Here is a 52,643-nt window from a genome sequence, read left to right as displayed (position 1 = left end):
GTTAACTCCTCCTCATATTGCTAAGGGAGACTCTAGAGTTTTCATGAGTGGTTTTGTTTTATTTTATCTGTCTTAAATTTTTTATTAGAGCAATAATAGTTACATTGCAATCAATTCATTAGTTAGAATTACCTCCTTTTTGAATATAGACAAGACAAGATAAAAATAAATAAAATTAAACAGAAAAACCTTTACTCAAAAAGGAGTAAAGGTTTTTTCACAATACAAATAAATGATTATTAAGACAGCTCTGCCAAAATCACAGAGGTGCCTTTCTATCAAATCGTATACCACTCCCTCGTTGAGTTTTAGCACTGTATAGCATAGGTTTTTATAACCAGCTACATTAAGAAGGGCCTTAATCCGACCGTTCCTGTTGACCCATTGGCGTCTCTCGACATTTTTGGGCAGCAGCGTTTCTCTATACAGGAGCCTCACCTAACAAAGTTTATTGAATTACTTCAAAATTTAAACCAGAATTTAATATTTGTCAAATGACTTTCAATTCCATTCATAAAAAAATCTTTTATAGAAAATGAAATTATATTTTATTATAAATTTAAAATTCCCCTTAAAAAACATAGAATTCAAATAGATTTAATTCGAAGAAACGTTATAAAACATATGAAACTTATTGTTTTTAATCAAATTCCAACTTTATAACAAAAGATGAATAATTAGTCATTCTGTATATTAAAAGAACATTCATAAAAAAATCTTCTTTTATAATTAAAATCTTCTTTACTGTTTATCAAATTTATATGGTTAAACTACTTAATCAAACTATACACTACAAGTCAAAAATATGTACTTATACGGAATGATTACATACATTTTCTCACATCATTTCTCAAAGGATTATATAGCGATAAAACATATAAAATTAGCATTACGGTTACTTGACAAGAAAAAAATATATATTTATGCTTGCTACACGAAACACACACATAAAAATTATATTGCTTAACCTGTTAGGTGAGGCTCCTATGCAAACACAGGCTATTGCCCAAAAATGTCGAAAGACGCCAATGGGTAGAACAGGAATTGTCGGATTAAGGCTCTTCTTAAGATAGCTAAGTAATGAATTTTCATTACTTTACGTTGTATAGTGCCAAAGCTCTACTAGGGGGAGAAAAGCCTTATTTAGTCCTGCCATTTTGAATCCCTCTAGTTACATCCTAGGGGGATTTTTGCGTAAAAAACAGGGAGTAAGCGATAAAATCTTTCTAAACAAAAGTCATATTTAGTAATTGACGAAAACAAGATTCTATTCATTAGCAAATGTAATATTATGTTTTGTTTTAAATGAGGAGGATATTAAAATGAAAAAAATATTAAAACTCGATTATCTATTGCTCCTCCCTCTATTCATAACATGTACCTTAGGTATTATCATGATGTATAGTGCGAGTTCCATTGTCGCTGTCCAGCATTACGGTTATAACAGTAGACACTTTGTTGATTCTCAATTAACAAAGCTACTTTTAGGAACAATAGGTTTCATAGTTTGTGCTATACTCCCATATGAAATATGGAAAAAACGAATAGTCTCAATCTGTATTATAGTTGGGGGATTTTTTTATTAATTATGGTTTTATGGAAAGGAAAAGTGGTAAATAATGCTCAATCATGGATCTTTGGAATACAGCCAGCTGAATTTCTTAAATTAGGAACAATACTTGTAACAGCCCGTTTTTTTGCATTACGACAAGAACAAGATAAAAATAACTGGAGTGGTATCGGAAAACTTTTAGTTTTTTTAGCTACAATTTTTTTTCTTATCTTTAAACAACCAAATTTAGGATCTGCACTTTTAATATTAGGTATAGGTTTTAGCATATTTCTTTGCTCAGGAATAAATATAAATCTACTAATCAAAAGAACTATCATCAGTTCTATTTTGTGGTTACCTATTTTATATTTCTTGATTCAATATAGTTTGTCAGAAGTTCAAAAGACACGTATTACTACGATTTTCAATCCCTTTCTTGATGCGCAAGGAAATGGATACCAGCTTGTAAATTCTTTTATTTCCATTGGCTCTGGAGGAATCACTGGTCGTGGATTTGGAAATAGCATACAAAAAACAGGTTATCTTCCGGAACCACATACTGATTTTATAATGGCAATAGTTTCTGAAGAACTAGGATTTATTGGTGTATTTATTATATTGGTTGGAGTTTTGACTATAGTACTTCGCTCCTTAAAAATTGCACAATTATGTGTAGATCCATTCGGCAGTTTTATAGCAATTGGTATAGGAAGTATGATTGGTATGCAATCTGTTGTAAATTTAGGTGGTATTACGGGACTATTTCCTCTTACAGGTACTCCATTTCCATTTGTAAGTTTTGGTGGAAGTTCTTTAATGGTCAATTTAATATCGGTAGGAATATTAATTAATATTTCAATTTTTAATAAAATTAAGTTTGATAATCATTATATGTAATTTTTATATTCTAATTAAAAAATTTAAAATCTGACCTCATTAATTAATCTATATTTAAAGAATTTCTAATTTATTTTTAACTGTATAAATATTAATATTTATGTTCCTTTTAATACGAAAAAAGGCAGGCATAAATATATGCTTGCCTTCCGTTCTCATAATCAATTAAACCTAAAACAACGTGAGGTCTAGATACTGTCTTCTACGCCCTATTTTTTACTTTTCTAAAACAATTTCTGCTATTTCATTAGCATATTTTTTAGAGTCAAATTCATCATAGTTACCTAGTACCACAACAGACAAATATTCTTTTGGAAACCGCATGAAGTATGAACGATAACCTGCCCAGCTACCTGAATGTTCCAAGTATCGACAGTTAAAACCTTCTGCAAGCCTTAGCCCAAAAGCATAATCTTCATTATCAATAATTATATCCCCAGTTGAAGAAATTTTCGGACCTATTTCGCTCATTCTTTTAGCAAGATTTTTTCCACCAACGGTACCTGTAGTTAAATTTTCTCCCCATTTTACCAGGTCTTCAACTGTTGTATGAACTGCCCCATCCCCTGTATGTTCCCAAGGGCTTTCATAGATTTTATATGTTCCTTGATCATTCCTCGAATATCCATTAGCAATTGAAATAGTAGTTGGGTAGCAAACCACAATTGTTGTGTCTTTCATGTGTAAAGGATCAAAAATACGTTCCTTTGCAAACTGACGTAGAGACTTGCCACTTACCTTCTCTACCACTAGTGACAATAAAAAATATCCTGTATTGCTATACTCAAATTTTGTTCCAACCGGGAACCTTGCAATTTGATGACTTTTAAGTTGTTCTAGCGATTCTTTTACAGTTAATGTGTCCGTATATTTAATATTTGCTACTTCAGCCAATTCCATATAATCAACTAGTCCACCCGTGTGATGAATTAGGTGTTTCAATGTTACAGGTTCAGCATATGCACCTATAGAAGGGACAAATTTTACAATTGAATCATCTAAACTCAATTTCCTCTCTTGTTCTAAGAGTAATATAGAAAACGCTGTAAATTGTTTAGAAACTGAGGCAATATTAAAAATACTTTTTGTGGTTATAGGTAAATTTTCCTCTATAGAAGCTAAACCAACTGCACCTTTATAAGTTACACCTTTATCAAAACTAGCAATATATGCAAAGCCAGGAGCTTTTGGTGAAAACTTTTTTAATAATTGTTTAATCGATGTATGCGTCTTTTCATTATATGTATTATTCACCTCAATCACATCCCCTTCCCTTTAAATGATTAGAAATATATTTTCCTGTTATCTTTTTCAATTACACATCTTACTTCAACTCAAAACAACATATTTTATATTTGACTACAATCAAGCACCGTCACACTGATTTCTTTAGTTGCTAAATTCTTCTCTTTATAGAAAGCTTGAATCTATTTAGTATTATTATCCCCTGATTTATGGAAATGCCTCTTTCAATTCTAAAACCACTCATGGAAACGGAATAAATATTTTCTAAATTTGATCAATAACATCTAAATCACAGATGTTATTGATCAAAATACCTATTTTGCTTTTAGGTTTAGGACAGATGTACTAGCGAATATGAAAACTATTTACCAGTCCTCTGTGAAGACAGGTTTGAATAAAATATTCATCGACCTTATACCTTGTTTCAATTTCAGTTATAGTCTACAACTGTTATAGTCATCGTCTATAGTGTTTAACTTTTTCGATATAAAAATCCGAATAGCCTTTTTAAACAACTATATTTATAAAAAAGCAGAGGGGTTCCAAATCTTTATTTTTCATTGTAATTTCAAATGTAGTATTAGGTAGTGATGCCCTGCATTATCTGTAAGTTCCCCATTGACTTCAGCTAACTAGTTCAAGTGACAGAGTCAAGAAAGCAATCCTATATCTTTTGCCTTTTGTACGGCTTCTTCTCGATTGTTAACTCCTAGCTTCTCATAGAGATTGGAGGCGTAATTTCTTACCGTTCCGTTTGACAAGTAAAGTGTCGAAGCTATTGTTTTATAACGGCTTCCTTGTGATAATAGCTCCAAAATCTCTAGTTCTCGCTTCGTTAATCCATACTCTTTTCCATCTGATCGTGATTCAAATAATCCTGTTTCTTCATTTTCTTCCCACATTCTATGGAACAAGTCATGATTAATCATCGCGCCTCCACGATAGACTAAACGAATTGATTCAGCTAGTTCACGCCCATCTATGGATTTCAATACATATCCATCCGCACCATTTCGTATGATTTCTTTTGCCCTTTCTGTATCCTGAAAGGTTGACAGAATGAGTACACGAATGTCCGGCCATTTTTTCTTAATCATTTTAGTTGCATGAACCCCATTCAGATTTGGCATCTCTAAATCCATTAATACTACATCTGGTTTTAGTCTCTCACACAATTCCAAAGCCCGTTCTCCATCTTCAGCCATTCCCACTACTTGTAAATCCTCCTGTACATCCAAAATTGTATGAAGACTTTCTCGGATAAAAGAATAATCATCGACAATACAAAGGCGGATTTGGTCATTAGACAGTTGTACTTGTTTCGGTAAAACACATGAAATTAATGTCCCTTCCCCTTTTTTGGAATAAACAATGACTCTTCCTTGTGACTGACTCATACGCTCTTTCATTGCAGTTAATCCAAAGCCATCCTTCCACTCTTCTACCCCACAGCCATTATCCTGTACATCCAATCTTATCTGTTGTGGTTCAAAATGAAGTGACACAATGATTTCTGTGGAATGTCCATGGCGAACAGCATTTGTTAGTGATTCCTGCAAGCTCCGATATAGTGTCATTTTTGATTGTTTGGAGACTATATACTCTTCCCCTATTATTCGAGTACGTACATTTACTTTTGCATGTTTCTTAAATTCCTCTGTCAATTGTTGTAATGTGGCAGCTAAGGGAAGCGATTCTTGTGATAAATCTAATTGGTGTAAATACAGTCTTACTTCTTCCATACTGTTACGGGCCAATTGTAATAATGAATCGAGCTGTTGCTCTCCTTCTTTAGACTTTAATTCCATACGCAATGTTTCCATCCCCATAATAATTGAAGTATAGGAATGCCCCATCGTATCGTGTAAGTCTTTTGAGAGCCTATCACGTTCCTCCAGTAATGTAATCCGCTCAACTTGAGATACGTATTGTTCCAATACATGTTTCTGGTTCCGAATAATTTCACTTTGACGGTAATTAATAGCCAGTAAACGAAAGAAAGAGCCCATAGCAAAAGCTAAACTGAGTTGTAGGATGATTACCCATAAATCTGTCACTTTGGAAAATATCGCAATGAGCAACGGGAACAAAATAATTGTGATAGGACCCGACCAGCGGTAAGATTTATGAACGCTATTTGCCGCAATCATAAAAGTTGGCATTAAAAAAGCAAGATACGCTGACGGAAATAATAAAGTTAAATAGAAACACACTCCGCCAAATAATATTATTTCAGTAAACAAATAATAGCGATAACTGAACATTAAACAAATCCAAGGTACTGAAAATGAAACGACTTCCCAAAGAATTATGATCCAAAGTGGTACTGTCAAATGATCTTGTTGTTGGATAGTCGCTGGTATCAATGATAGCCAAATAATAAAGCGTATACAAAGTAAGGCCCAATCATACCAAAACCATAGTTTCAAAGTCTTAAACAAATTATCACTCCTTTATAGCTTTAAACATGGAACGCGTGTACATTCCAATAATTCGAACCAAGCAGTTTCTAATAAGATTCTGTATCCAGATGAGAATAAAACCAACAATCATGACAGAAATTGCTGTCTCCCATGAATTCACAGCAATGCCCAATAAGTATATATTAAAATATCGAAAAAGTAATGGTGTAACGATACATACTAGCGGCATTACATACAGTAAAACAGCACATATAAGACTCATTATTCCGACAAAAAATTTCTGCATGAGCCAAAAAATAGCCTTCCAGTTGCTATTATTAAGGATTATATCCCTCGCTTTAATCCATTTATCTCCCTCCTCTTTTTTTCTTGGTTCGAATAACTCTATCGATATATCTGTATAAACCTTCGTCTGAATACGCTCATACTGAACAAACGTGTGAGTTGTTTGCAGCACCCAAGCCAACAAGGGAATACCCAAAAAGATAATCGTCATTACTAATGCAAATGTAATGCTGACCAGATAGAAACAAAAGTAAAAAAATCCGGATACAAAGGTAAATAACAAGAAATAAAAATCTTGCAAATTTTTTTGAGCTGATACTTTCGTCATTAAAATTTCTCCTCCTCATTCATTGCTAATACGTTAAAAGCTACTTTTTCAATTCTAAGTATTGTTCTGTCACATACGGTAGTGTCAAAATGTCATGGTTTGTATGACATAACTATCAATACAGCCTTATCCACTCAATTCTTGTTGTCCTTTATAAATGTGACAAAAGTTCACTATCTACTATGACTAACCGCTTGCTAGATATTCATCCTAAATTGAATCATAAAAAAATTGGATGATGGTATCCCATTATCGTTAGGCCAAAATATAACAAGAAATTCAACTTTATAATCTTTTTATGGAAACGATTCGAAGTATAACCTGATACATTTGAAGTTTCTGCATTTAAAGAAGGAACCTATTATGAAATATGATAGGTTCCTTCTTTGTTATATAGGGGAATCATACCTATTCAACAACTTAAGAAATTAATTGTTCCCAAAAACGAAAAAATGAACCAAAATCTCATAAATAACTGTAGAGGAATAAACTTTTCATTATGGGGGCAAATAAAAGTCTTAACTTGATAGCGATGTAGCGATACCCCAGATCCATCCACTTAAGAAATTGTTTTACCCCAAAATATAAAAAACGTTATCCTTTCCTATGATTCTAGAGAAAGAATAACGTTTTTTCATGTTACGGAGAATTTTGTTTTATTAGCTTAATAGCATTCACCACTTTAATTTCAAAAAAATTTAAAAGGAAGTTGTTTTTTTGAACCAGAAAGGTATATTTTAAACTATAAAAACTATGCCAAAATTTATCCGGTTTTCCTTTTTACCTACTTGCTAAATTCAGCAAGTAGAATATTTTTAAAAGGATCAGGACTATTAACTATGCGGTTGTTTAAGTTGATTGCCAATGTATGCTTTCCTCCAAGTGTGCCTCCAGCAAGAGTAATAAAACCTGGAGCGGCACCTGCATGTCCCCATATCGAGACACCCTTTGGAAGTTTAGTTTCATAGATTCCAAGACCATAACCATCAATTCCCGCCATTCCTGTAGGAACTGTAGTAAGCATTTGTTTTAGTTGCTGTTCCTTTAGTAATTTTCCACTAAGCAAGTAAGAGAAAAATTTGTTTAAGTCATCAGCAGTAGAAATTATATCTCCATCGGAGTTACCTGGGTAAGAATAAGTAACGTCTTTTAGCTCCCTTTCTCCGTCATATCTTTCATATCCACGGGCATGATTGGTACCTGGGATAACAGTTGAATTACCAGGTAGGAATGTATTCGACAATTCGAGCGGTTCAACAATCCGATTTTCAACCTCTTCTGCATAGCTATTTCCAGTTACTTTTTCAATAAGGATACCCAATATTACGTATCCCGTGTTTGAATAAGACCAGCCCTTACCTGGGGCAAAATCTGGGGGAAGAGAAATTCCCATCTTTACTAATTCATCGGCCGTATACATTTTTTTTGTATCCATAATATCATAGTCTTTTGACTTTAAGTATTCAGCAATCCCACTTGTATGATTCAATATCTGCCGAATCGTAATCTGGTTACCATCATAGCCGTTTCCTTGAATAACGCCAGGCAACCATTTTTCGATGGAGTCGTCTAGATTCAAGCGGTTCTCTCCAGCCAATTGAAGTAGAACTGTTGCAATAAATGTCTTCGTCACACTGCCAATACGAAAGCGATAATCTGCTTTCATTGGTTTCTTGGTTCTCAGATCTGCTATACCAGCGGCATAACTCCACGTTTTTCCACCCTTATAAATAGTAGCGAGTATTCCAGGGTATCCAAGTTGTAGTGTATCCCGCATTGCTTTCTTGACGGAAGTACGATCTCGTTGAGTATTTGTTTGTAACGAACTAGATACATTTTGATCAGACTCTGCTTTTACAATTGAGCTTGGTGTTGTGTATATTAGGGAACTTCCAGCTATTAAAAGGGTCAGACTTGCACTCGTAATTTGCCTACTTGTTTTCATAAGATTCTCCCGCTCCTCTATTCATATTGTGTAGATGGTTATTAGCTGTTTCATACTAAGCACACAGCTATCATCTCTATTAAAAGTTCAATATTACATTTGTAATTATCTTGCTAATTATTTTTTTACAAATGCCATTGTATTCTAACAAACGATAAATTCCTCTTTTTCCACATGTATGTTAATCCTAGAAGAACCACTCTTATTACTGGTTTGTTTTTCATAAATAAATCATACCTGTTTCCCCTTTCATGCCTCATTATATTTTTTAACATACACAATGTAGATCTCCCCTCCTTATTTATTGTTAATGCGTTAAAAACTGCTCCTTGATTCTAAATGTTTTTCTGTCACACACGGTAGTGTCAAAATGTCATGATTTTTATGACATAACTATTAATACAGCCTTATCCACTCAATTTTTGTTCTCCTTTATAAATATGACAAAAACTCACTACCTACTATGGCTGGCCTCTTGCTACACTCTGTTCATGCGCTAATAAAAAAACAAATCAATTAAAGGAGCGTACAAAAATGAAACAAGCAATTAACAAACTGGGGATTGTTGCAGTTCTTCTTTCTTCTTCAACAATGATTTCTGCGTGTTCCCAACAATTATTAGAAGCTGAAAAATCAAAACCATTAGCATCCTCGACTAATATTCAAATGATGGAAGGACCTAATAATAAAAAAGAAATAGAATCTTTTGCTGATCCGTTATTTGAAGAAAAAATGAAGAAGTATAATGTGAACGGTTCTAGTTTGGTCGTCGTTCATGATGGAAAGGTCGTTGTCAATAAAGGGTATGGATATGCCGATAAAGAAAAGAAAATCCCCGTCACTAAGGACACGGTCTTTCAAATCGCTTCAGTCTCAAAAACTTTTACTGCTTTGGCTGTGATGCAGCAAGTCGAAAAAGGAAAGCTTAAACTAGATCAAGACGTACAAAAATATCTTGGTGGATTACAAATCCCTAATCAAACAGAGAAACCTCTCACCCTGTTTGATATGCTAACTTATACTAGCGGGGTAGATTTTCCGGACCTCACAAATATAACTGGACCTGAATACGTTCATAATAGTATACCAATGAAAGAATTTTTCTCTAAACATATGCCAACGGTGATACGGCCACCAGGGGAAGCTTATACGTATGACAACGTCTCATTTGCGCTCGCAGGGTTTGCAGTAGAGAATGCTACTAACACCCCTTTCTCAAAATATATGGAAAAAAATATTTTCAAACCATTAGATATGAAATCTACGAGTATGAGCTTTACGCCTGACCTTCTCGAAAGAATGGCTACACATTATGGTCCCACTGGTGATCCGATTCCAACAAGTGGGAGTGGTTTAAGGGATACACCACAAGGAGGCATTTTATCTACTGCGGAAGACATGTCAAAATACATGATTATGCAACTACAGAAAGGAACGTTTAAAGACAAAGAAATTGTAAGTAAAAAAAGCATAGATATGATGCATGCCTATCAAGTTTTTGATGATAAGACAATTCCTGTTGCGACAATTGGATTTGAAACGCCTTTTAATGAATTTGCTAATGGTCAACATGTTGTAATGAAAGGAGGAAGTATGCCTGGACATCAATCACTGCTGATTTTAGTGCCTGAACAAAAAACAGCATTCTTCATGTCTTACAATAATGATTCAATGATGAGTATAGACATATATGAAGCTCTAATGGATCACTATTTCCCTGCTAAGAAGAATGAAGTAAAAACAAGCTATCTCCCGTTAGAGGAAAAAGAGGCTCATAAATACTTGGGTTTATTCCAAAATACACGTTTCGCTACCATTCGCACTCATTTTACTTATGAAAATGGGAATTTGATCATGAAGGGTGGTACAACGGGAAAACAAGTTCTTAAAATGATTCATCCGTTATTATTTGAGGATTCAGAAGGTAATAAAGTCGCTTTCAAAAAAAATTCGGCTGGAGAAATTGCATATTTTCATTACAACTCTCCTAAAAGCTATGATTTTGTAGCAGATGCTCAGAGAATTAACAACAAACCACCTTTTGATGACGTGCCATCAAAGAGTAAATATAGAAGTCACATTGATAATCTTCATGCTCTAAATATTATGGGTGCTAAAACAGATAATCTATTTAATCCGATGGACACCATGACACAAGGAGAATTTGCGGATACGCTGTTGCTTGCTCACGGATGGAACGGTTTTCCAGACGAATCCAAGGAGGCAAGGGGAAAAATGATGAATGGAATTCCAGAGTATAACCCTGCTACTCCGATTACCCGACAGGTCGCAGCAACCATGATTCAAAACGTAAAGCAAATTCAAGACCTGAAAATGATTCAAACTGATAAAGTTAGTAAAGTTAAATTACTTGATGCCGCAGATGATTGGGCAGTTCAATCTATTCAAGCACTTGCCTCCCAAGGAATTCTAGACCCTGATACTTCCATCAATGCTGACGGATCCTTTATATTCCGTCCGAAAGATGTGTTACTGCGTCAAGAAGCAGGTGCCTTACTGGATTTAGCTTTTGGCTATTATGCATTGCCTATTAAACGACAGTAGATATTTATTCTAATTTAAATAGTAAAAAATGGGATGCTAGTATCTTATCAATATCAAGCTAACAAATGCAACAGATCCAGTGTATTTTAGCATACTTGTAACTATAGTAGTATCAATAAAATGTAGATTAGATTACAAATTGTGGATATGAATATTACATGTCTTTTTTTCAATTGAATATCGACAGTGAAAATATTCGCAACCATCTGCTGTATTGTTTAGAAAAAATAAAAAAGAGATCCGATAGGTTCTTTTGTCATAATTGATTCCACAATGCATATATTTAGTATGATAAGCGTTTTTTGGAGGTGACGTATGTCAGAAGAAAAAGATTTACAAGGTGCGGCATTAGACCCAAGCTTACTCGGTCCGACACTTCCACCTATTCCACCATTTACTTTGCCTACAGGACCAACGGGACCTACAGGAGTAGCCGGAATAACAGGCCCCACGGGACCAACGGGACCTACAGGAGTAACCGGAATAACAGGCCCCACGGGACCAACGGGACCTACAGGAGTAACCGGAATAACAGGCCCCACAGGACCAACGGGTCCAACTGGATTAAACGTAATTGAATCTGCATTTAGAGCTTCTAAACAAGGGCCACTAGAGGCACAAGCATATACCGCAGGGGATGATTTAGTTCTTACATTTAATAATGAACAATTTGATTTTGGAAATGAATTTGACAGTGTTTCAACATTCCAACCAAATCAAGACGGAGTATATTCATTAGCAGCAGGTGTAAGATTTAGCCCTAGTAGTACATTAGTTAGTTATGGGTTTTCATTCAATATTTTTCTTAACAATGTTGAAGTTATAGTTGCAACTAATGATGTGGATTTTTTTGCCGACTTACTTGTGAATATTTCCACTATATATGGATTAAAAGCAGGAGACAGTGTGCAAGTTATATTTCGTGCTACTACAAATGGAAGTATTGTGGGCAATCAATTTAATCCAACATTCTTTGCGGCATCAAGATTTCCTTTTACAAGCCCGATTTCATAAACTTATTATTGTGTATGAAACAAGAGAGCCAAATGGCTCTCTTGTCATATTTGGGGTATCACCACATCCATCAACTTAAGAAAAGTAAACACCCCAAAAACAAAAAATTGACTTCTCAAAAAAACTAACTGTAGAGAAAGAAAAATTTCATTTAGTGGGTACTTCAAAACCTTAGCTTGATGGTGCTACCCCATCACCATCAAGCTAAGAAAATACAACTACTCCCAAAAAGAAATTTAGTGCTAACTTGTATTAAAAAAGCCCATTTTTTTATTTTTGGATGTTATAAAACCTTTAAGTTGATGGGCATAGGGTAGCGCCAACAAAACGCGAATTTCGTACGCTAAGCAATTTTTCACATAGAAAAAGCCGAATTCCTGTAAGCTAAGGGGGAATCAGTTTTTTACTGTTAATTTGTTTATAGTGGTCGAAAGAAGATTATAGAAAAGAGCGGCTGAAAGGTTATAGGTATGAGTTGAAGTTGTTGTAAAGACCTTCATACATTCTCCACTGACTAACGTGACCTAATTGATACTACGAAATACAAAAACATCCTGCATGTTTGAACCATGCAGGATGTTTTCTAGTCTTTGTTTTTCATAATGTAAGAAACCAGACGAAGGATCTCCAGGTATAACCATACTAATGTCATCATAAGCCCTACTGCGCTGTACCATTCCATATACTTTGGTGCTCCACTATGAGTACCATGTTCAATTGAATCAAAATCTAGTAATAAATCTAATGCAGCAACAACAATTACAATTGCACTTATGATAATACTAATTGTCCCACCTTGATGAATATATGGAACAGTCACCCCTAAGATGCTCAATAAGAAAACAATAAAATACATAATAAAAATTCCAAGTGTTGCAACCGTTACAACCGCACGAAACTTTTTAGTTACTTTTACTATTCGAGTTGCGTATAACACTAACATTGCAAATAAAATCGAAATTGTTAGTAATACGGCAGTTAAAGCGATAGAATCACCAAAGCGCATTGTATAATATGCTGAAATACTTCCTAATAAACCCCTTGTAATATTGCGTAAATCGGTGCGCAAATTGGGGATATGCGCGGAATGAATATAACTACAAAAGCGACAATTAGAGTAACTATTATAATTCCAATTAACACGGGTATTTTCATTGTCCCTTGTGTCATCTGTACGTAGGAATAGACAGACGCTGCAAGAAGTAAGATAAGCATAATAAATGTTTTTACTATCGTTCCGCCAATAGTCATCGTAGAAGCATTTGTCTTCTCTTTATGAAATTTGTCTTTTTTTAATATTGGATTAGATGTTTTCATTATTTCCTCCTAAAATGTATTTTGCGTTTAAAGTGAATTTTTATATCTCTAATTTCTTATTGATAATGCGACCTGTAATCGCTACGAGTACAATTATTAACAAGCAAGTAAAACATAGACCCAAAATAGTGAAATCTTCAATAGGGTAAAATGATGTATCAAAAAAATCATTCTTATCCATGAACCTAGAACTTTTAATAGTAACTGCATATTTCTCTAAATTACTTAACACATTCATTACTATTGTTTGTATTGTTGAAAAGATAGCAACAAAAATAATGAATAAAATTATTTTACTCATCCATGACTTCACTGGAAACAGCCTTATAATGGCTATGGTAAAATAACAAGAAATAAGGATACTCATGAAATCGATTCCCCATAAAAGAAAAGCAAATATGTGTTGGAAGATTCCGTAACTATACAACTTGTGATATTCTTGTCGAAATTCTCCGGTTACTTCCCCACCATAAAGACTGGGATTATAACCAATTACTTTTCCATCATAAAGACTTTGTGAAAAATAATATGAAAAAATTAAGCCTATACCTAATAAAATAATAAACATTAATGTAAAAAATAATAAATTCGCATATATATATTTTCGGGTTGGGATGGCTGTATAACGAATCATAGAATTTTTTAATATTTTATTGAAAGAAGGCAGCGCTATTAGAAGAAGTAAAAATGCAGCTATACCAATTATTATTAGGTATATGAGTAATGCTAAATCCTTTATAAACGGAGGTAGTACCCTTGAGAGTCCTATCGTACTAAATAAAAGAAGTAAAGAAATAATAATAAAACCAGAATAAAAGACTGCTATTTTTTTTCTATTGCACTTATATAAATAGAAAAAAAGTGGGTTCATTGCTCAAACACCTCCCTAAACAACTCATGTACCGCTTTCCCGTGATGAAAACGAATTTCCTCTACGTTTTCATGTAATACAATAGTTCCGTCTTTTAAAAAGATTACTTCATCAAATATATTTTCGATTTCTTCTATTAAATGAGTTGAAATGAGAATGGTACAATCTTCTCGGTAAAATTTAAGAATTAAATCTAGTACATGTTTTCTAGAAACAAGATCAATTCCACCCAATGGCTCATCTAATATATATAACTTTGCTTTCCTGGAGAAAGTTAAGATAAGTTGTAATTTTTCCACTCCACCTTTTGATAAAGCAACTATATGCTCTTCTAATGGCATTTTAAACTCAGCTATTAAGTCCATTGCTTGATGAAAATCAAAATCACTATAAAAATCCTGATAGAAAACTACAGCATCTTTTATCGTCATCCACTCGTCAAAAACAGGACTATCAGGCATAAATGAAACAGTTTTCTTTGTTTCTATTCCTACCTTCTGACCTTCAATTGTGATAGTTCCTTTAGAAGGATAACGCAAACCAGCAATCATTTTTAATAATGTCGTTTTTCCGCTACCATTATCACCAACAAGACCAATAATTTTCCCTTCAGAAATTGTTGCACTTAAATCTTGAAGCACTGTTTTTAAGTTATATCTTTTCCACAGATTTTCAATTTGTAATAACTCTGTCATTCGTTTTCCTTCCTTTTCTTTTCTAATGAAGAATGGAGAATTGGAAGAATTTCTTCGTTCGTAAATCCTAAATTGTCCATTCCATTTATAAAATTATCAAGCAACTCTGTTGCCATTTCTTTGCGTAGTTCAGTAATCTTTTCTCCTTCACTCGTTACAAATCTCCCTGTTCCCCTTCGTGTCACAGCAATACCTTCTCGTTCTAGCTCTTGAAATGTGCGTTGAATCGTATTGGGATTCACTTGTAATTCACTGGCTAGTTCACGTACAGCTGGGATTTTATCACCCGGTGCTAAACGACCTGTTACAATTTCCTTTTTTATGTATTCCATTACCTGTATATAAATTGGGATATTAGGAGAAAACTCAATTTCCATTTCTCCCCTCCTCAGTATTAGTGTACTAGATGAATAATACACTAATACTGATTGTGTGTAAATGGTAATTTTTCCAAACTATATATAATAAATAAAAGATGATATCTGAAAGAAATATGGCCAAAACCCAGTTCTTAAACTCATTACTAAAAACAAAATCCCATAACAAACATTAAATGTCGTTTATGAAAATTTGTTAACATACGGTAAAACCCAGTTTTTTAACTTAGAAATTCCTTAGCATACGAAGTTCACGTTTAGTTGGCGAGACCTCATTATTAATTCGCCTATTAATTTAAATGTAGCTCTGTTAATCTCGAAATACAATTTACCAACTCTGAATTTTATTTTCATCTGCCTCACTCTCTTTTTTGATTTGATAAATCATTTTAGTTAATCGGACACGTAAATATAATTTTTAAGCTGTTCGAGTGTTTTTATGTAAAAGTAGCAATTGTTCATAACAACCAAAATAACAGTGTTTTGAATGTATACCTTTTTGGATGTTTATTCGATATTCAAAATTAACAAAAAATAAATTATAATAAAAATATGATGGTTATCCTTTTGTTTTTGGATTTTAGATACAAAAAAAAGAATCCTTAATAGCTTAAGGATTCTGCAACAGAAAAGAACAAATATATAATAATAAAAAGAATTACTTATATTATAATTTAAAAAATAAGACAAATACATTGAGAAAATTCGGAACGAATTGAATATTTCTATACGCTTATTTATAATTGATTAAGAGCTGGAGTAGTAATCTGTCATCTGTTCCTTTTTTAAAGAAGATTGATCTCAATCTTCTATTTTTTTGTGTTTTTTCCACTTCCCTCGAAAAAAGGAAAAAGAATTACTTAAGAATTGTGGAAATAGCTTGCTTATAGACTAGTTGTTGCTTACCATGAACGATCATAAGAACGGTAAATTTATCGGTTGCAAGGATCTGCCCACGTAAGGGAACCCCATTCTTTAAAAATATAGTGATATCCCCTTTTTTCTCTTTTAATTGTTCATACATATCTTCTTGTAAGTTATACATGAAATGCGCCTCCTATTTTTATCTACTTTTCTTTTAATACTTGCTACTATACAACAATCGTATCACATTTAAATTTAAATACCGCTCTAGGTACATATTTCGCAAGAAATCTATCAAAAATATAAACAAAATGTCCATTTTACATGAAGAGGTACTGCCAACACTTCGGAAAGACCCACGCTAAGGATTTTTGAACCATTTTAACGCTAATTAAAATTGTGTTGTATTAGGCGCTAGTTAAATTTAAAAGATATCATTAAAATAAGGTATAATGTAGATTTTAATTTTTTAATGGAGGAAAAATTATGGAACGAGTCGATGTAGTATATGCACTTATTTATGATGATACAAACAGAAAAATTCTTATGGTCGGAAACAAACGTGAAAATGCTAGTGAATGGAGCCTCCCAGGAGGGGCAAGAGAAAGTGGAGAAACCTTAGAACAGGCAGTTATCCGTGAGACATTTGAAGAAACAGGGTTAACGGTTGAAATTAAAGATGTATTTGCTATTAATGAAAAGTTTTTTCCACATGCACATGCTGTAATATTCACCTTTGTAGCTAGAATAGTCGGAGGCGAAATATCTATTCAAGACAAAAATGAAATTACTGATATTAGTTGGATAAACATAAAAGAAGCTGAAGAAATTATCTTTTACTTTCCTGATGGCGTTCATAATTTATTAGAAAAAGGACTAGTAGCTCCTTACTACTTCCAAACTAAGTAGAACAAAAAGAGCGATTAAATAGTTTAAAACATTTAGAAAGCTAATTCTATCTATATATGGAGTAGCACCACATGCCCATCAAGCTAATATTTTGCAGTACTCCCAAAATAAAATTTTTATCTCTTGATAGTTAATTATGTAAGTTCGGCTCGTATTGAAACAACTGATATCTCAATTTGATGATTATATGGCGGTACCTCATATCTACCAACTTAAGAATACTAACTTCCTCTAAGTGTAAAAATCATTATTACTTTTAAACAAGCTAGATTATTAGAATAGAAGACGTTTTTTCTTTACGGTTCATAATCAAATTATTCTCCCATTAAAAAGCCCTTAAAGTAGATTTTTTCTCAATACCTATTTTTTTCTAATAAATGTATATTTTATACAGATGATATCTTAATTCATCTAAAATATTTATTAAAAAAACAGGAATGAGAAAGGATTGATTTATATGAATAGAAAAAAGAACGTCAGGTTACAAAAGCCAATAAAGGTGCTTGCGTCATCCGCTATTTTGACAACTGCGTTATTTACACCTATTATGACAAACCATCTAAGTGTATATGCTGAAACAGCTTCTGTACAAATTGCAACGCAATATGAACAAAGAGAGTTTGACTTGCCAGGTACAGGAAGTTTTTGGGATGACGCAAAAAGAGAAAAAAGAGGTGAGCAAAAAAATTATATGCCAACAGGAATTTATGTAAAACCTAATGAGCAGGTTACTATTACAGTATCAGGAACGCAAAAGATTAGAGCCATTATTGGCACACATCAATATGATAAAGAATGGGGAAAAGAAATTGACCTTTCTCCTGGCTCTAATACCATCTCTTCTCCAAACGGTGGCGTATTAGGATTTGATAATTATCAAAGTACAGGAACAGTTAAGGTGCAGGTAACACAAGGCGGTAGTCCTATTCCATTCTTTGAATTAGGGAAACACACGAAAGAAGACTGGATTGCCATGATGAATAAATATCCAAATGCACATGCGGTACAATTGAAATCAGAACGAGCAGTACTAACTGTAACTCGTGATAGTGCCAATAAATATATTGTAAATCAAGATCCTGTTCCTCTATTAAATAAATATGATGAAATGATTCGGGCACAAGATAGGATATCGGGGTTATCTGAAACAAATCCTAATCCTTTACATCGTTCAACTCGTCGTATATGGGCCTTTGTAGAAAATCCTAACGCACAAAGTTGGGGCATGTATGCAAGTTGGGATGGAGCTGTCTTTACGACTGCTGGTGAAGCAATCAAAAGTACTTTAAATGTAAATGAGTTTGGATGGGGACAAATGCATGAAGCGGGACATGCAAGACAACAATATCCATGGACGTGGAATGATGTGAGAGGTATGGGTGAAGTAACTGTTAATCTATATTCTTTAGCTGCATTCAAGAAAATATACCCAAATAAACCAACACGTTTAGATACAGAGGGAGATTATAATAGAGCTTTTGCTTATTTAAAACAAACGAATAAAGAATATAAAAATATTGATGACCTGTTTGTAAAACTTGTTATGCTTTGGCAGCTTCATTTGGCATATGGGGATGATTTTTATCCAAATCTTCACAAATTATATCGTGAGATACCAGAAGATCAAATTCCAAAAACAGACGAAGATAAAATACAAGCTTTTATTTACAATACATCGAAAATAGCAAAACAAAATTTACTTCCATTTTTTGATCAGTGGGGATTGAAGGCAACCCAAGAAACGAGACAAAAAGTAGAATCTTTAAATAACCCAACATTAGTTGCACCTATATGGGAAGCAACGGATGCTAAACCTGTTAAACCACTTGCTGTATTGTCTAAAAAAATAATGAAGGCAAGTGCAAATAGTGAGGAAGCAACGGCTTCAGCTAGTAAGGCGATAGATGGAAAAACAGATACATTTTGGCATAGTAGTTGGACACCAAATCAATATCCGTACAATTTGACACTAGAACTTGGCGATACACGTACCATTTCACAATTGGCATATCTTCCAAGGCAAGATGGTTCAGAAAATGGCCGTATTTTAACTTACAATATTTACACGAGTGTAGATGGCGTTAAGTATGACAAAATATCATCAGGAATATGGGAAAATAATAGCAATAAGAAAACGGCAACATTCGCCCCAGTTACTGCAAAATATATGAAGGTAGAAGTAACGAATGGACAGAATGGATTTGCTTCAGCAGCTGAAGTAGATATTTTGGGATATTAAATATTATTTATAGAAACGGCTGAGATTCTTCAATTGTTTGAGAGACATTAAACATCAACATCAAGCTAACAAAGTGTATCCGTAAAGCAAAAAAACGCTATTCTTTTTGTAGAAATATACAGGAAGGCTGACGTTTTTTATGAATCTTTTGATTCAAAGTGAACTACAATTATTTGCTGAAGAATTACATGAACATCTTACTCCTTCATTTTTAGAAAACTTTGCTAGAGAACTAAGATTTATACAACAGAAACGTGAATTTCCAGGTAATGATTTAGCTATTATCTGTGTCTGAATTAGTCAATGGGTAGCGAGTGATTCATTAGTACGACTGTGTAGCCAACTTCATGCTGTTACATATCTATTATGGCGGCAGCTTTAGAATTACAAAATAATGAATGTTAATTTCACTAATAATAATATTTTTGGTATGATCAATGTATAATAAAAATATAACTCATGTAATAGTTTAAGCGGTATACTTAACCAACGGCCGCTTAGCTAATGAGTTATACCCCTTAGAAAAGGTACCTTGCAGCAGGGGTACCTTTTCTTTTATTTTTAGTGGTAAATTATTTTAAATAGAAGCTATATAGTTAAAAAGTATAATGATTAAATTGTAATTGAAGTGAAGTATGTATCCCATATGAATATTTTTAAATATTAGAAAGAAAATCATTTGAGCGATAGCTGGTATTCCAATGATAGTTAAACATTGTACCCAATTATAGTTATACGTAGAGAGATGGAGTAATCCAAATGAGCATCCAGACAATATTAAAGAGGCTGTAATAGAGGCTATGGGGATTATTTTGAAGGAGCGTATGATCTTATGCCAAAAGAACAATATAGATACAAACATAATGTTTTCTCCGATTAATTGAATTACAATCCCAGGCGTTTTGTGAAGCATATTAGTAATCCCTTCATTCCCAATAGGATTAGATGTTCCTTTGAATGTTGTAAAAGATATTAGTACGGCTAAAAATGATAACATAATAGCATAAATAATGAAAGCACAGAAAAAAGAAATTTTTAGCTGCTGGAAAGTGATTTTTTTAGAAAACAAGGATCTTTGATCTCGCATTATAAATAGGAAAACTAGTGAAATAGGAAAAGAAAAATAAACGGATTTAATTATGTATTGCATTAGTAGATCTAATTCATTTATATAATTAAGCGTAAATGAAGGGAAAGGTATATAAACTGTAATAATACAAAATATGACAAGTATTAGAAACTGCAGATACGTTTTAGTTTGCACTAAGCAATCTAAATATGTGTTGGCAGCACTTAATGCGTTTAAGGTCTGCTTAAACTCTTTAAAAACTGCGTTCATAAAACTCCTCCATTTGTATAAAAGTAAATGTTTTTAATCCACCATCTTATGTGCCATTCTTCCCTAATTGTATTAAATCGAATCTTATCTCTACACACATTATAAAATTTCACGTATCGTATTTATTAATTATATTTTAAATATAGTCACCAAGGGGATTTCTATGTCAAAAGAAAAAGCATCCCTCTGGATGCCCACTTACCCTATTTATTAATTAAATACAATTTTATCATGATGCTATAAGGGATATTTCTAAAGGATAAATTAAAAATTATTTCTTCATTCTCTCTTCAACCCATCTAATAAAACTAGTACTTAGTTGCTGTTCTTGCAACCAATCTTGTAGCTTTCTATATTCATACCAATATGTTTCCCTCTTCTCTTTTACAGACTCCAATTGGTTCAATTTAGTTGTAAAATATATAAATTGCTCTTCAGTATATGCAGCCATACTTTTCACTTCCTTTTTTGTTCAGTTTAATGTTACTTAATATATGGTTTTGCAATATCTAATCTAGTTAAAGTAAAGCATGAATCCTTTATGTTAAGTAATAATACAATTGTTTAATTACAAATAAAATTGTTACATTTACAATAAAGGTGTTTAAAAATGTCAGTCATTTTATTCGGTTAAAGGGACATTTTCTTGAATAATAGAAAGGAATATCCATAAGTAAATCGAAGTTAATTCAGAGCTATTATTTAGTATAGCGTCGGAACGTACTACTCAACATTAAGGAGGAAATCGATTATGAGTGACACACAGACATTACGAGGATTAACCACAGTCAGTTTTTGGACGGATGATCTAGCAGCGGCAAAGAAGTGGTACGCCGAACTGTTGGGCATCGAACCTTACTTCGAACGTCCAGGATATACCGAGTTTCGTCTTGGCGATTACCAGCACGAGCTGGGGCTGATTGATAGCCGCTATGCGCCCGATGGTCCAGCGACCGGACCGGCCGGTGCTGTAGTGTACTGGCACGTCGATAATGTAACAGCAACTTTCAAAAATCTGCTGTCTATGGGAGCAAAAGAATACGAGGCACCCACAGAGCGTGGCGAGGGTTTTATTACTGCTTCCGTGGTCGATCCCTTTGGGAACATCTTAGGGATTATGTACAATCAGCATTATTTAGAGGTTCTGGGTTCGACTAGAAAAACGTAACTTCACAGTTCACCGAGGCTTGGTAAGTTGCACTGTGGAGGATAGCGATTATTTATGCAGATATGCAGTTGCAGCTGTCTCGAGTTATGTGATGCTTACCTCAATTGTTCGAAATTCTGCTACTACTCTGGAGACGAAAAGAACAAGAAAAGTGAGAAGGGTTTCACGAGGTAATAGTAAAGGACTATTTTAGAATAGAGCACGTTTGTACAATAACACTTAGATTTAAACAACTTTATTGTTGCATTTTTAAGTGTAGTAAAGTATTTCACATCAAAAATTAAAAGACTTTATTTTAACGCCTTCTTAAAGTCAGAACGGGGTTATACGTGTTTTAGATATTAAAATTAAATAACGTTATTGTCATTTTACATCTATTCCAATAGAAAAAGCACCCAACTGGATGCTTCATTTCTTATTAATGTTACGAATCAATAACATTATGTTATTTTTTGTTGAACAAAGGAAAAAGCCCTCGATTGGGTTTTTTATTCTATGGGGTACCGCCCCATATAGAAAATAAGATTGATGTCTATCTTGATTCTATTGAAGTATGCAATGCTTTCGGTATACGTGATATAAAACTAAGAATCTTATAAAATAAAAAAGAGATGTAGAATAATCTACATCTTTTTTTGTGTCTTACATACCCAAAAACTTTTGGATAAGCTCGACGATGATGGGAGTTCCCATCATCGGGGCAAAGTCGAAATTGAATTCAAACTCTTTGCCGCCTTCCGGAGTTTTCTTAAACTTAAGTTTAAGCAACTGATTTCACCTCACAATCTTGGCTTAGCTTACATCCATAAGTACACAACTTACAGCCATTGGATTGCCTCCTTTAAAGTGATTATCAGTATCTCTGCTCTCACAGACTATTCCTAGTCCAAATAAATTATCTCATAATAACCATTATTTCACAACGAATATTATCAAATTATGGATATACTTTTCTATATAAAAATTATATAACAAAAACAGCCAATGAAGACTGTTAATTACTAGGACCTATTACTTCTACTTTTCCATCATCCCAAATAAGGATTTCTTGGAAAGAGTCAGTGAAACCTTTAGTCTCAGGAGCCCAGGGTGGAAAGAGTACAGATTTATTTCGTTCCTTCCATTCTTGCATTTTATCGTATGTTTCTCTATCAAGAACGTAATTGTAAGAATATAACGGTTCTCCATCGTTCATTCTCTCCGATAAAAAGAAGAAGTCTTCTCCATACTTTTCTTTAAGCCACTTCTCTGCTTCTTCTCGATTTTCGAACTTTGGATAGCTTTTAAACTCTTTGTAACTAATACGATTATTCATCATACATATCCCCTTTTTGACGAGTTTCTTCTATTATATAGTGTTTTCTTATAAACCACCAAATGCTTCGAAGCCGTGCATCATTGTATCTTCATCAATTCCAATGTACCTCATAGTGATTGGTGGTGATGAATGATTAAAAACTGTCTGAAGTAATGCAACATCTTTGGTTCTATTGTAGGTTTAGTTGTTCTTGTTATCCCCTTATTTATCGATCAATATCACTGGTTACTTAAAGAGCTGACTTCATTAATTATAAATATTTAATAAACTAATAAAAAAATAATAAAATATAACAACGACATGTTGAACAGCTCTAAATCTACTTGTAATGGATTATTTTCAGTTCACCTCTTATTGTATTACCTCATTGAATAAAATCTCTTATAAAGGAATCTGAAAGGTCGTTTTTAAGTAATAAAAACTAATTTTCAGATTTTGTGTAAATAAAAGGAAAAAGGATCCGTTTTATGGATCCTTTTTCCTTTTATTATTTTAACTTAATGTAATCTGTGTTGTCCTGATAATTGTTCCTCAGCCATTCGAACTAAGCGCTTTGTAATTTCTCCACCGACAGACCCATTTGCACGTGATGATGTATCAGGCCCTAGTGTGACTCCTAATTCACGGGCAATTTCATACTTCATTTGCTTAATAGCACTTGCTGCAGCAGAAATAAGAATTTCATTTGTATTACTTTCGTGTCTTTGAATATTCATAATTGCACCTCCACTATATTTGTATATAACATGTGCTTAATTATGATATTTATACGTAAGTAGACTATTTTTTTCTAGTATTTTTAGGAGAATTCTTTTTCGTTCTCTCTTTCCCGTATTCAACTAACTGAATTTGAAACACATCTGAATCCTGAATTCCTAACACATTCATTTCTTCTCTAAATGAACGCCAGGACTCTACCTTTATTGATTTTTCTTGGCCATTTCTTAATGTGTAGATTCTTGAGTTATTCTATAATCAACCCCTCCTCACACGTTCAATAATGTGCATTTAATTATGTAAAAAAGACATAATTAAACCGTTTTTCAAATTAACATTTCACACCAACATATCCGCAAAGGAGGTACCCACATTATTCTTCCGCTTCATATGTTTCTCTAAATAGATTTTTGTGGTTTGGATATTTTCGTGACCCAGTGTTTGCATTAAATGATATAGATCCGCATTTCCTTGTTCAACTGCCATGATTGCAAAAGCATGACGAAATGTATGCGCCGTTACAGGATTTTCACGATACTGTAGAAACTCTAGATTTGTCTTTTTTATCATATCTGTTACCTGGTTTGATAACGTTTTTGAATTATAAAAGTTCCCTCTTTGATTTACAAATAAAGGACTTTCATCTCCTCGATCCAATACAGTTTGGAATCCTCTTCTCCGTCTCATTTCACAAATACATTGGAATAAATGTTCAGAAATGAAAAGTTCACGTACTTTATCCCCTTTACCCTTAACTCTTAACCAATACTTTCCGTCATAATGTAAATCTTTTACCCTTGTTGTACATAATTCTTGAATTCTTGCACCGGTACTTGCTAGAGCTAGTAAGATTGTATAGTTTACTAAATGCCCTCTTTCTTTATAAAATCCTAAAATTTTCATAACTTCATCATAAGATAGATCCCGATTCGGCCGATCCTGTTCATTTACATTTGCACGCTGCAGTTCTTCATGAAGAGGTTTTTCGATATAAGCAAATACATGAAGATGTTTTAAAAACGAACGAATAAGTACTGTTTTCTTTGCAAGTGTTGCGACCGCGTACGTATCTCCATTTCTACCGTTCTCTACCTGCTTCAACCAAGCATTATATTTACGAATATGCCAAGGCTGTAATGTTTTTAACAGAGAGTCATTTTGTTGTAATTCTTCCCCATTCAATTCAAATTCTTCTGCATGCTGAACCATGCACTGACAAAATGACAAGATTTCGGACACATAACTCTTTTTCGTATCCTCTTTTCTATTCTTCTTTTCATCCATATCTTTTTGTAAATGTACAAAATGATAAATGACTTCTATATCACTTAAATACGTATATTTACTCTTTCCCTCTTTTTCTGCAACTTCCATCTTCTCTTCCACTTTATCTATATAACGATTGTTATGCAGAAATGGAATGATCCCACTTATATTCTCTACATATGTATCCATATACTTACTTTGATTGTTTATACTAGGTACATTTTCCTTTATATTGTTATTACCCATAATTCGAATTCACCTCTCCTATTGAAGATTACGAATATAATTCTCTTTATTAACTATACTTATTATTTTATTTTACTTCTATCCATTATACAAATAATAAATCACTTTCTTTCTGTAAGAATGCACCATTCTTCTCTATTTATCTATACTTATATTTTTTTATAATTTATTAGCAAATAGATATAGTTTAATTATTTCTAATTAACATTAAATTTAATTTTATAATAAAATCAACTATAAATACCTATTAAAATATAAAACAAATTAAAACTATTTATAAATTGTAAATATGTATAAGAACTTTAATAAATTCTATTTCTTATTTTAAATATAAATCATATTCTGATATGATATATACATAACTAAAATACTAGCAAACGATAGTTATGGAGGTGTCCTTTCATGACACAAGATTTATTGTTCATTACAAAACCTACTGTAACGACAAAAGAGGCAGCCGACTTATTAGGAGTAACGGTACAAACAATTTTAAAAAAAGAAAAAGATGGATTAATAGAATGTGTATATAAAGATAACTGGAAGCAATTCGGTAGTAAGATTTTCTATTTAGAGGACATTGAACGTTTAAAAAATAAAAATGAGGTTAAAGGCCTTAGCACGAAAGAAGTAGCTGAAATTCTTAATGTTGCACCATCTACTATCTTTACATACATCAAATCTGGAAAATTACCCGCGAAAATGGTAGAAAAACGAGGAAAACAAGTATATCTTATCGATGAAGAAGAGCTAGAGATTTTTATGCTTGATTATGAAAAAACTAAAACAAAAGAGCGAAAAACATTCATTACTAAGATTCAACAAGAAGAGATATATTTATATCAATTATTAACACATCAACATACCGGAAAAACAGCTAGAGTAATAGAAATCAATGGAGCAGACGGCAAGATTCTTACAGAAGACGAAGAAATTTTCCCTCTATCCACTTATAAGGAACATGATTACTCCTTTGAACCTTTCCTTAAACAAGCTGTAATTACCAAACGAGGTTATTTATCTTTTTCATTTAAAAAACCTCAGCTATTTAATTCCATCACTTATAATCTAATAAACTTATTTTATAAAGAACTAGGTGTCACAAATATGCGATTAGGTATTTCATCTGATACTATCAGATTAGAAATTAAGCCTTTCGTATTACAAGTAGATCCACTACAATTTCAAGAAGAGGTTAAATACTTACATTCTCATATGAAATCCGGCACGATACTTCCTCATGTAGAGGGTATTTACTTTAAAAGTAATGTAGAGCCATTAACTTTTCATGCAGATCATGAATTCAAGCAAAGAGTAGTGCAAATGGCAGCCGATGCAGGTATGGGACAGGAAGAATTTCTATTGCAAGCTGTAAAATCTTATATGAAAAATTTAAAATAGCAATAAATTTGGTATCAAATAAAAAAAGCGTAGAAATAAAACCTTTCTACACTTTTTTTATTACTTAACTAAATCTAATTTCTCTTATTGAAATTTCTAATTACCTTATTCAAAATTACAAAAGAAACAATATATTACATCTTTTATTATGAATAAGATCAACTTTTAGTTTACCATAATGTTATTATGGATAATAATTTTACTGTATAGTCTATATACTATTAATTCTTTATGATAAATCATTTTCTTATTTTAGATTTTCTTGTTTTGACACAATTTTAATAGATCTCTTACTAATCCGTATAAGCATGCCAAAAGAGAGAAAGATAAAAAACCCACCAAATAGAGCAAATACAACTGTAGGCTTGAAATGTGCTAATAATAACCCCGAAACAATGGGTCCTACAGCCATTCCCATATATCTAATAAAGTTAAACATTCCCATTGCACTTCCTCTATTATGTTCAAATTCATTTGCAATCATAGTAGCAAATAAAGGAGTAAGGATACCAATTGATATTCCGTGAAGAATTAAAGCAACTGTTACGCCAATTAAAGTATTCGAGTGTGTCACAGCAAATAATATAACGCTCAAAGCTAAGACTACATTTCCAGTTATAAAAAGCTTTTTTTGTGAAATTTTTGATTGAATTGTTTTAAAAGTCATGCTGCCAATTATTAAACTAATAGCCATTGGTAAGTAAAGTAAACCCACTACCTGTAAACTTAATTGATAATGATCAGTTAATAAAATTGGTAAGTAAACAATGAAGGAGAAATAAAGAAAAAATGCAAAGAAACTTAATATTAATATGGAACTGCCCACTTTGCTTTTAAATATAGAAGCATAGTGAGATATAAGTGTTTTCCCACTCAATTCTTTTTTACTTCCTACACGATCCTTAGGGAAATATATCCAATTAGTTATAAATAGAATTACAGATACTGCTACAAGTAGCCAGAAAACACCTGGGTAATTATATTTTTCCCCAATAAAACCTCCTAGCACTGGTGCAACAGCAGGTGCAATGGATAACATGGTTTGATATGTACCCATTGCACTTCCTCGTTGTTCTCCTTGGAATACAGTACCAATTGTAGTTGCAGCAATAAGTGGTATTGCTGCTGTCCCTACAGCCTGTAAAATTCTACATATTAAAAATACTGTAAAGTTACTTGTAATTGCACAACCAATACTCGCTATAATTGTTAAAATAATACTCGGAATAAGAATAGTCCTAGCACCTTTAAAATCAATTATAGAACCAAAAACAATTTGCATAATTGCCGTAATAAAAATAAATATGGAAACGGAAAGGTTAACCATTGTTATAGATACTTGGAATGAATCCCGAATTATGGGGATTATTGGAGAATATATATTTTGATTTAAAGAAGCGAAAAAAGCACTAATGCACAACAAATATAAAAGAAAAGAAGCACTTGATTTAACACGGTTCATGCTATCCCTCCTAAAAGATTATTAATAATTAGCTAATTTATTTAAGTTATAATAAATTTATTTCCCCAACATTTTATCGTTTATATTTTGTAAAAACTTCAATATTGCGTTTTGTTCAATTTCAGAAAATAAATCAACGAACTGATAAAATTCATTTTCTTTCTGGTCATGAATTTTCTGATGTAATTCACAAAGTGATTGTCCTGCCGGAGTAAGTTGATAATATACCTCCTTTTTATTATCAACTGACTGAAAACGAGTGATTAAATTTTCTTTTATTAATTTGGTGTTAATTTTTGTGATATTCGCTTTAGATAAATTCATTTTCCTTGCAATTGTAATATTATTTATTGGTTGATTCTCACCAATACAGGCAATTACGTGTATACTTGTCATATTTGTCGGTACATGTTCTATTTCTTCCATTTTTGCTTGCTTAAAAAAAGTCTCAATATCCTTATCTGCCTTTTGTTCATTGAGATGTAACAAATGTAGATAATTATCGTAAATTTTCTGTTTTATGCCCTTATTCATTTAAATGTTTCTACCCTTCTTTATCTATTTTATTTATTTTTGTTTACCGGTAAACTATTTTGATTTTATATCCTCATTTAGCAATTGTCAATTGCTAAATTGGAATTTAACTAATTATGTAAGAACCTTTAATGTATCTGTTTTTCATAATTTACCCTAATAAAGCCCTATTATATTAAAGAGTTAGTTTCAATGCATAAAAGTCCTTTTTTAAATTGTTGACCTAATTATTGTTTACTGGTAAACTTTATATTGTTAACCGGTAAACAATAATTCTAGATAGGGGAAATTATTATGACAAATTTTGTCCATGAACAAACCTTAAAAGCTATTGAAGACTTTGTCATAACAAGAGAAAAGAAAAAATATGCATCTCAAGAGATGATAAAAGAATTAGTTAGTGAATATGAAAATATAAATAAAAATTGGACTCTAACGCAACTACATATTGTTTCGGTTATTCATGAGAGTAAACAACAAATGAATAACACTCTACTATCTATGGAACTTAATATTTCTAAAGCAACCATCTCTAAAGCTATTCGCGTTCTTATTGATAATAAAATTTTATTGACGCATCAAAATACAGATAATAAGAAGGAAATCTTTTATACTTTAACTGATAAGGGAATACAGTTAGCCATTGTTCATAAAAAGTTACACAAAATTGCACATGAGCGTTACAGTGAGTTATTCCAACGATTTAATGATTCCGAGTTACAAGTTGTAACAAAATTTTTAGAAGCATGGAAACAATGTATTTATTTTTTTGTTATATCAGCTTAGAAGGTATATATGTTGACCTTCTCATAAAAATAGAAAAACTAAGGGGTTTTAGCCCCTTAGCAAAAATTGAATTATATTAATAACTAAAATAGCCATGTTTTTTTAAACTAACTTATCAAAAAGAATAGGCATGGAAATAGGTCCACGTGTATAAAGCCCTTTTTCAACATATTGAAAATCTTCTTCTAATTTAATGTTTTTCATATTATCTAAGACTACATTTACAACTATTTCAATTTCTGATTTTGCAAACGCTGCTCCTACGCAATTATGGATACCTGATCCGAATGCAAGATGTCTTGCAGCACCACTAAATGCCTTTTTAATATCAAGATCCTGACGATAAATGTTGAATTCATCAGGTCTTTCAAATGCGTTAGGGTCACGGTTCGCGGCACCAATCATACAAAATACCGTCGTTCCTTTGGATAATTGAATACCATTTATTTCAGTATTTTTTGACAATTGGCGGGGAATCAATTGCACTGGTGGATTGTAACGTAAAGTTTCTGCAATAGCTAATGGTACTAATGAACGATCATTTAATACATCTTGCAGTTGTTTCGGTTGGTTAATTAAATTATAAATTAATAAAGCAAGAGTCTTATCACCAGGTTCTGTTGCAGCTAATAATATATTTAAAATCAATGCTAGAATATCAGTATCAGTCATAGCTATTCCTTCATATTTAGCACTGCATAATTTAGAAATTAAATCTTCCTGTGGGTTTAATCGTCGTTCTTTAATAATTGGTTCTAAATAATTAGCTAACTGGTCACTGCACCAAAGAGAATGTTTTTTTGCCTCTGGTGGTTGATTTATACTAGTAATAAAATCAGCTACACCGCTATGCCATTCTCCTATCTTCTTATGATCTTTCTTATCTAATCCAATCATATCCATTGTTACATAAACAGCAAATGTTCTGCCAAAATCATTAATTAAATCTATCTTTCCATTTGGAAGGTGTGGAAATAGTAAATCTTCTGCATTCTTTTTAATTAAAGGCATTAATTTTTGTAAAGCATCTCCCATAAAACTTCTTAAAACAATTTTTCTTTTCGCTACATGCTCTTTTCCACGCATTTGTGCTAATACTGGTCCACGCATTACTGGTTCAGCACGTTCAGCTAATGATTTTGTTGTAAATGTTTCAGTATCATTCAATATATTACGGACATCTTGATATCTACTAATAAAATAACTATCAATCTCAGGTTCATAATGTACTGGGTCATTCTGACGTAGGTATGAAAAATACTTATATGGATTTTCTTGAAATTCCTCTGTTAATATATTTACCGTTTGCATAGTATTTGACATATTACTTCCCCCTTGTATTGGATACTTACTATTTGCTAAGATAAATCTTCCATTTCTTGAACCATTAAATATCCTTGATTTGGTTTCATCTTGATAGAAAAATCATTTCTAACTATCTGTTCACCAAGTTCCCATGGTTTATGATAAATAAGTACAGTTTCTTGAGCCCCTAAAATTTCAGCTCCACCAATGAAAAATGGAAGTTCTGCAATTACATATTCTACTGCAATATTTAGCATATCATTTGATATTTGATCAATATCTATATTGGTACCCCTTGCCCTACCTAAAATAGCTGCATATGACATTTCTAAACAAGCATTTCGGAAATGAGTTTCACTTAAAAAGGTATGTTCTGCTTCTGCTCTCATGCAGTTATATGCATTGTTGTCATTAAAATCAGAAAAAGTATGGATAGCATTTACATTACCACCATGCTCTTTAAGTGCCTTTTCAGCTGATCTTCTATTACGAGATACTTCTTTCCTAACCTTTCTTTCCGCTTTACCTTTTGGTGTTCCTAAAGCCTCAAGTAAATTTGCAGCTTCTTTTCCAGCTAATAAAACACTAACATCATCAAAAGTATGTAATGCCCATTCAATAAGTCTATTAATATATTCATCAGAAAATCTACTATTAAACGGACTAATACCTATTATTGCATGCTTACTACGTTTTAATATTTCAGCACAATTAGTAGATAAGGGTTGAGAACTAAACTTTCGTACATTTCTTACCGCTATAGCATTCGTCATACAATCATCCCTTTAAATAATTTTATCAATATAAACCGTTTTATTGATTTTAAGTAACCAATAATATTTCAAACTACATAAAAAAAGAGATAGAATATCTTGATGTTAGAAATGGTGAATAAAAATAATACTAAACAAAAAACCACATAATGTTCACCAGTGAACAAAATCAATTCTATATTGCTACCATTATTTTGTCAATATGTATTATTCAGAAAAAATAAACAACACAAAAAATTAAAATTCTGTTCACAATTGTTTACAAAATAGAAATTTATTTCACAACTTACAGTTATTCATAATAAAAAAGTACAAGTCTTTAATTAAGGACCTGTACTTTTTTATATATAATATATTTTATTTCTCGTTTTTTTGCTCTTCAATAATAAATTTAGAAAGCAATTCTGTTAGTGCATTCACCTTTTCTTTCATCTTGTTGGATTGATTTGAAATTTCTTGAATTGAAACTGCTTGTGATTGAATTGATTGTACTGTTTGAATTGTTTCTCTTTCTACTTGTGTTGAAGTATCAGATACTAGTGAAAGAGACGCATTTACTTCTTCTGTACCGGCATACATCTCTTCTGTTGCTGCAGAGACTTCTTGAATTTGACTTGTGATTTTGTCAATATCTCTCATAATAGATGAGAATGTTTGATCCGCTTGGTGGGCTGCTTCCTTTCCTTCTGCTGCCTTTTGTTCTCCTTTTTGCATGACATGAACTGTGTCTTGAGTATCTTGTTGAATAGATTTGACTAAATGGTTAATTTCATTCGCGGATTCTTTAAACTTTTCAGCTAAATCCCTCACTTCTGCTGCAACCACTGCAAACCCTTTCCCATTCTCTCCAGCACGTGCTGCTTCAATAGCAGCATTTAAGGCAAGAAGGTTGGTTTGCTCGGCAATATTAGTGATTGCATTCAGAGCTGTATCAATCTGTTGTGTACGTGTAACAAGTCTATCTATTACTTTTGATGTTTCCTCCACCACATCATGAACACTGTTCATTTGAAGAATTGAGTGCTTTATCACTTCACTACCAATATGTATTTGTTCTGTGGTAGTTACTGCTACCTCAGCAACTACAGCTGAAGATTCAGCTACAGTTTGCACACCAATTGTTATTTCATCCATTGAAGATGAACTCTCTTGAATGCTAGTTACTTGTCCTGCTATTTTTTCTTTTACTTCAGAAATAGTCTGAACAACCTCATTCGAAATATTAGATGCTCGCTTTGTATCTTGTAAAACACCCTCTGTAGAAGAAATAACTTCTTGTGTTGTAGATTTAACACTTGCAATTAATTGTTGTAGATTATCTAACATACTATTAAAAGACTGTACAATATTTCCTAGCTCATTATTTGCTTTATAAGAAGTACGTATTGTTAAATCACCAGCAGCTACTTTCTTCATATCATTTTGCAATAATAATAGTGGTTGTCGTATAGTTAACTTAATAAAATATCCAATCAATATAACTATGATAATTGCTAAAATTGAAAGGACTACAAACATTACCATTGTATTTTGAGCACTGTTATTATTAACTTGTTGTAACTGCTCTGCATTATTACTGTTATATACAATTAGTTCACGAATGGACTGGATTGTTTTTTGCATATTGGGTTCGATTTCTTTTTGATAATAAGCATAGGCTTCTTCATTATTAGATTTCCCTAATTCTTGTGCCTTTTTCATCTGTGTTCTTAATTCATTAAACTCTTCCTGAAATTTGCTAAATAGCTCTTTTTCTTTATTAGAAATAACTTTAGTTTCGAACAGCTTTAATAACTGATCATTTTCTTTACGAATTCCATCCATTTCTTTTATCAAATCGTTCATTCTTTTTTCATCTTTGGATACCATTATTTCCATAAAATTCATATTAACATGATAAAAGTTAGATTCTATCGTTCCTATCCAATCAACTGATTTTAAATTATCTTCATACATATTAGAAGAAGCAGTCTTTCCTCTTTCTAATCCCCAAAATCCTATTAAGGATAATACTATACAGGCGATACTTGATATACCTATTAATATGTTTAGTTTTGTACCAACCTTACTGTTTCTCAATAATTTCAACTAAAAACTCTCTATTCTTATATATAGTTAAATTTATATATTGTATAATAATAATCTGGAATATACGATATTTTTTTTAAAATATATAAATATAAATAATTTAAAAAAGAAATAAAAATGAAATTTTTATTTCTTGATAGTCTTCGGTTCCAAATAACTAATATGTTAATTTGTTAGCAATATTGCGGTGCCCACTACTATTATTGTTTTTATATATTGTTATACACAAATTATAGTATAATTATAAGAGAATGAAAATATTTTACCAAAACGTAATACAACTTATGCCTGTATTTTTAATATGTATATACTAAAAATACATTTCTTATCAAAACAATTGTGTTTTCAATATAAATGAAAACTTTTAAATAGAATTTTATTTACTTTCAATATAGAGGAAATTTTAAGTTCATATTTAATTATTAAAATAAACCGCACCAAAGTTTTCATTAAATCTTTTACACCAAACAGAAACCGAACCATATTCACTTACATCTATCCCTTGAGGAATTTCGTAGTTTTGGTCTCCCTTATTCCCCTTTAATTTTCCTAATTCAATATACTGATAGTTTTTCACGTCTTCATTATTTTTCAAACGATTTGTAGAAACTAATACAATTCGTACATCTGGCCCATTAGATGTTGAAAAATCAGAAAGTCGTAAAACACGTTTTCCATCCGCTAATTGGTGAATTTTTGCCGTTCCAGTTGTTTCATGGACACCGTTTTGAAACTGACCTTCCCTTATTACTCGATCACTTTGTTGCCTTACTTCCGTTGATTGTATCTCTGCTTGTGGCAATGATTCATTTACATACTTATCAATAAATAATTTCTCTGGTCGGAACAATGACCATAAAATCCCCAATACAATTATCAAACCACCTATAAGCCGTACATATTTTCTTTTCATAAAGTAAAAAACCTCCTGTAACATACTGTCTATTAGTATGTTAACAAGAAGGTCTTTCATTTTTCTAACGTAAATGTTACAAAAGTCTTTCAGCCGCCTTATTTTTTTCGGATGTGATGGGAAGATTGAACCAAAATTCACTTCCCTGCTTACCATCTGCGCGATTCCTTACACCAATATCCCCTTTGTGCATTTCTATCAATGATTTTGCTATAGCTAATCCAAGACCGGAACCTCCAGATTGCGAACTTCTTGATCGATCTGTTCTAAAAAAACGTTCAAATACGCGTAACTGATCATTGGGAGAAATCCCCATCCCTTCATCCCGCAAAGTGAATTGGACCTGTTGAGTTTTTTTATTTTCTTCTACAGTCAATTCAATTGTTCCAGAGTTAGGAGAATAGCGAATTGCATTATGTAATAAATTGCCTATGACCCTTTCTATTTTACATGGCATAATTAAAAGTCGAGGTAATGTATCTGGAACAACCAATTGCACATGAATTTCTTTGTCTTCTAACAAGACAGAATGTGATTCTAATACATCTAATAGCACTTTATCTAAATGTGTGAAACTTGGGTGAAAATCTACTTGCTCAAATTCTAACTTTGAAAGATCAAATAAGTCGTTAATTAATCCACTTAATCTTTCTATTTCTTTTAAAATCGTCGCTAAGTATTGCTTTTTCATTTCAGCATCTTCAATCAGGTTATCCTGTAATGCTTCTATCATCATTTGCATGCTAGCCATAGGTGTTCGTAAGTCGTGTGAGATATTGGTAATTAGCTCCTTACGAGAGTTTTCCTGTTCCTCTAACTTAGTAAACCCTTCTTCTAGTTTTTTTGCCATCTTTTGAAAGGCTGTTGCTAATTCTTTAAACTCACGTGGTTCTTGGCCAATTATATACATTGTTTCAAAGTGTCTATCACTAAATTGTTTCGTCAATTTTATTAAATTTTGTATAGATCTCATGATAGGGCGTGTCATTAACCAATAAATAAACGTTGAAATAATGAATGCCACAAATGCAATTACTGTTAATAACCGCGTTTGTTCCGGTTCAAGTAACATTTTCGTCTCACTATACCATATAGCAATTACCATAATACTGGTACTTAATAAATTCATGAGTAACAATTGAATACGTAATCTCACGTTTCATTTCCTCCATTCGGCTCAAAGCGATATCCTATACCCCAAACCGTATGAATCCAGCGATTCTTTATCGTATGCTTCTCAAGTTTTTCACGTAAACGGCTCACTAGCACGGTAACCGTGTTTGATGCTCCTTCATGTCCAAAATCCCAAATTAGTTCAAGAAGCTGTGAGCGAGAAAATACTTGTTTTGGATGCTTTGCCATGAGATAAAGTACCTCAAACTCTTTTACCGTTAACTCCACTTCCTTATTACAAACAAGTACACATCTTGTCTTTGGATATATTTTCAAATCTGGAAATTCTATCACTTCCGATAGAGATTCTTTTATTTGTATTGGTACTTGGCTTCCTCTTCTTAGTATAATTTGGACCCTTAATACTAATTCACGAGGGGAAAATGGCTTTGTTAAATAATCATCCGCCCCCATTGTTAAGCCTAAAATTCGATCCCTTTCTTCTCCCTTAGCAGTTAACATAATAATAGGGACGTTTGATTGTTGACGAATTTCCTCGCATAATTCCCATCCATCTTTTTTTGGCATCATCAAATCTAATATAATTAAATCTGGTTGATATGTAAGAAATAAATCCCAACCTTCTTTACCATTTACAGCAGTATATACTTCATATTCTTCTCTTTCTAAATACCGTTTGCATACTTCTCGAATATTTTCTTCATCTTCTACGATTAAAATTCTTTTCTTCATATACTATCCTCACTTTTTTTCACCAATAACAAAAAAATTTATTTTTTCTATTCTCCAATAAATATATATAAACTGATTGTATCAACAAATAAAATTTCCTCATTTCGACATCCAAACAAATAAAAATTCAGAATACGATTTATGTAATCCAGATAGTAATCTTAACATTTGATTACTTATATGCCTAGATAAGCATTTAAAATAGTAGTGTCTAAATCATATAAATTAAAAGGAATGAGTCCGATTCAACATCAAACTCATTCCCTATTAGTAGTCTAAATTTTTGTATCTAACTTTTCATATTCAGTTCATTACCGTTTTTTTCAATCTTAGCAACAGAACTGTTATATATTACTGAGCTCTTGATAGATTCCATGCTATAGTATCCGTCCCGTTTTCTCCATTACCATATTTCATATAATCAATTAAATATCCTACCTTTAACTTGTTACCATTAGATAGTATGTTCCATTGCTTATGGTGTCCAGTAAAGTTCTTTGGGTATGCATGATTAAATTTAAAAGTACTTGCGTTTTGTTTTTGATCTAAATGGATATAACTATCTTGAAGTTTCAAATAAGCATAATCTGAATAAATAGGATTCTGAAATTTAATTAATACCTCTTCACCCTTTTTAATTGGTTTTCCGGGTTTAGGTTGACCTACTCTTTCAATAATTACATTCACTTTTTCATCACTAGATTGCTCAGCCCATAGATACTCCCATTTATTCCCGGCGTGATGACTTCCCCAATAAGCTGTATTTCCATATGAAGCTATAGTATAAGGAATTCCTTCAGTAACAAATTCACCTGAATTATCTACTACATAATCTTCAAATTCTTTATTAGCTTTAATTTCGGTATCAATCTTTTGTGTAGGTGTTAGATTGTGTGCATCATTGATTTCAAATTTAACTTTTCTGTGCGCAGCAATTTCAGATTTAATAGGGTGTATATTTTCTCTAGATTCATATGTAAATCCATTCTCACGTTTAACTAGTGTTACTGTTTGTGAAGGCGCATTCCATTTCTTACTATAAGTAGTAGGGATCTCTTTACTCACTCCAAATAAACCAGGTAAGATTGATGCCCTAATCTTTTGCGTAACAGGATCATAACTACCTTCCACTAATGTTGGCTGCTGTAGTTTTGCAAAAGCACCGTGTACAGAGTCTTTATGTAAATAACCGCGATCTCCCTGCCCCGCTTTTAAATCATTCAATGCAACAGTGCCATTATTAGCTGAAACCACTGATACGTTATTCGTACTTTTAGCTTTGTTTACAATATGATTTATCTTATTCGTATCTATATTTACATGTTGAAAAACTTCGTTATAGGATAAAACTGGCTTATCAGCAAGGGATTTGTCTTTAGGAGTATACACCCTAAACTTTGGTATATTTCCTATATCTGTTTCTAATTGTTCAGTAGCTGCATTTACTCTAGATTCATATCTCCCTGAATCCCCTAAATGCATAATTTCTTCACCTTTTTCAATGGATAAATCCATTGTACTTGTAGGTAGAACCTCAATCGAAAGAAGTTCCCCTTGTTCAACAGCTTTCAATTCATCCAGTGATAAGACAATATTTGCATCTGCCTGTCCCTCTAAACTGTCAATTACTACTTCTGTTTTATTCCTTCCGCCTTTTTCTGTACTTAAATAGTTTGCCTTATAACGATCTTGTGTTGCCTTTACAGTATTAATAATTTTGTTTCCTAAACGAATATTAAAATGAGGCGAAACATTTTCAGCAGATGCTGTGCCTACATTCTTATATTCCAGATGTACCCGTAATTTTGCAGCATTCGCCGTATCTACAGTTGTTGCGGTAGACCAGTCAAAATTATTTGTATAACTCTCCGTTTCAGTAGTTGTTTTTGAATATCCGTATCCCACGTTTACTGAAACACTTCCGGAAGGAACAGGACCAGCTGCTGACCCTTCTACACCACCTGAACCACTTAATCCTACATTAAATGAATGTTGTGTAGATACGCTTTTTTCCCATCCTCTGCTAACTGATCCACCATTAGTATCCGTAATGTTTGCAATAGGAATTACTTCAATTCGTTTGACACCTATTTGTAAATTTGGCATATTCGCAACTATTGGATTGAAATTAGTATCAGAATCGTTGTTATAATTCTCAACCTCATACATATCAGTAAAAGGATCACCATCCGTATTTGCATTCATAGGATTCGATATAAATTTTGGTTTCCCTTTATCCTTCTCAGGATCCCATGCTTTCGCTTCATTTTTTCCAGTTTGTGAATTGAATTCAATTTTATAACCATTAATCTCTAAGTCGTTAGAAATACCATCTTTGTCCCAATCATTGTTTGCCATTTCAATGTTTTGTGTAATGAGCGAACCTATCTCCCCATCAGATCCGAGCGTGAAATTCTTATCTTCTTTTTTTGCATTTGCATTCTCTTTGAATATTTCAACTGTACCTCCTGGATTCGGTTGTTTTACATCCGCTAAAGCAGGGGATGCTAAAGTCAGTGCCATTGATACACTACCTAATACACTAAGTGTTGGCTTCAATTTTTTCACTGTTATTTTTCCTCCTTGGTTTCTAGGTCAATTAGAATACCTACTAGTAAGATTAATTTCATCATATATAACAACCCTTTCATTTCTCTCTCATAATTGTTAAAAAAGTCTCTCATAAATATTACAAAACACTTACAGAGATTTTATAGACTATAAAACCTGTATATGAAACATCAAAAAAGCAGCTAGCCAAAGCTAACTGCTCGCTAACATTAAATTTAGTTTTTAGATGTGTCCTTATCTCGAGAATCTTCTAAAGATTTTACAATAGCAGAAATCTTTTGTTGCTCATTACCAGAGACATGTCAATCTTAGGTTTCGAATATTCTTCTGAGAAATCAATCTGAGTATTGAAAACATCAATATTCTTTTCTGCTTTAGGTTACCAATAGTTGTTTGTTTAACTGTTTTTAGTCTTTGACCGAGCTTCTTTACTAAATTCAATTGGTGTTCCGTAATCAAAAATTGCATATACATAAGCACTCACTATTAGTAACATAGCATTTCCTATTACAGATAGGGGACACTAATTTTTCACCGGAACCATAATTATTTCTATTACCTTTATTTAAGCTTTTCTATTTTTGAGATGGCTTATTTTAATTCTTTACAGACATCTTCATTGTGTTCCTTAAATAATCTATTATGTAATACAGGCAAAAATGTCTTATCACTAATCTTACATCCGGAAATAATTTAGCTAATTCTGTTCCCCAGTATCTTCTTCCTTCATGTTTATCTTGTAAAGTTCTAATTAAGTGTGGAGCTATCTCCTCATTATTAAACCCACATAATACACCTGTTCCATGATCATATACACTATAACAATCATCTAAACTAAAGGTAATCATAATAGACTCTATATAACTTGGATGTGGATTCTTTCCAAAATATATAATTACATTTGCGTATTCATCTATGATTTCTTCAGTTAAATCCTCGTCATCCAGCATAGGAGAGTATTTTTTAATTATCTAAATGGGCTCTGTTCTCGATTCATAATTTTCATCTCTAATTTATTGTATACCCTATTCATGTGAAGATAACATATCATTATCAATAGAATTTACGTTATGGAGAAATTATGATTCTTTAGTTTGATGGCGTTAGGGCACGGCAACATCGCCATCAAACTAAAGAAAATGAGATACCCCCAAACCAACGAAATCAAGCAATAAGCATTAGCGAACCTTCAAAACAATACCGAATGTTTTATCTAAAAGAATATGAGACACCTATATCATACATATTTCAGATAAACGTCTGCGAAATCTTTTCGAGAGCTATTCTTATTGTTCACAATAAATTACATTGACAAATATCATTATATTACATATAGTACTATTTGATAATTATTTTAATATTGATAGATTTAATCCATTGGCACGAGGAGGATATATAAAATGCGTGCATTCAAACGAAATTCCATTAAACTCTCCATTTCAGGTATAGTTATTTTTTTAGTATTAGGGGGACTAGGACTTTTCCTCATCAATAAGGGCTTTATTTCAATTTTCCAAGATAAAGTTTATAAACAAACTGATAAAAATCCAATCCATTTTGAAGAAATTGATACATTTTTATTTACTACACATATACCAGAGGGGCATGAAGCAATTTGGAACCAACTACAACAATATGAAGAGCAAAAAGATTTACGAATCAGCATGGCAAACTTAGTAGATATAAAATCCCAACAAACAAGGGAGTTAACCACGAAAAAATACAGTCCTTTCTTCCATGTATCAAATTATTCGGAAAGTAAGGTACCTATAAAGGTAACATTATATAAAAATCATGAAGTCAAGTATGAAAAGACATTGCAACCAGGTGATATGTTTGAAAGAAACGAACAACTAGGTCGAGGTAAATATAGCTTAAAACTAGAATGTATAGGTCAAGATTATTGCAAAGCTAAAGGAGCTATAACTACTGGAGATATTAATTGGGATTAGGAAAAAACTAAGGAATACTTTCTCATTTTGAAAGTATTCCTTTTTATATAAGTTTCATCTAACTCCCAAGATAATATTCTTTTTGAACTGTTTCTCTTTAGAGTATAACATTTGTGATTCTCTCTACTCCTTTTTTTCAAGAGTGTAAATTCATTTACAAAATTTCGCAACAGACCCTAAGAAATTACGGATTTTTTAGAGAAAGCTTGGCAGTTTTCACAACTCATTTACTACTGATATAAAGGTCAATTTTGTACCAGAGCCTTTTTAAGTATTTTTTACAATAATTAAAGGTTAATTTTATTTAGAAGTGCTACCTTATTAGTTGTAAATAATAAGTAATCTAATTTCTTTGTTCGAATAAGGATATGTTCTGAATGCTGAAAGCATTTTCCGATATTCACCACTTTGGTAGTGTCTGCAATTTTATTATTATCTTTATAAACTTTAAGTATGTCCTCTAAGGGAATAATCACCATTGCACTTTGCCATATAATAGTCATTGTTTCTTTTGATTTTATAATTTCAATTTCTTTCATATTACTATTAACTCCCTAATACATTTAAGTTTGTTTATATAATATAAAATAAATATTAAGAACATAAACCCTCCAATTTCATTTAAATATTCTCAGCCATTTTGTAAATATAAGCATTTATGATAAAAGAGGATTAATTAAATTTGTACTCGTTTATTTTGAGATAGGACACTATAGGGACGAGGCAACGATTCCTTCTTTTTAATACCTTTCAAAAAAACAAATAGGATCCAAAAAATCTATTGAATCCCATCTGTTTCTAATCTTTGTTAATATATATATAATTTCGACAAATCTTCTTCTAATAAGCTTGAATTATAGTTAGGGGCTAGTACAATGTTTGTGTATGTTCCTACACCTGCAAGGTACTTGTATTTATGTTTGAAACCAGATGGAATAAAAACAGATGCAGGGCTCTCAATGATTTGCACGTCTCCCTCGATTTCCACTTCACATATAAGCCCTCTCCCATCTAAATTATTACCCCAAAAAATAAAAGCGCTGTCACAATGATGTGCATGATAATCCACATGACCTTCCAAGTTTTCCTCCATATGCTGATTACAGAATATACGTTGTATTACATAAAATGAAGCACGTTCATCTGTTCTATAATCCATTTGTACCCATCGTTCTCCTGGTCCATCTCTATGATACAAAAGCTCAGATGCCCCTTTTACAAATGGTTTACTAACACGTAAATTCTTTGTAAGGCGAGGGCCTTTTCTTTCTACCCGTTTTTGTTGGATTTTCCTCATTCTCCCTATCATTTCAGGTTGAATTCCTTCATATGCTAAAACATTATGATTCACGGCTTTTACGTGATAAGGTGCTGTATGTGTAAAAACATTTTTTCCAATGATTGGTCTCCAATGATCAACTTTACAACCTGTAGCTAATTGAAGAGATTGTGTTAATTCTGGAATCATTTTCAATTGAAAGTATTGATTATATTTTTGTGATAACAGAACAGATAAATTTAGTAAATCAACAATCCCAGCCCGTTCACCTATCCCGCATAAAGTGGCATCAATGACAGAAGCCCCAGCATCAATAGCAGCAAGAGCGTTGGCTATTGCTAGTCCTAAATCATTATGAAGATGGACTTCAATTTCACAAGGAAATGTTTCTACTGCTTTCTTGACTATATTTGCACACTCATTAGGTTCCCAAATCCCCACAGTGTCTGCCAAACTAATTCGATTCGCTCCAGCTTCATATGCAATTTGTCCAAGGTAAGCAATATCTTCCCAGGTAGTTCTGGAAGCATCTTCAATTGTAAATCTGGTTTTCATTCCTAAAGAGTTAGCTTCTTCAATCGCTTGCTTCACTTGGCTTACCACATAATCTTTTGATCGATTAGTATACTTTGTTTGCAAAGAAATTTGATTAATAGACGCCCAAATTCCTACCCAATCGGCACCAGCTCGATAAGCAGCATGAACTTCTTCTTTTTTTGCTCGAGCATGCATTAAAATATCAGCATGTTGTGCGGAGGCAGCAACCTCTTGGCAGATCTCCTCTTCTTCACGAGAAACCCCAGGATGTCCAACCTCAATTAAGGTAATTCCAAAATCCTCCAACATCTGAAGCAGGTTAATTTTATCTTCTTTTGAAAAACGGACGCCACATTGTTGTTCACCTTCGCGTAAAGTGGCATCTAATATTGTTATATTCTGGCCCATTACTCTTTTCCTTCTTTCATTTCTATAAAGTTCAATACTTGTTCAAATAGTATAGGATGATTTTTTTCATAAACAGCCCAGTGCGTGGCATCAGGAATCACAACTTCCTTTTTGTGTTTGGCACCTGTTAATTTTGACAACATATTTCTATCGGCAAATAAATCATCTTCTCCATAAATAACCAGCACAGGAGAAGTAATCTGAGATGCATCATATAAAGGACGGTTATTCCAAATAGAATATAAATCTTCAAGAGGCCCCATCGGTCGACGAATTACGCCATTATTTTTCTCGCTAATTGGATCTGAGTGAAGAAATACTTCTTTTACAGAATCCATAGCTTTATTTGAAACAATTTTTTTCTCGCCCATCATCATATGCCAGTGATGCATTCCTTTATCAAAGTCTACAGCTTGGTAAGAGGGTGCATGAGGATTAAATTCTCCTCGCTGTAACGGATTGTCAAAGGGCTCAGTCATCATTGGAAGCGTAAATCTATGCATATATCCATATAAAACAAGTGTATTAACATCATTAGAATGTGATATTGCATAATTTCCAGCTACCACTCCCCCATATGACCAGCCAACAAGATGAATTTTTTTTACATTCCTTTTACTTTTAATCCAATTCACAACCGTTTCTAAATCTTTTGTTGCATCGTCCAAATGAATGATTGGTTTATTCTGGTTTGGCGGTTCTGACATTTCTTTCGGTCTTGAAGATTGCCCAAATCCTCTAAAATCCATTGCCCACGTGTCATATCCTTTTTTAGCATACGCATCCATCCATGAGTATTTTGATACATCAAAAGCTTCTGCAGTAGGGACGCTAAACGGTTCTAAAAACAAAATGATTTCGTCAGATGTATACCGTTTTTTTGTATTAATACTTTTATGAAGTAGAAATAATGTTTCGTCTTCTTGTGAGATGCTATATTCTTCTTTTGCTATTTTAGATACTTTGCTTTTCTTTGAAACCTCTTGGTAATTAGAACAACCAGGCAGTAAAAGAATAAAAAATACTCCTATTAAACTTATATATTTCCAATTTTTCTTCATATTTAAAGTCCCTTTCATTTCATAGAAATGATGGCTATAATTCCAGCTGCAATAATTAATCCAGCTGGTAACCCCTTTGTAAACAATACGGCGATCAGAGTACCAATTAAAATGCCTAATAATATAGTAGGATTCATAGGTAGAACCCCTACCCCTTTTCCTCCTATAAACGACACCATAAAACCTGCTAAAATTGCCCCCCAACCAATAGGAGAGGTAATACATTTTATTATATTTTCAATGGTAATCTTCCCAGATGTGATGGGTGCTAAAAGAAATAACATGAGAAAGAAAATTCCAATCGGAAAAGCATATTGTTGAATATAATGCAATATTACTTTTTGCCCAATAGCCAGCAACACACCTAGTAAACTTGCTGCACTAGCTAATGCATAATCTTTAACAACCAAAGCGAGTATAAAAATAATTCCTAGCAGTATAAAAGAAACCATATATTTTACCTCTTCTATAAAGTTGTATAATTCCAACTGCCGTTTTCAGGTTCACATACCTGTACCATATTTGGATCTGAGAGATTAATTTGTATAATATTTGGACTGGTTATAGGTTGTAAATCTTCTCGATCTACAATAAACTTGAATGCTTCAAAGCTTGCTAGAATCCCAACAATATTTGCAACAGGAGATAGTACAGCCCATGGGCAATCTTTTTTCACATAGCTATTCGCCCACTGTTCATCTGCACCATGTTTGATAGAATATAGAGCACGTCCATCTTTTAAACTATGAATTCTATTTTGTATTTCAGGCGTTAGTTCTTGTTGATACGACGGATATCCTAATGCAATTTCATAAGGTACAGATTCAGGTGTTAATGTCATTACCCCACCTCTAAAAGGAGGAGTAACAGCAATCCAGATAGAAGGAATTCCTAAAGTTTGAGCCATACGGTGAATAATAACTCTTGCGACCAAATTATCAGTAGCATCTATAATGATATCTGTATTTGCTAGCAGATCTTTTGCGTTATTTTCTGTAACAAACTCTTGTGTGATCTTTACTTGTAGTAAAGGATTAATGTCTTTTAAGGTTTTTAGAGCCACAAGTGCCTTTGACTTCCCTAAATTACTTATAGAGCTAAGCATTTGTCGATTAATATTACTCGCTTCAAAAACATCCTGATCAATCACATGAAGATTTCCTATTCCCATTCGTGCCAGCTGGATAAGTGTAATCCCCCCTACTCCTCCAGCACCCACTACAGTAACACGAGCATTCTTTAATTTCTTCTGTTCTTCTGTAGAAATTACACCAATATTTCGTGTAAAGCTCTCTTCATATATATTTTGGTTATTTAAATTTTCAGTGAACAAATTTGCTTCCCCCTTATAATGTTGCATAATCCCAACCGTTTTCTGGTGCGTCTTTTACCTGAACAGGAGTGAGACTATCTACATCTATAACTATGCCCTTTGGTGCTCTAGCTAAAGGTTCACGACCTGTTAGCACTTGAATTGCTTCATGAAAACTAAAAAGTGATAAAAGATGAGCACGCATAGGGGTGATAATCCATCCTACTTTTCCATCGCAAAAATCTTGTGCCCAATCTTCTGGTGCTCCTTTTTCGACTGAATACCATGCTCTTTTTTTCTTGACATCAGCAATTTGTTGCCTTAGTTTAGGGTCTGTTAATTTTGAACCTACAATCGACACATTCAATGCCTCCTCATAAGGAATTCCAGTTGGATAGAATGTAGAAACAAATCCTCTTGTAGGTGGGCTACCTGACATCCCTACACTCGGTATACCTAATTCCCTAGCTGTTCTATGTATAATTACCCTGGAAGGCATATCATCTACAGCTTCTACCACAATATCGTGTCCTTTTATTAGTTCCGTTACATTATCTTCATCTACTTTTACTTGTAAGAAGTTTGTTGAAATATAAGGATGTATATCTTTTACTACCTGTTCTGCAACTTTTGCTTTTGGTGTTCCCACCACACTAGAAAGGGCTAACATTTGTCTGTTTATATTAGATATTTCAAATTCATCTGGATCGACCCCTGTAATATGCCCAATTCCCATCCTAGAAAAGAGGATTGCTTCGTAACCTCCTACTCCCCCTAACCCAAAGATAATTACTCTTTTGTTCCTAAGACATCCTTGTTCCGCTTTTGAATAGACACCAATATTCTTTTTTACCATTTCCCAGTAATAGGAATCCATTTCCATTTCAAAACCTCCTGTATATGTAATAATTATTTTGAAAAAGACTAGCTATATAAAATAATCATTACATATAACAATAAGATTGAAATATGTTACTTTTGTGAGTTATCTGTAAAAAAAAATAAAATTTTCAAGTTATTTATCTTTTGGGTTCTGATGCTGAAGGTAAAAAACTTTGAATCTCTTGAGCAAATAGTTGTAATTCGTCATACACAGAAACAGACATAAAAAACGCCATCCTTTCCTATGATTCTACAGAAAGAATAGCGCATTTTTTCTACTTAGGGCTATTAAAATCACTTAATTTGATAGGCATGTTGTGAAATCCCCACAAGAACAGGCTTCATTAAAACTCTATATACCTCTTTCGAATGGGTGCACTCTTTACGTCAGAACTAAATTTACTATTAATACACAAATACTATCATTGAATCACCACAAAACACACAATAGTAACGATATAGCATATTATATGGTGATAAATAAATTTTATGAAGGGTAATTGTATATATTCCTACAATAAAGTATATCTGTAGGAGGTAGTTACATGTTTGATAAAAACTAAATACTTCAAGCTAATGCATTTAATTCAAATTTAATTGGCCCTACACTTCCACCAATTCCACCATTTACTCTACCAACAGGAGCAACTGAAGGTTGCCTTTGTGATTGCTGTGTTTTACCTATGCAGAATGTTTTACAACAACTTATTAGGGAAACAGTGCTTCTTGGCACTATTGCAGATGCACCAAACGCTCCACCACTTTTCTTTTTATTTACTATTACTTCCGTAAATGATTTTTTAGTTACAGTTACAGATGGTTCCACATCCTTTGTAGTCAATATTTCTGATGTAACAGGGGTAGGTTTTTTCCCGCCGGGACCATCTATAACATTACTTCCACCTGTAGACTTAGGATGCGAATGTGATTGTCGCGAACGACCAATTAGGGAATTACTAGATACGCTTATTGGTTCTACAGTGAATCTTTTAGCAAATACTGGTTCTACTGCAGTAGATTTTAACGTGGAACAAACAGGTCTTGGTATAGTTCTAGGTACTTTACCTATAAATCCAACTACAATCGTTAGGTTTGCTATTTCAACCTGCAAAGTTACAGCTGTAAACATTCTCTAAAATTTAGAGATGCATAATAAAAAATAGTATCAAATGCCCATCAATCCAACATTTTGAAGTACCCCCAAAACAAAAAAAGTACATTTTCACCTGAGGATGCCATTTTTTTCGTTTTGGGGTATTTGCTTTTCTTAGCTTGATAGCGATGGGGTGCTACCCCACATCCATCAACTTAAGGATTTTGACTATTCTTGAAATTGAAAGTGCGTTACTATTTTCTTATATTAATGAGAAAGGGTGACGTGCTTTTTATGAATATGCATCAAAAACAAGAATTGTCTTTATTTGCCGAAGAGTTGTATAGATATATGTCTCCCGCTACACTTAATCGATTAGCTATAGAAGCTGGCGGAATGAAACGAAAACGTAAGTGCCATGGGCACCATTTTCTATCTTTGTGTGTATGGTTAAATCAACAAATCGCTACTACCTCTCTTACTCAACTTTGTAGTCAATTAGAAACCTCAACAGGGGTTTTGTTAAGTCCAGAGGGACTTAATCGACGCTTTAACTCAGCTTCGGTAGCCTTCTTTCGAACTGTATTTACTACACTTCTACAAGCTAAGATTGGAGGGTTATCTAAGATTTCTCATTCTCTTTCTGCTTACTTTGAGCGCATTCGCATCCTTGATTCTACAACCTTTCAAGTTCCAGATCGATTCGCATCTACTTATCCTGGTGCCGGAGGATGTAGTCATAAAGCTGGTATAAAAATTCAATTAGAGTATGACTTGTTGAGCGGAGAATTTTCTGATGTGAAAATTGAACCAGGAAAACGAAGTGATCAGGCATATGGTGCAACTCGAACAGGCATGATACAAAAGAATGAACTATATATTCGTGACTTAGGATACTTTCGTTTACAGGACTTTCGTTTACAGGACTTTAAGTCTATCCAAGATAAGCAAGGATATTATTTATCACGTCTTAAATTACCAACTAAAATATATAGGAAAGAATTCGAAACAGTGGTATTTAAAACAAAACCTGCTCAATTGAGACCCGTATATATACAAATTCATTTAGAAGATATCATGAAACAATTACAACCTGGTCAAGTGTATGAGTTACATGATGTATATGTAGGGAGTAAAGGCAAGTTGCCTACTCGCATTGTGGTTTATAGGTGTACGGAGGAGCAAAAACAGAAACGCTTACGTGATCGAGCTATTCGCGAAAAGAAAAAAGGGATTACATATACAGAGCGTACGAAACTCTTACAAGGAATTACGGTATATATGACAAACATTCCTACGGAATGGGTGCCAAAAGAGAAAATCTATGATTTATATTCATTGCGTTGGCAAATTGAGCTGTTATTTAAAATATGGAAATCTTGGTTTCAAATTCATCGTTGTAAATCTATTAAACAAGAGCGACTAGAATGTCACCTTTATGGACAACTCATTAGTATCCTATTATGTTCTTCTACTATGTTTAAAATGAGAGAACTTCTGTTACGTAAGAAACAGAAAGAGCTAAGTGAATATAAAGCGATGTACATGATTAAAGATTATTTCTTACTTTTTTATCAAGCATTACATAAGAACACCCAAGAATTATCAAAGATTCTTCTTCGTCTGTTTAACCTCCTACAGCGAAACGGACGAAAATCCCACAGATATGAGAAAAAAACGGTCTTTGATATTTTGGGCGTTGTTTATGAGTATACCACTTCAATCCATCAGGTAGCATAGTTATAGTAAAAAAATTGAAACCCGTCAGGGTTTATTTGATATGCCTACTTTTATGATATCTATAAAAGATAATAAAAAACTACATGGAAAGATCAGTTTTTATATAAACATATAGTTTAAGTTGATGGATGTGGGGTGCTACCCCATCGCCATCAAGCTAAGGTTTTAAAGTATCCCCTAAATGAAAATTTTCTTTCTCTACAGTTAGTTATTTTGAGAAGTCAGCTCATTTTTACAGGGAGATGCCAATTTTCTCATTTTGGGGTATTTGCTTTTCTTAGGTTGATGGCGATGTGGCGAGATCCCATTGCCATCTAGCTAAGATTTCATAGTACTCCCAAAACGAAAATTTGTGCTAACTTGTAAGTAAAAAGCTCATTTTTTCGTTTTGGAGTATTCGCTTTTCTTGGTTTAATGGTGATAAATTGGTGCCCATAAATCTAAACTAACCATTACATCCAAAAAATCCAAATGAATGGAATAAAAAACACTAACACGTTTAACATTATTCCGATTTTTGCCCAAATATTTTTATTTTCTATATATGATAAAACAGCTAGGATAAATCCAATCGCACAAAAAAATGTTGTTGAAAAAATCGAAGCTCCAAATAATGCAGTTAATATGATTCTGTATTTAACATTAATAAAACATATCATTAATAAAATTGGTATTAAAATTGATATGCTTATATTTAAGCTACTTTTTTTCATCATAATATCCCTTTCTAAAATAGCATATGAAGAGAGCACAAATCGAAGGTTCTTTATAGGGTTACGGCCAGCAATTCGGAAAAACCCCACAAGTGAAATAAGTAATAAAAAGTCAATTTTATTTCTAAATAAACTAGGTTTTTCTAAACAAACATGTCTATTATCACATGCTATTACATTAATATAAACATTTAAATGAAGACGGAAAATCCCACAATAACCATCTTAAACAATTTTTTAAATATAAATCATAAATATATGCTCTTCTTACATATATAATACAGAGCTTGTCTTATTAAATATTAAGTTATGTAAGAAGGGAGAATCCCCCTTGAAAAAAGTATTATTATTTGGAGACCCAGGTATAGATGATTCTTTGGCAATTATATACGGTTTATTGCATCCTGAAATTGAGATTGTTGGAATTGTTACAAGTTACGGAAATGTTACAAAAGAACAAACGACTCGAAATGCTGTTTACTTATTACAATTAGCTAGAAGAACAGATATCCCAGTTATAAGTGGTGCCTCTTTACCATTTTTTAATGGTTTCACTGCTTATTATCCAGAAATACATGGTGCAGAAGGACTTGGACCTATCCAACCACCAGAAAGTGTAGCATCAATTCCTATTCATAATTTCAGTCTAATTCTATCAATTGTTGAAAAATATAAGGAAGAATTAACAATTGTTGATGTAGGTAGATCAACTTCTCTTGCAATCGCTTTAAACCTTTGGAAAGAAACAATGCAAAGCATAAAAGAAATATACATAATGTCCGGGGTATTTCTTCAACCAGGAAACGTCTCAACTGTAGCTGAAGCAAATGCATATGGTGATCCAGTTTCAACCCAGTTTGTAATTAATCAATCTAAAAATTTAATAATAATTCCTTTAAATGTAACAAATTCAGCTATTTTACTTCCAAATGAAGCAGAATATATTGCAGAACACACTACTACCCCATTTAAATCATTAATTAAACCAATTTATGATTATTATTTTAGTGCCTACAAAAAATTAAACCCTAGTATAAAAGGCGCTCCTTTACATGATGTTGTTGCGATGAGTGCAATTGTCAATCCAGATTTTCTTCAATACATGTATCGAAAAGTAAAGATTGATTTAGAATCTTTAAGGGGACAGACTGTCGCAGATTTTCGACCAGGTGCAAAAGCTGAGGGAGCTAGAATTGGATTGAAATTAAATCAAAAACAGTTTATTAAGAATTTCATGGAAATTATGATAAATAGAGGAACAAATTAGAAAATGATTTTATCCATTTGTATGTAAACCATTATGACATAATAAATTTTCTTTAAATGGTATACAATATATCTAAAAGGAGTATGTATGCATTTTTTTGTAGGATTTTTAAGATACTTAGTACTTACAATTGGGTGGATTTTTTTATTAATGATGTGGTATGCAATATTCTTTTTGTAAAAATCCTACTATTTCATTCATACTATTCAAGAATCCTAAGGGACACAAAATGTGTCTCATTTTTTATGCACAACTAATTAGCTACCATTCCAAAAGAAGTTGTTATGGTTGAACGGAATTTCAATCAATTTCTTGATATAAAGGAGTGAGATTAAATGAGTATACATGAAGTTTTGATATCTAGAGGTAACACAGCTGTAGTAATGAAATCAGGAAATGATTCAACGGCTTTCATTGGTGGGAATCCTTTTAAAACAATTAATGGCGCCATAACAGCAATTAATACAATAGGTGCCACTGGAATAACGATTTTTGTGTTTCCTGGAATTTATGATGAGACAGTAGTCATTCCAAATGGAAATTCATTAAGAGGGATTAGCTTGTTAACTGTAACGATTCGTCAACAGAATGTAACCTCGAATACAACTGTATTAACAATGGGTGAAAATACAAGGGTTGAAGATATTACTGTACTACTAACTTCAGTTAATCATGTCAATTTAACAGGAGTTGCTTTTCCAGGCACTACATCATTAACGGCTAGATTACGAAACGCAGTTGTAACAGTAGATAATTCAACTGCATCAACAAGCGAAACTTCCATTGTTTATGGTATTCATTCTTTTGGAACAGGAACCCCTGATGAAAGTATAAGTACTGTAAGAGCTTCCACAATAACGACTAGATCAGTTGGTCTTGGCAATAAAAGAACATTATTAGTTAACACGAATCCACATAACTTTCATTGTCGTGATATTAATTTAATTACTACTAGTGCAGGTGGATCTGGATCATATATTGGTGCAGAAGTTAATCGGGCTGGTGCACAATTAAGTTTACGTTTAGCATCTATTCAAGGTCCTACTGCGGATATATCTCAAACCGCTGGAACTATGGTTTTAAGTTCAACAAATCTTCAAAACTCAAATGCTAACAATTTTGG

General features: G+C 32.8%; 42 protein-coding genes, 4 pseudogenes and 2 riboswitches (1 of these 48 running past the window's edge). Of the genes and pseudogenes, 15 read left to right on the top strand and 31 right to left on the bottom strand.

Features of this window, described 5'->3' with window-relative positions:
- Window positions 1–287: 287 nt before the first annotated feature.
- Window positions 288–453: riboswitch (M-box (ykoK) riboswitch) on the bottom strand.
- Window positions 454–960: 507 nt separating this feature from the next.
- Window positions 961–1,137, top strand: a riboswitch (M-box (ykoK) riboswitch).
- Between the two features lie 185 nt (window positions 1,138–1,322).
- Window positions 1,323–2,449 (top strand): annotated as a pseudogene (locus AAG068_RS29285) (FtsW/RodA/SpoVE family cell cycle protein).
- Between the two features lie 216 nt (window positions 2,450–2,665).
- Here the strand turns inward: AAG068_RS29285 and AAG068_RS29280 are convergent.
- From AAG068_RS29280 to AAG068_RS29265, 4 genes are all read right to left on the bottom strand, one after another.
- Complete coding sequence (locus tag AAG068_RS29280; protein WP_342720031.1) at window positions 2,666–3,703, bottom strand: serine hydrolase domain-containing protein; 1,038 nt, start codon at window positions 3,701–3,703, stop codon at window positions 2,666–2,668.
- A 641-nt stretch (window positions 3,704–4,344) separates the two neighbouring features.
- Window positions 4,345–6,135 carry a hybrid sensor histidine kinase/response regulator transcription factor gene (locus AAG068_RS29275; RefSeq protein ID WP_342720030.1) on the bottom strand — a complete coding sequence of 597 codons (1,791 nt, stop codon included), beginning with the start codon at window positions 6,133–6,135 and terminating at the stop codon, window positions 4,345–4,347.
- A gap of 4 nt (window positions 6,136–6,139) precedes the next feature.
- The gene (locus AAG068_RS29270) at window positions 6,140–6,730 is read right to left on the bottom strand and encodes a sensor domain-containing protein (protein WP_342720029.1); all 591 of its coding nucleotides are present in this window, start codon (window positions 6,728–6,730) and stop codon (window positions 6,140–6,142) included.
- A gap of 784 nt (window positions 6,731–7,514) precedes the next feature.
- Window positions 7,515–8,675 carry a serine hydrolase domain-containing protein gene (locus tag AAG068_RS29265; RefSeq protein ID WP_342720028.1) on the bottom strand — a complete coding sequence of 387 codons (1,161 nt, stop codon included), beginning with the start codon at window positions 8,673–8,675 and terminating at the stop codon, window positions 7,515–7,517.
- Between the two features lie 534 nt (window positions 8,676–9,209).
- Between AAG068_RS29265 and AAG068_RS29260 the strand changes: the two genes are divergently transcribed.
- Together AAG068_RS29260 and AAG068_RS29255 are read left to right on the top strand one after the other, a co-directional pair.
- Window positions 9,210–11,240: a serine hydrolase gene (locus AAG068_RS29260; protein ID WP_342720027.1), complete on the top strand. Its 2,031-nt coding sequence runs from the start codon at window positions 9,210–9,212 to the stop codon at window positions 11,238–11,240.
- 315 nt (window positions 11,241–11,555) lie between these two features.
- Window positions 11,556–12,254 carry an exosporium leader peptide-containing protein gene (locus AAG068_RS29255; RefSeq protein ID WP_342720025.1) on the top strand — a complete coding sequence of 233 codons (699 nt, stop codon included), beginning with the start codon at window positions 11,556–11,558 and terminating at the stop codon, window positions 12,252–12,254.
- A 583-nt stretch (window positions 12,255–12,837) separates the two neighbouring features.
- Here AAG068_RS29255 and AAG068_RS29250 read toward each other — a convergent pair.
- The 5 genes and pseudogenes from AAG068_RS29250 to hfq form a co-directional block, all read right to left on the bottom strand.
- Window positions 12,838–13,571, bottom strand: a pseudogene (locus AAG068_RS29250) (Bax inhibitor-1/YccA family protein).
- Window positions 13,572–13,611: 40 nt separating this feature from the next.
- The gene (locus AAG068_RS29245; RefSeq protein ID WP_342720024.1) at window positions 13,612–14,442 is read right to left on the bottom strand and encodes an ABC transporter permease; all 831 of its coding nucleotides are present in this window, start codon (window positions 14,440–14,442) and stop codon (window positions 13,612–13,614) included.
- Window positions 14,439–15,137: an ABC transporter ATP-binding protein gene (locus AAG068_RS29240; RefSeq protein ID WP_342720023.1), complete on the bottom strand. Its 699-nt coding sequence runs from the start codon at window positions 15,135–15,137 to the stop codon at window positions 14,439–14,441. Before AAG068_RS29240 ends, AAG068_RS29245 begins: the two co-directional genes overlap by 4 nt.
- On the bottom strand, window positions 15,134–15,514 hold the full coding sequence (locus tag AAG068_RS29235; RefSeq protein ID WP_147788011.1) for a GntR family transcriptional regulator: 381 nt from the start codon (window positions 15,512–15,514) through the stop codon (window positions 15,134–15,136). The genes AAG068_RS29240 and AAG068_RS29235 overlap by 4 nt, the downstream gene beginning before the upstream one ends.
- 856 nt (window positions 15,515–16,370) lie before the next feature.
- Window positions 16,371–16,559 carry an RNA chaperone Hfq gene (gene hfq / locus AAG068_RS29230; protein WP_342720022.1) on the bottom strand — a complete coding sequence of 63 codons (189 nt, stop codon included), beginning with the start codon at window positions 16,557–16,559 and terminating at the stop codon, window positions 16,371–16,373.
- A gap of 305 nt (window positions 16,560–16,864) precedes the next feature.
- On the opposite strand from hfq, the gene AAG068_RS29225 reads away from it, so the two are divergent.
- The 3 genes and pseudogenes from AAG068_RS29225 to AAG068_RS29215 form a co-directional block, all read left to right on the top strand.
- Window positions 16,865–17,287, top strand: coding sequence for an NUDIX hydrolase (locus AAG068_RS29225; RefSeq protein WP_342720021.1), 423 nt, complete (start codon window positions 16,865–16,867; stop codon window positions 17,285–17,287).
- A 457-nt stretch (window positions 17,288–17,744) separates the two neighbouring features.
- Window positions 17,745–19,526: a M60 family metallopeptidase gene (locus AAG068_RS29220; RefSeq protein WP_342720020.1), complete on the top strand. Its 1,782-nt coding sequence runs from the start codon at window positions 17,745–17,747 to the stop codon at window positions 19,524–19,526.
- A 139-nt stretch (window positions 19,527–19,665) separates the two neighbouring features.
- Window positions 19,666–19,884: pseudogene (locus tag AAG068_RS29215) on the top strand (IS4 family transposase); the annotation flags it as partial.
- A 219-nt stretch (window positions 19,885–20,103) separates the two neighbouring features.
- On the opposite strand, the gene AAG068_RS29210 reads toward AAG068_RS29215, so the two are convergent.
- Window positions 20,104–20,865 (bottom strand): hypothetical protein, encoded by a 762-nt coding sequence (locus tag AAG068_RS29210; RefSeq protein WP_342720019.1) that lies wholly within the window; start codon window positions 20,863–20,865, stop codon window positions 20,104–20,106.
- Window positions 20,866–21,136: 271 nt separating this feature from the next.
- On the bottom strand, window positions 21,137–21,316 hold the full coding sequence (locus AAG068_RS29205; protein ID WP_342720018.1) for a hypothetical protein: 180 nt from the start codon (window positions 21,314–21,316) through the stop codon (window positions 21,137–21,139).
- A 300-nt stretch (window positions 21,317–21,616) separates the two neighbouring features.
- Here AAG068_RS29205 and AAG068_RS29200 point away from each other — a divergent pair, with 300 nt between their 5' ends.
- A complete protein-coding gene (locus tag AAG068_RS29200; RefSeq protein ID WP_342720017.1) occupies window positions 21,617–22,033 on the top strand; it encodes a VOC family protein in 417 nt (138 codons plus the stop codon).
- Between the two features lie 994 nt (window positions 22,034–23,027).
- On the opposite strand, the gene AAG068_RS29195 is transcribed toward AAG068_RS29200, so the two are convergent.
- The 4 genes and pseudogenes from AAG068_RS29195 to AAG068_RS29180 form a co-directional block, all read right to left on the bottom strand.
- The gene (locus AAG068_RS29195) at window positions 23,028–23,348 is read right to left on the bottom strand and encodes a hypothetical protein (RefSeq protein ID WP_342720016.1); all 321 of its coding nucleotides are present in this window, start codon (window positions 23,346–23,348) and stop codon (window positions 23,028–23,030) included.
- A 48-nt stretch (window positions 23,349–23,396) separates the two neighbouring features.
- Window positions 23,397–23,528, bottom strand: a pseudogene (locus tag AAG068_RS29190) (site-specific integrase); the annotation flags it as partial.
- A 320-nt stretch (window positions 23,529–23,848) separates the two neighbouring features.
- A complete protein-coding gene (locus AAG068_RS29185; protein ID WP_342720015.1) occupies window positions 23,849–24,067 on the bottom strand; it encodes an alpha/beta-type small acid-soluble spore protein in 219 nt (72 codons plus the stop codon).
- 340 nt (window positions 24,068–24,407) lie between these two features.
- Window positions 24,408–25,580 (bottom strand): tyrosine-type recombinase/integrase, encoded by a 1,173-nt coding sequence (locus AAG068_RS29180; RefSeq protein ID WP_342720014.1) that lies wholly within the window; start codon window positions 25,578–25,580, stop codon window positions 24,408–24,410.
- Between the two features lie 402 nt (window positions 25,581–25,982).
- Between AAG068_RS29180 and AAG068_RS29175 the strand changes: the two genes are divergently transcribed.
- A complete protein-coding gene (locus AAG068_RS29175) occupies window positions 25,983–26,978 on the top strand; it encodes a helix-turn-helix domain-containing protein (RefSeq protein ID WP_342720013.1) in 996 nt (331 codons plus the stop codon).
- Between the two features lie 247 nt (window positions 26,979–27,225).
- Here AAG068_RS29175 and AAG068_RS29170 read toward each other — a convergent pair whose 3' ends face one another.
- Together AAG068_RS29170 and AAG068_RS29165 are read right to left on the bottom strand one after the other, a co-directional pair.
- Entirely contained in the window at window positions 27,226–28,440 is a 1,215-nt protein-coding gene (locus AAG068_RS29170) for an MFS transporter (protein ID WP_342720012.1), read from the bottom strand.
- Window positions 28,441–28,497: 57 nt separating this feature from the next.
- Complete coding sequence (locus tag AAG068_RS29165) at window positions 28,498–28,974, bottom strand: MarR family transcriptional regulator (RefSeq protein ID WP_342720011.1); 477 nt, start codon at window positions 28,972–28,974, stop codon at window positions 28,498–28,500.
- Window positions 28,975–29,268: 294 nt separating this feature from the next.
- On the opposite strand from AAG068_RS29165, the gene AAG068_RS29160 reads away from it, so the two are divergent.
- Window positions 29,269–29,760, top strand: a complete 492-nt coding sequence (locus AAG068_RS29160) for a MarR family transcriptional regulator (protein WP_342720010.1) — start codon at window positions 29,269–29,271, stop codon at window positions 29,758–29,760.
- A gap of 102 nt (window positions 29,761–29,862) precedes the next feature.
- Here AAG068_RS29160 and AAG068_RS29155 read toward each other — a convergent pair whose 3' ends face one another.
- The 8 genes from AAG068_RS29155 to AAG068_RS29120 all read right to left on the bottom strand — a co-directional run bounded on the left by AAG068_RS29155 (window position 29,863) and on the right by AAG068_RS29120 (window position 40,226).
- Complete coding sequence (locus tag AAG068_RS29155) at window positions 29,863–31,083, bottom strand: cytochrome P450, cyclodipeptide synthase-associated (protein WP_342720009.1); 1,221 nt, start codon at window positions 31,081–31,083, stop codon at window positions 29,863–29,865.
- 35 nt (window positions 31,084–31,118) lie between these two features.
- Complete coding sequence (locus tag AAG068_RS29150) at window positions 31,119–31,838, bottom strand: tRNA-dependent cyclodipeptide synthase (RefSeq protein ID WP_342720008.1); 720 nt, start codon at window positions 31,836–31,838, stop codon at window positions 31,119–31,121.
- A gap of 357 nt (window positions 31,839–32,195) precedes the next feature.
- Window positions 32,196–33,926 (bottom strand): methyl-accepting chemotaxis protein, encoded by a 1,731-nt coding sequence (locus AAG068_RS29145; protein ID WP_342720007.1) that lies wholly within the window; start codon window positions 33,924–33,926, stop codon window positions 32,196–32,198.
- A 415-nt stretch (window positions 33,927–34,341) separates the two neighbouring features.
- A complete protein-coding gene (locus AAG068_RS29140; protein WP_342720006.1) occupies window positions 34,342–34,839 on the bottom strand; it encodes a DM13 domain-containing protein in 498 nt (165 codons plus the stop codon).
- Between the two features lie 76 nt (window positions 34,840–34,915).
- Window positions 34,916–35,995: a sensor histidine kinase gene (locus tag AAG068_RS29135; protein ID WP_342720005.1), complete on the bottom strand. Its 1,080-nt coding sequence runs from the start codon at window positions 35,993–35,995 to the stop codon at window positions 34,916–34,918.
- Complete coding sequence (locus tag AAG068_RS29130) at window positions 35,992–36,705, bottom strand: response regulator transcription factor (RefSeq protein WP_120461404.1); 714 nt, start codon at window positions 36,703–36,705, stop codon at window positions 35,992–35,994. Before AAG068_RS29130 ends, AAG068_RS29135 begins: the two co-directional genes overlap by 4 nt.
- Before the next feature lie 351 nt (window positions 36,706–37,056).
- Window positions 37,057–39,273, bottom strand: coding sequence for a binary toxin-like calcium binding domain-containing protein (locus AAG068_RS29125; protein WP_342720004.1), 2,217 nt, complete (start codon window positions 39,271–39,273; stop codon window positions 37,057–37,059).
- A gap of 599 nt (window positions 39,274–39,872) precedes the next feature.
- Window positions 39,873–40,226: a hypothetical protein gene (locus AAG068_RS29120; protein ID WP_342720003.1), complete on the bottom strand. Its 354-nt coding sequence runs from the start codon at window positions 40,224–40,226 to the stop codon at window positions 39,873–39,875.
- A 450-nt stretch (window positions 40,227–40,676) separates the two neighbouring features.
- Here AAG068_RS29120 and AAG068_RS29115 point away from each other — a divergent pair, with 450 nt between their 5' ends.
- Window positions 40,677–41,228 carry a hypothetical protein gene (locus AAG068_RS29115; protein ID WP_342720002.1) on the top strand — a complete coding sequence of 184 codons (552 nt, stop codon included), beginning with the start codon at window positions 40,677–40,679 and terminating at the stop codon, window positions 41,226–41,228.
- 287 nt (window positions 41,229–41,515) lie between these two features.
- On the opposite strand, the gene AAG068_RS29110 is transcribed toward AAG068_RS29115, so the two are convergent.
- From AAG068_RS29110 to AAG068_RS29085, 6 genes are all read right to left on the bottom strand, one after another.
- Window positions 41,516–41,767: a hypothetical protein gene (locus AAG068_RS29110; protein WP_342720001.1), complete on the bottom strand. Its 252-nt coding sequence runs from the start codon at window positions 41,765–41,767 to the stop codon at window positions 41,516–41,518.
- 269 nt (window positions 41,768–42,036) lie between these two features.
- A complete protein-coding gene (locus tag AAG068_RS29105) occupies window positions 42,037–43,452 on the bottom strand; it encodes a homocitrate synthase/isopropylmalate synthase family protein (protein ID WP_342720000.1) in 1,416 nt (471 codons plus the stop codon).
- A complete protein-coding gene (locus AAG068_RS29100) occupies window positions 43,452–44,513 on the bottom strand; it encodes an alpha/beta hydrolase (RefSeq protein WP_342719999.1) in 1,062 nt (353 codons plus the stop codon). Before AAG068_RS29100 ends, AAG068_RS29105 begins: the two co-directional genes overlap by 1 nt.
- A 14-nt stretch (window positions 44,514–44,527) precedes the next feature.
- Window positions 44,528–44,965 carry a DUF441 family protein gene (locus AAG068_RS29095; protein ID WP_342719998.1) on the bottom strand — a complete coding sequence of 146 codons (438 nt, stop codon included), beginning with the start codon at window positions 44,963–44,965 and terminating at the stop codon, window positions 44,528–44,530.
- Between the two features lie 14 nt (window positions 44,966–44,979).
- Window positions 44,980–45,873: a HesA/MoeB/ThiF family protein gene (locus AAG068_RS29090; protein ID WP_428846012.1), complete on the bottom strand. Its 894-nt coding sequence runs from the start codon at window positions 45,871–45,873 to the stop codon at window positions 44,980–44,982.
- On the bottom strand, window positions 45,860–46,708 hold the full coding sequence (locus tag AAG068_RS29085) for a HesA/MoeB/ThiF family protein (protein WP_342719996.1): 849 nt from the start codon (window positions 46,706–46,708) through the stop codon (window positions 45,860–45,862). The genes AAG068_RS29090 and AAG068_RS29085 overlap by 14 nt, the downstream gene beginning before the upstream one ends.
- A 562-nt stretch (window positions 46,709–47,270) precedes the next feature.
- Between AAG068_RS29085 and AAG068_RS29080 the strand changes: the two genes are divergently transcribed.
- The 5 genes from AAG068_RS29080 to AAG068_RS29060 all read left to right on the top strand — a co-directional run.
- Window positions 47,271–47,843 carry an exosporium leader peptide-containing protein gene (locus AAG068_RS29080; RefSeq protein WP_342720103.1) on the top strand — a complete coding sequence of 191 codons (573 nt, stop codon included), beginning with the start codon at window positions 47,271–47,273 and terminating at the stop codon, window positions 47,841–47,843.
- Between the two features lie 251 nt (window positions 47,844–48,094).
- On the top strand, window positions 48,095–49,540 hold the full coding sequence (locus tag AAG068_RS29075) for an IS4 family transposase (RefSeq protein ID WP_342719995.1): 1,446 nt from the start codon (window positions 48,095–48,097) through the stop codon (window positions 49,538–49,540).
- 471 nt (window positions 49,541–50,011) lie between these two features.
- Window positions 50,012–50,440 carry a hypothetical protein gene (locus AAG068_RS29070; RefSeq protein ID WP_342719994.1) on the top strand — a complete coding sequence of 143 codons (429 nt, stop codon included), beginning with the start codon at window positions 50,012–50,014 and terminating at the stop codon, window positions 50,438–50,440.
- A gap of 144 nt (window positions 50,441–50,584) precedes the next feature.
- Entirely contained in the window at window positions 50,585–51,520 is a 936-nt protein-coding gene (locus AAG068_RS29065) for a nucleoside hydrolase (RefSeq protein ID WP_342719993.1), read from the top strand.
- A gap of 335 nt (window positions 51,521–51,855) precedes the next feature.
- Window positions 51,856–52,643, top strand: the 5' portion of a protein-coding gene (locus AAG068_RS29060; protein WP_342719992.1) for a hypothetical protein. 382 nt of this gene lie beyond the right edge of the window; only the first 788 of its 1,170 coding nucleotides appear in the window; it begins with the start codon at window positions 51,856–51,858; its stop codon lies off the right edge, out of view.

It is taken from the genome of Bacillus paramycoides (assembly GCF_038971285.1).
Lineage (GTDB): Bacteria > Bacillota > Bacilli > Bacillales > Bacillaceae_G > Bacillus_A.
This window is presented reverse-complemented; position numbering and strand designations above follow the sequence as displayed.

Coding starts and splice junctions, on each gene's coding strand:
- AAG068_RS29270 (WP_342720029.1), bottom strand. CDS start 6,730: ATGACGAAAGTATCAGCTCAAAAAAATTTGCAAGATTTTTATTTCTTG.
- AAG068_RS29265 (WP_342720028.1), bottom strand. CDS start 8,675: ATGAAAACAAGTAGGCAAATTACGAGTGCAAGTCTGACCCTTTTAATA.
- AAG068_RS29260 (WP_342720027.1), top strand. CDS start 9,210: ATGAAACAAGCAATTAACAAACTGGGGATTGTTGCAGTTCTTCTTTCT.
- AAG068_RS29255 (WP_342720025.1), top strand. CDS start 11,556: ATGTCAGAAGAAAAAGATTTACAAGGTGCGGCATTAGACCCAAGCTTA.
- AAG068_RS29245 (WP_342720024.1), bottom strand. CDS start 14,442: ATGAACCCACTTTTTTTCTATTTATATAAGTGCAATAGAAAAAAAATA.
- AAG068_RS29240 (WP_342720023.1), bottom strand. CDS start 15,137: ATGACAGAGTTATTACAAATTGAAAATCTGTGGAAAAGATATAACTTA.
- AAG068_RS29235 (WP_147788011.1), bottom strand. CDS start 15,514: ATGGAAATTGAGTTTTCTCCTAATATCCCAATTTATATACAGGTAATG.
- hfq (WP_342720022.1), bottom strand. CDS start 16,559: ATGTATAACTTACAAGAAGATATGTATGAACAATTAAAAGAGAAAAAA.
- AAG068_RS29225 (WP_342720021.1), top strand. CDS start 16,865: ATGGAACGAGTCGATGTAGTATATGCACTTATTTATGATGATACAAAC.
- AAG068_RS29220 (WP_342720020.1), top strand. CDS start 17,745: ATGAATAGAAAAAAGAACGTCAGGTTACAAAAGCCAATAAAGGTGCTT.
- AAG068_RS29210 (WP_342720019.1), bottom strand. CDS start 20,865: ATGAACGCAGTTTTTAAAGAGTTTAAGCAGACCTTAAACGCATTAAGT.
- AAG068_RS29205 (WP_342720018.1), bottom strand. CDS start 21,316: ATGGCTGCATATACTGAAGAGCAATTTATATATTTTACAACTAAATTG.
- AAG068_RS29200 (WP_342720017.1), top strand. CDS start 21,617: ATGAGTGACACACAGACATTACGAGGATTAACCACAGTCAGTTTTTGG.
- AAG068_RS29195 (WP_342720016.1), bottom strand. CDS start 23,348: ATGAATAATCGTATTAGTTACAAAGAGTTTAAAAGCTATCCAAAGTTC.
- AAG068_RS29185 (WP_342720015.1), bottom strand. CDS start 24,067: ATGAATATTCAAAGACACGAAAGTAATACAAATGAAATTCTTATTTCT.
- AAG068_RS29180 (WP_342720014.1), bottom strand. CDS start 25,580: ATGGGTAATAACAATATAAAGGAAAATGTACCTAGTATAAACAATCAA.
- AAG068_RS29175 (WP_342720013.1), top strand. CDS start 25,983: ATGACACAAGATTTATTGTTCATTACAAAACCTACTGTAACGACAAAA.
- AAG068_RS29170 (WP_342720012.1), bottom strand. CDS start 28,440: ATGAACCGTGTTAAATCAAGTGCTTCTTTTCTTTTATATTTGTTGTGC.
- AAG068_RS29165 (WP_342720011.1), bottom strand. CDS start 28,974: ATGAATAAGGGCATAAAACAGAAAATTTACGATAATTATCTACATTTG.
- AAG068_RS29160 (WP_342720010.1), top strand. CDS start 29,269: ATGACAAATTTTGTCCATGAACAAACCTTAAAAGCTATTGAAGACTTT.
- AAG068_RS29155 (WP_342720009.1), bottom strand. CDS start 31,083: ATGTCAAATACTATGCAAACGGTAAATATATTAACAGAGGAATTTCAA.
- AAG068_RS29150 (WP_342720008.1), bottom strand. CDS start 31,838: ATGACGAATGCTATAGCGGTAAGAAATGTACGAAAGTTTAGTTCTCAA.
- AAG068_RS29140 (WP_342720006.1), bottom strand. CDS start 34,839: ATGAAAAGAAAATATGTACGGCTTATAGGTGGTTTGATAATTGTATTG.
- AAG068_RS29130 (WP_120461404.1), bottom strand. CDS start 36,705: ATGAAGAAAAGAATTTTAATCGTAGAAGATGAAGAAAATATTCGAGAA.
- AAG068_RS29120 (WP_342720003.1), bottom strand. CDS start 40,226: ATGCTGGATGACGAGGATTTAACTGAAGAAATCATAGATGAATACGCA.
- AAG068_RS29115 (WP_342720002.1), top strand. CDS start 40,677: ATGCGTGCATTCAAACGAAATTCCATTAAACTCTCCATTTCAGGTATA.
- AAG068_RS29110 (WP_342720001.1), bottom strand. CDS start 41,767: ATGAAAGAAATTGAAATTATAAAATCAAAAGAAACAATGACTATTATA.
- AAG068_RS29105 (WP_342720000.1), bottom strand. CDS start 43,452: ATGGGCCAGAATATAACAATATTAGATGCCACTTTACGCGAAGGTGAA.
- AAG068_RS29100 (WP_342719999.1), bottom strand. CDS start 44,513: ATGAAGAAAAATTGGAAATATATAAGTTTAATAGGAGTATTTTTTATT.
- AAG068_RS29095 (WP_342719998.1), bottom strand. CDS start 44,965: ATGGTTTCTTTTATACTGCTAGGAATTATTTTTATACTCGCTTTGGTT.
- AAG068_RS29090 (WP_428846012.1), bottom strand. CDS start 45,873: ATGCAACATTATAAGGGGGAAGCAAATTTGTTCACTGAAAATTTAAAT.
- AAG068_RS29085 (WP_342719996.1), bottom strand. CDS start 46,708: ATGGAAATGGATTCCTATTACTGGGAAATGGTAAAAAAGAATATTGGT.
- AAG068_RS29075 (WP_342719995.1), top strand. CDS start 48,095: ATGAATATGCATCAAAAACAAGAATTGTCTTTATTTGCCGAAGAGTTG.
- AAG068_RS29070 (WP_342719994.1), top strand. CDS start 50,012: ATGAATGGAATAAAAAACACTAACACGTTTAACATTATTCCGATTTTT.